The sequence below is a fragment of the Pseudoalteromonas luteoviolacea NCIMB 1942 genome (assembly GCF_001625595.1).
GTDB lineage: Bacteria > Pseudomonadota > Gammaproteobacteria > Enterobacterales > Alteromonadaceae > Pseudoalteromonas > Pseudoalteromonas luteoviolacea_A.
Genome location: NZ_AUXT01000196.1, coordinates 1 through 57,671 on the forward strand (window position 1 = coordinate 1; position 57,671 = coordinate 57,671).

General features: G+C 43.7%; 46 protein-coding genes (1 of these 46 running past the window's edge). 27 read left to right on the forward strand and 19 right to left on the reverse strand.

The features are described 5' to 3' along the window. Window positions 1-455: 455 nt before the first annotated feature. The 4 genes from N482_RS18800 to N482_RS18815 all read left to right on the forward strand — a co-directional run bounded on the left by N482_RS18800 (window position 456) and on the right by N482_RS18815 (window position 5,457). Complete coding sequence (locus tag N482_RS18800) at window positions 456-3,047, forward strand: reprolysin-like metallopeptidase (RefSeq protein ID WP_063378515.1); 2,592 nt, start codon at window positions 456-458, stop codon at window positions 3,045-3,047. After that, window positions 3,044-3,400 carry a hypothetical protein gene (locus tag N482_RS18805; RefSeq protein ID WP_063378516.1) on the forward strand — a complete coding sequence of 119 codons (357 nt, stop codon included), beginning with the start codon at window positions 3,044-3,046 and terminating at the stop codon, window positions 3,398-3,400. The genes N482_RS18800 and N482_RS18805 overlap by 4 nt, the downstream gene beginning before the upstream one ends. 73 nt (window positions 3,401-3,473) lie before the next feature. After that, on the forward strand, window positions 3,474-4,160 hold the full coding sequence (locus tag N482_RS18810; RefSeq protein ID WP_063378517.1) for a response regulator: 687 nt from the start codon (window positions 3,474-3,476) through the stop codon (window positions 4,158-4,160). Between the two features lie 31 nt (window positions 4,161-4,191). Continuing rightward, the gene (locus N482_RS18815; RefSeq protein ID WP_196763603.1) at window positions 4,192-5,457 is read left to right on the forward strand and encodes a sensor histidine kinase; all 1,266 of its coding nucleotides are present in this window, start codon (window positions 4,192-4,194) and stop codon (window positions 5,455-5,457) included. 30 nt (window positions 5,458-5,487) lie between these two features. On the opposite strand, the gene N482_RS18820 is transcribed toward N482_RS18815, so the two are convergent. Further along, window positions 5,488-6,900: a DEAD/DEAH box helicase gene (locus N482_RS18820; RefSeq protein ID WP_063378519.1), complete on the reverse strand. Its 1,413-nt coding sequence runs from the start codon at window positions 6,898-6,900 to the stop codon at window positions 5,488-5,490. 204 nt (window positions 6,901-7,104) lie between these two features. Here N482_RS18820 and N482_RS18825 point away from each other — a divergent pair, with 204 nt between their 5' ends. Beyond that, window positions 7,105-8,709, forward strand: coding sequence for a CHASE domain-containing protein (locus tag N482_RS18825; protein WP_063378520.1), 1,605 nt, complete (start codon window positions 7,105-7,107; stop codon window positions 8,707-8,709). Between the two features lie 24 nt (window positions 8,710-8,733). On the opposite strand, the gene N482_RS18830 is transcribed toward N482_RS18825, so the two are convergent. The 4 genes from N482_RS18830 to N482_RS18845 all read right to left on the reverse strand — a co-directional run bounded on the left by N482_RS18830 (window position 8,734) and on the right by N482_RS18845 (window position 12,752). Beyond that, window positions 8,734-9,609: a DUF417 family protein gene (locus N482_RS18830; protein WP_063378521.1), complete on the reverse strand. Its 876-nt coding sequence runs from the start codon at window positions 9,607-9,609 to the stop codon at window positions 8,734-8,736. A gap of 417 nt (window positions 9,610-10,026) precedes the next feature. Then, complete coding sequence (locus N482_RS18835; protein WP_155730646.1) at window positions 10,027-10,260, reverse strand: hypothetical protein; 234 nt, start codon at window positions 10,258-10,260, stop codon at window positions 10,027-10,029. A gap of 135 nt (window positions 10,261-10,395) precedes the next feature. Then, entirely contained in the window at window positions 10,396-11,190 is a 795-nt protein-coding gene (locus tag N482_RS18840) for a substrate-binding periplasmic protein (protein WP_063378523.1), read from the reverse strand. Window positions 11,191-11,216: 26 nt separating this feature from the next. Further along, on the reverse strand, window positions 11,217-12,752 hold the full coding sequence (locus N482_RS18845; RefSeq protein ID WP_063378524.1) for a PAS domain-containing hybrid sensor histidine kinase/response regulator: 1,536 nt from the start codon (window positions 12,750-12,752) through the stop codon (window positions 11,217-11,219). 523 nt (window positions 12,753-13,275) lie between these two features. Here N482_RS18845 and N482_RS24990 point away from each other — a divergent pair. Then, a complete protein-coding gene (locus N482_RS24990; protein ID WP_155730647.1) occupies window positions 13,276-13,446 on the forward strand; it encodes a hypothetical protein in 171 nt (56 codons plus the stop codon). Here the strand turns inward: N482_RS24990 and N482_RS18850 are convergent. Both N482_RS18850 and N482_RS18855 read right to left on the reverse strand, forming a co-directional pair. After that, window positions 13,439-13,954 (reverse strand): TlpA family protein disulfide reductase, encoded by a 516-nt coding sequence (locus N482_RS18850; protein ID WP_063378525.1) that lies wholly within the window; start codon window positions 13,952-13,954, stop codon window positions 13,439-13,441. The two genes, N482_RS24990 and N482_RS18850, sit on opposite strands and share 8 nt — an antisense overlap. Further along, entirely contained in the window at window positions 13,944-16,067 is a 2,124-nt protein-coding gene (locus N482_RS18855) for a TonB-dependent receptor plug domain-containing protein (protein WP_063378526.1), read from the reverse strand. Before N482_RS18855 ends, N482_RS18850 begins: the two co-directional genes overlap by 11 nt. Window positions 16,068-16,300: 233 nt before the next feature. Between N482_RS18855 and N482_RS18860 the strand changes: the two genes are divergently transcribed. The 5 genes from N482_RS18860 to N482_RS18880 all read left to right on the forward strand — a co-directional run bounded on the left by N482_RS18860 (window position 16,301) and on the right by N482_RS18880 (window position 21,449). Further along, window positions 16,301-17,944, forward strand: a complete 1,644-nt coding sequence (locus tag N482_RS18860) for a methyl-accepting chemotaxis protein (protein ID WP_063378527.1) — start codon at window positions 16,301-16,303, stop codon at window positions 17,942-17,944. Between the two features lie 126 nt (window positions 17,945-18,070). Next, entirely contained in the window at window positions 18,071-18,487 is a 417-nt protein-coding gene (locus N482_RS18865) for a BLUF domain-containing protein (protein ID WP_063378528.1), read from the forward strand. A 43-nt stretch (window positions 18,488-18,530) separates the two neighbouring features. Continuing rightward, on the forward strand, window positions 18,531-20,222 hold the full coding sequence (locus tag N482_RS18870; protein WP_081228087.1) for a methyl-accepting chemotaxis protein: 1,692 nt from the start codon (window positions 18,531-18,533) through the stop codon (window positions 20,220-20,222). A 217-nt stretch (window positions 20,223-20,439) separates the two neighbouring features. Further along, a complete protein-coding gene (lspA, locus tag N482_RS18875; protein ID WP_063378529.1) occupies window positions 20,440-20,934 on the forward strand; it encodes a signal peptidase II in 495 nt (164 codons plus the stop codon). Between the two features lie 101 nt (window positions 20,935-21,035). Next, complete coding sequence (locus N482_RS18880) at window positions 21,036-21,449, forward strand: carboxymuconolactone decarboxylase family protein (RefSeq protein ID WP_063378530.1); 414 nt, start codon at window positions 21,036-21,038, stop codon at window positions 21,447-21,449. On the opposite strand, the gene N482_RS18885 is transcribed toward N482_RS18880, so the two are convergent. The 3 genes from N482_RS18885 to N482_RS18895 all read right to left on the reverse strand — a co-directional run bounded on the left by N482_RS18885 (window position 21,446) and on the right by N482_RS18895 (window position 23,060). Continuing rightward, window positions 21,446-21,922: a DUF1842 domain-containing protein gene (locus tag N482_RS18885; RefSeq protein ID WP_063378531.1), complete on the reverse strand. Its 477-nt coding sequence runs from the start codon at window positions 21,920-21,922 to the stop codon at window positions 21,446-21,448. The genes N482_RS18880 and N482_RS18885 overlap by 4 nt on opposite strands. A 134-nt stretch (window positions 21,923-22,056) precedes the next feature. Next, window positions 22,057-22,611 carry a PepSY-associated TM helix domain-containing protein gene (locus N482_RS18890; protein WP_063378532.1) on the reverse strand — a complete coding sequence of 185 codons (555 nt, stop codon included), beginning with the start codon at window positions 22,609-22,611 and terminating at the stop codon, window positions 22,057-22,059. An 8-nt stretch (window positions 22,612-22,619) separates the two neighbouring features. Then, a complete protein-coding gene (locus N482_RS18895; RefSeq protein ID WP_063378533.1) occupies window positions 22,620-23,060 on the reverse strand; it encodes a DUF4920 domain-containing protein in 441 nt (146 codons plus the stop codon). 220 nt (window positions 23,061-23,280) lie between these two features. Here N482_RS18895 and N482_RS18900 point away from each other — a divergent pair, with 220 nt between their 5' ends. Then, on the forward strand, window positions 23,281-25,521 hold the full coding sequence (locus tag N482_RS18900; protein ID WP_063378534.1) for a TonB-dependent receptor domain-containing protein: 2,241 nt from the start codon (window positions 23,281-23,283) through the stop codon (window positions 25,519-25,521). Between the two features lie 108 nt (window positions 25,522-25,629). On the opposite strand, the gene N482_RS18905 is transcribed toward N482_RS18900, so the two are convergent. The 3 genes from N482_RS18905 to N482_RS18915 all read right to left on the reverse strand — a co-directional run bounded on the left by N482_RS18905 (window position 25,630) and on the right by N482_RS18915 (window position 29,070). Beyond that, a complete protein-coding gene (locus N482_RS18905) occupies window positions 25,630-26,019 on the reverse strand; it encodes a YbaN family protein (protein WP_063378535.1) in 390 nt (129 codons plus the stop codon). A gap of 216 nt (window positions 26,020-26,235) precedes the next feature. Next, entirely contained in the window at window positions 26,236-27,465 is a 1,230-nt protein-coding gene (locus tag N482_RS18910; RefSeq protein WP_063378536.1) for a hypothetical protein, read from the reverse strand. A gap of 348 nt (window positions 27,466-27,813) precedes the next feature. Continuing rightward, entirely contained in the window at window positions 27,814-29,070 is a 1,257-nt protein-coding gene (locus N482_RS18915) for a hypothetical protein (protein ID WP_063378537.1), read from the reverse strand. A 166-nt stretch (window positions 29,071-29,236) separates the two neighbouring features. Between N482_RS18915 and N482_RS18920 the strand changes: the two genes are divergently transcribed. From N482_RS18920 to N482_RS18945, 6 genes are all read left to right on the forward strand, one after another. Then, window positions 29,237-31,195 (forward strand): methyl-accepting chemotaxis protein, encoded by a 1,959-nt coding sequence (locus tag N482_RS18920; protein WP_063378538.1) that lies wholly within the window; start codon window positions 29,237-29,239, stop codon window positions 31,193-31,195. A gap of 134 nt (window positions 31,196-31,329) precedes the next feature. Beyond that, window positions 31,330-32,181: a D-hexose-6-phosphate mutarotase gene (locus N482_RS18925; RefSeq protein ID WP_063378539.1), complete on the forward strand. Its 852-nt coding sequence runs from the start codon at window positions 31,330-31,332 to the stop codon at window positions 32,179-32,181. 67 nt (window positions 32,182-32,248) lie between these two features. Then, entirely contained in the window at window positions 32,249-33,631 is a 1,383-nt protein-coding gene (locus N482_RS18930; protein ID WP_063378540.1) for a sigma-54-dependent transcriptional regulator, read from the forward strand. Next, window positions 33,621-34,904, forward strand: a complete 1,284-nt coding sequence (locus N482_RS18935; protein ID WP_063378541.1) for a sensor histidine kinase — start codon at window positions 33,621-33,623, stop codon at window positions 34,902-34,904. The genes N482_RS18930 and N482_RS18935 overlap by 11 nt, the downstream gene beginning before the upstream one ends. Window positions 34,905-35,005: 101 nt before the next feature. Next, complete coding sequence (locus N482_RS18940; RefSeq protein ID WP_063378542.1) at window positions 35,006-35,248, forward strand: hypothetical protein; 243 nt, start codon at window positions 35,006-35,008, stop codon at window positions 35,246-35,248. A 65-nt stretch (window positions 35,249-35,313) separates the two neighbouring features. After that, complete coding sequence (locus N482_RS18945) at window positions 35,314-38,130, forward strand: TolB family protein (RefSeq protein WP_063378543.1); 2,817 nt, start codon at window positions 35,314-35,316, stop codon at window positions 38,128-38,130. A gap of 73 nt (window positions 38,131-38,203) precedes the next feature. Here the strand turns inward: N482_RS18945 and N482_RS18950 are convergent, their stop codons facing one another. Both N482_RS18950 and N482_RS18955 read right to left on the reverse strand, forming a co-directional pair. Next, complete coding sequence (locus tag N482_RS18950; protein ID WP_063378544.1) at window positions 38,204-40,015, reverse strand: PKD domain-containing protein; 1,812 nt, start codon at window positions 40,013-40,015, stop codon at window positions 38,204-38,206. 116 nt (window positions 40,016-40,131) lie between these two features. Further along, a complete protein-coding gene (locus tag N482_RS18955) occupies window positions 40,132-41,286 on the reverse strand; it encodes a tetratricopeptide repeat protein (RefSeq protein ID WP_081228089.1) in 1,155 nt (384 codons plus the stop codon). A 322-nt stretch (window positions 41,287-41,608) separates the two neighbouring features. Here N482_RS18955 and N482_RS18960 point away from each other — a divergent pair, with 322 nt between their 5' ends. From N482_RS18960 to N482_RS24500, 7 genes are all read left to right on the forward strand, one after another. Beyond that, window positions 41,609-42,859, forward strand: a complete 1,251-nt coding sequence (locus N482_RS18960) for an efflux RND transporter periplasmic adaptor subunit (RefSeq protein ID WP_063378545.1) — start codon at window positions 41,609-41,611, stop codon at window positions 42,857-42,859. Window positions 42,860-42,867: 8 nt separating this feature from the next. Then, window positions 42,868-43,593 (forward strand): ABC transporter ATP-binding protein, encoded by a 726-nt coding sequence (locus N482_RS18965; protein ID WP_196765355.1) that lies wholly within the window; start codon window positions 42,868-42,870, stop codon window positions 43,591-43,593. Window positions 43,594-43,609: 16 nt separating this feature from the next. After that, a complete protein-coding gene (locus tag N482_RS18970) occupies window positions 43,610-46,015 on the forward strand; it encodes an ABC transporter permease (protein WP_063378546.1) in 2,406 nt (801 codons plus the stop codon). Window positions 46,016-46,104: 89 nt separating this feature from the next. Next, entirely contained in the window at window positions 46,105-47,271 is a 1,167-nt protein-coding gene (locus tag N482_RS18975; protein WP_063378547.1) for an efflux RND transporter periplasmic adaptor subunit, read from the forward strand. 15 nt (window positions 47,272-47,286) lie between these two features. Continuing rightward, window positions 47,287-50,430 carry an efflux RND transporter permease subunit gene (locus N482_RS18980; RefSeq protein WP_063378548.1) on the forward strand — a complete coding sequence of 1,048 codons (3,144 nt, stop codon included), beginning with the start codon at window positions 47,287-47,289 and terminating at the stop codon, window positions 50,428-50,430. Between the two features lie 315 nt (window positions 50,431-50,745). After that, window positions 50,746-52,815, forward strand: coding sequence for a S9 family peptidase (locus tag N482_RS18985; RefSeq protein ID WP_063378549.1), 2,070 nt, complete (start codon window positions 50,746-50,748; stop codon window positions 52,813-52,815). A gap of 21 nt (window positions 52,816-52,836) precedes the next feature. After that, window positions 52,837-53,274, forward strand: a complete 438-nt coding sequence (locus N482_RS24500) for a hypothetical protein (RefSeq protein WP_155730648.1) — start codon at window positions 52,837-52,839, stop codon at window positions 53,272-53,274. Here the strand turns inward: N482_RS24500 and N482_RS18995 are convergent. Then, window positions 53,271-53,738: a Dps family protein gene (locus N482_RS18995; RefSeq protein ID WP_063378550.1), complete on the reverse strand. Its 468-nt coding sequence runs from the start codon at window positions 53,736-53,738 to the stop codon at window positions 53,271-53,273. The genes N482_RS24500 and N482_RS18995 overlap by 4 nt on opposite strands. Before the next feature lie 369 nt (window positions 53,739-54,107). Here N482_RS18995 and N482_RS19000 point away from each other — a divergent pair, with 369 nt between their 5' ends. Beyond that, window positions 54,108-54,317, forward strand: coding sequence for a hypothetical protein (locus N482_RS19000; protein ID WP_063371438.1), 210 nt, complete (start codon window positions 54,108-54,110; stop codon window positions 54,315-54,317). Between the two features lies 1 nt (window position 54,318). Here the strand turns inward: N482_RS19000 and N482_RS19005 are convergent, their stop codons facing one another. Further along, window positions 54,319-54,924, reverse strand: coding sequence for an alpha/beta hydrolase (locus tag N482_RS19005; protein ID WP_063378551.1), 606 nt, complete (start codon window positions 54,922-54,924; stop codon window positions 54,319-54,321). 8 nt (window positions 54,925-54,932) lie between these two features. Beyond that, window positions 54,933-55,469, reverse strand: a complete 537-nt coding sequence (locus N482_RS19010; RefSeq protein ID WP_063378552.1) for a YaeQ family protein — start codon at window positions 55,467-55,469, stop codon at window positions 54,933-54,935. 103 nt (window positions 55,470-55,572) lie between these two features. Here N482_RS19010 and ylqF point away from each other — a divergent pair, with 103 nt between their 5' ends. Further along, on the forward strand, window positions 55,573-56,517 hold the full coding sequence (gene ylqF, locus N482_RS19015; RefSeq protein ID WP_063378553.1) for a ribosome biogenesis GTPase YlqF: 945 nt from the start codon (window positions 55,573-55,575) through the stop codon (window positions 56,515-56,517). Between the two features lies 1 nt (window position 56,518). Here ylqF and N482_RS19020 read toward each other — a convergent pair whose 3' ends face one another. Continuing rightward, window positions 56,519-57,671 carry the 3' portion of a sensor domain-containing diguanylate cyclase gene (locus tag N482_RS19020; protein WP_231100897.1) on the reverse strand. 332 nt of this gene lie beyond the right edge of the window, so the window shows 1,153 of its 1,485 coding nt (coding positions 333-1,485); the start codon falls outside the window, past its right edge; it ends in the stop codon at window positions 56,519-56,521.

Consider the following 57,671-nt stretch of genomic DNA (forward strand, 5'->3'; position numbering starts at 1 on the left):
AGTCAGCCAGGAAGCAGAAGTTAACTAAGAGCAAAAAGTAGTATAAAAAGAATAAGCCAGCGAGCATATAAACAGTGGTAAGTTGAACTTTTTTCTAACTAGAAATACGAATTTTTTAGCTTAGTAAGGGACAACTGAGCGTCAAGTTTTGAGATGCTAGTTGTATAACTAGCATAGATATAAAAACCAACACCAATGGTTACCAATATCTTTCAAGGAGGGCCGCCACGTATAGGCAAACATAGCGTTGTGTATGCGACCGCAAGGAGTGCGGTACTGGCTTCATTTTTTCTACCTGCAACCCCTTTCTATGTTTTTATCATCATGATTTAATTAAAAGATGTTTATTTGTATCTGGTAGGATACAAAACCACCACACTTGGTTACCCAAGACCAAAGCATTCTTGGTTATTGTCATATACAGCACTTACAATCAATGACAACAGGATCCTGCTATGAAAAAACACCTACTCGCCGTTTTAGTAAGCCACATCGTTGCGACGACAGCCAATGCTGAGCCTGATTATTGGCATTATGCAGATAAAAGCCGTAACCAATTGGGGAATCAAAAGGTTTACTCCTTAGATGAAACTGCCTTGCATCAATCATTGAGTGCTGTTGGCGAAGAATCTATAGAAGTTGTATTACCCTTGCCAACTGGAGAGAAAGTGACATTTAAACTTTTCCCATCTCAAGTTATGGCGCCAGAACTTGCCGCTAAGTATGTCAATATTCGTACCTTTACAGGTGTGGATAAACATAACTCTGCGCACCGAGGTCATTTCAATATGGATGAGAGTGGCTTTTATGGCATGTTTAATTATCAAGGAAAGCATATATATATCGATCCAAAGCGTGAGACAAAAGGTCTGTACTCTGTCTATAATCGAGATGCGCAAAGTCGGCAGGTTAATCAATTACGCCAACAGGCGCCACGCAGACATAGTCAGCCGGTAACCTCACACCACCACGAATATACTCAATCGCGATTATCCAAGGCTAGCTATCCAAATACTGAGATCGTTTATCGTTTAGCTGTTGCAACAACAGGCGAGTATGCCGCTTACCATGGCGGCACCAAAGAAAAAGTCATGTCTGCGCTTGTGACGATGACGAATAGGCTTAATGACGTTTATAGCCGAGACATGGCCATTCGCTTCCAACTCGTCGAAGGTAGCGACAAATTAATCTTCTTAGACACAAATAGTGATCCATTTGACAATACCGATGCAGACATAGATAAAGTCAGTGCAGTGATCAACGAGCACATTGGACTTGAGAACTACGATGTAGGTCACCTTGTTGGAACGGGTGGTGGTGGTTTAGCTGGTTTTGAAGTTGTTTGTACAGAGCTAAAGGCTGAGGGGGTGACAGGGAGTGAGCAACCTGACAATGATGCATTTCATGTTGATTATGTAGCACATGAAATCGGTCACCAGCTTGGCGCTGAGCATACTTTTAATGGTACTGCTGGTGCATGCGCAGGCAATAGAGTCAATACCAGTGCGTATGAACCAGGAAGTGGCTCAACCATTATGGGGTACGCGGGAATTTGTGATGAGCAAGATTTACAAGCGAATTCAGATCCTTATTTCCATGCGCACTCATTGGAGCAAATGATGGCGTTTACACGTGAAAAAGCGGGTAAGAACTGTGGGACGCATTCTCCAAAAACAAATCAACGCCCAGTCGCGAACGCTGGTAATGACTTCACTGTTCCTGCCCGCACTCCGTTTAAACTGACAGGAAGTGCGACTGACGCTGACGGTGACAAACTCAGCTACAGTTGGCAGCAATATAATATTGGCAGTGCGTCTGATAGCAAGCAAAGTGATGGTGTTGATGAAGGTGGCCGACCAATATTCAGGACGTTTAATCCTACGGAAAGTGTTGAGCGGACTCTTCCCAAATTATCAGATGTATTGAAAGGCTCACTCAGTTATGGTGAGGCTTATGCCACAACAACGCGTACACTGGATTTTCGTTTAGTGGTCAGAGATGCCAACGGGGGAGTTGCAGAGGATGACATGCAAGTTTCAGTGGTTGCCAACGACAGTGGATTTGAGGTCAAGCTGCCAGATGCAAGTTCTCAATGGAGAACAAATCAACAAATCGTAAGCTGGTACACAGCAGATAGTGAAAACGCGCCAGTAAACTGTGAGCAAGTGGACATCTTATTATCTATAGACGGCGGGGAGCAATTTGTAACAACCCTTGCCAGTAAAGTGACCAATAATGGCCAATTCGAGGTTGCCTTGCCTGCTTTGAAGACAAATAAAGCTAGAATCATGGTGCGCTGTAGTGACAATATTTTCTTTGCTATAAATAACGGCGACTTTTCAATTACTAACGAAAGCGGCGCTGAGGTTAAGCCTAAAGTCACGGGTCAGAAGCCGCTGACAGTTGCTGAAGATAAATCAATAACTGTGCAGCTCAGAGATTTAACCATGGCGACAGCTCAAAGTATTGATAGCATTGAAATTGCTGGTGGAGATAACTACACAATTCAAGGGACTACGATCACGCCAAAAACGAACTTTAACGGTAATCTGCAAGCACAGGTGGTGGTAAAACGGGGTGCTATGCAAAGCGACCCTTATAATTTGAGTATTGCTGTTACGCCAGTTAATGATGCACCAGTTGCGCAAGATGACACTGCAAGTGTGGAATATGGCGCAAAGCAAATTCAAGTTAAGGTGTTGGAAAATGATAGTGACCTAGATGGAGATGCGTTAAAGCTAACGGGGGTAAATTATGCAGGAAACGGGACCGTGACTTTCAATGAGCAAATGATTATCTACACTGCACCAGCTGACTTCTCAGGGAAAGAGCAAATTTCTTACACGGTTTCAGATGCACAGGGCGCGACCACAACTGGACAATTAGACGTAACGGTAAAAGAGAAAACGAAAGTTACAGGGCCAACTCCAACGCCAGAACCAATATCAAAAGACAATGCTGACAAATCATCTGATAGTGGTTCTCTGTGGTCATTGCTGGGCATAATGTTACTTGGGTTGAGACGTCAGTGGAGCCTGCGGGCATGAGAGCGCAAATAAAGCGAACTCTGGTGTTTATTGCTTTGATATCAGCCCTAGGCGGGTGTGAAGATCAGCAAGAACATGGCTCACTCGGATTGGCCGTGCTGAAAAGCGATTTGGTACAAGCTAAAGCTGAGCAGGATTATCGCGTTTTAGTCTTTGCGAGTAGGAGACTGGTAATACCTGGATTTGAAGATGAAAATGTAAAAAGCCTTAAAGCACAGTGTGGTATACGTTACTGGAAAAATGAGGGGGATGTTATGTATTCAGTGACGGCGCGAGAAAATCGCAGTACCAAGTATGAATATGCCAGCAAATACAACAAAGCAGTATATGCGCTGTGTAAGCAGTCTAACTAAGCTAAAGGGGGCATGATGCCCCCTTTAGCTTCTTTGGATGGAATAAGTTATTTGTTGTATCTTAGTAGATGTTATGCAAAAAATTTTACTAATAGACGATGATCGAGAGCTAACCTCCTTGATCAGCCAATTTTTGGCGCAAAATGGGTTCTTGGTTGAAGTCTTGAATAATGGGCGGCAGGCGGCTGAATTTGTGTTTAAAATACAGCCTGATTTAATTATTCTTGATCTGATGTTGCCGGGCACAGATGGGTTAGCCATTTGTCGTGAGATCCGTCCTCACTTCTCTGGTGCTATTATCATGTTAACAGCGTTAGTTGATGATATTGATGAAGTGACAGGTCTTGAAGTTGGTGCTGATGATTATCTTTGTAAACCCTTAAAGCCCAGAGTGCTACTTGCTCATATCCGCGCACAATTGCGACGTCAATCAAGCTTGCAGGAGCAGCACAAAGACCTGCGAGTTGTATGTGATGGTAGTTTGCAATTAGACTGGCGTAATCGCACGGTTAGTTATCTCAATGAGGAGGTGACCCTCTCCAGCGCTGAGTTTGAGTTGCTGTGGGTACTTGCCCAATCTGCGGGAAGTATCATTTCTCGTGATAGCTTGCACCGCAAAATATTCAACCTAGAGTATGATGCTATGGACCGTTCGATTGACTTACGAATATCTCGGTTACGTAAAAAGCTTGGGGATGATCCTAAGCAGCCTCAAGTTATCAAAACCATACGAAATAAAGGGTATCTCATTGCAGATTAACGGCAAATTGATAGTGGCATGGGTGGGTGTCATGATTTTGATCAATATGGTTTCGGCACGCTGGCTCATCGAAGATGCTTACTTTGAAGTCCAAGAAGCTTCATTGGCGCAGTATGAACGATACTTAAACCGTCTAGCTGATGACATTGACGAGCACCTTAAAACTTTTTATGACACTGGAGATGAAGCCTTAGTTCAGGTCTTAACTAAGTATGGAAATGACCCCATATATATCCTATCTATACGACAATTTGACGATGACCCATTTTTAGTTGAACAACTAAGAGAGTTACAACTCAACCAAGTATTTGTTGACGCGCAAACTGCCAGTATTTACGTCATGCGTAGTAATAACCAGGTGGTCATGATAGGCCCTGTTATTCACCACAGCGTATTAAGCTGGTTTGCTGATTGGTTTATGTGGCTGATGGCCTGCTTGGTGAATGGTTTAGGTATTGTTGTCTTATTGATAGCAATGTATCGAGCTCAGCTGACACTCAGAGCTCAATTGGCAGCGGTGCTCCCCGCTGATATAGAAAAAGCGCAAAGTCCTCAAGCTCAGTTAACTGAACTTTACGGGTATTTGGCGTCAAGTGAGCAGCAAAGTACAGAGCAGTTAAATCTACAACGTGATTTGTTACATGGTGTTGCGCATGAATTTAGAAGCCCTATGGCGCGCATTCAATTTGCTTTGGACATGCTAGAGGATGCGGAGCTTGAGGCGCAGGCTGAACTTAAAAGTACCATGCAAAATGCTTTATTGGGCTTAGATGAGCTAGTTAAAGAGCTGTTGTACTACGCCAAACTTAAAGATGGCAGTACCGCAATGCAATTTCAGTCAGTATCTTGTAAAGATCTGATACAAGATGCTGTGGAGCAAGTATCAAGTTTTTATCCTAATATCGAATACAGCATTATTTGCGACGATTCAAATGTGATAGCCGATTATAACTTATTGCGCCGTGCTTTGATTAATATTGTCCGTAATGCAGGACGATTTGCTCATACTCAATGCCATATATCTGTCAGCAATGAAGGAGAATTTACGCGATTTTTTATTGAAGATGATGGCATTGGTATTCCACCGGGAAAACGAATGCGTATTTTTGAACCTTTTACTCGATTGGATCCGAGTCGCTCAAGGGATTCGGGGGGATGTGGATTGGGGTTAGCCACTGCAAACTCTATCGCTCAATTACACGATGGTGATATTAATGTCACCGATGGTCTGCAAGATTTAGGTGGCGCATGCTTCTGTTTGAAAATTAAGACCTTTACAGACAAGCCCAGCATTTAAACTGGGCTTGTAATACCATTAGGCAGACTTTTATGACTGTGGTTTGCGTGCCTGATTTGGCTTGTTTGCGCTACGCTGCTTATTGTTAGGTTTTGACTTGGAGCTCGGTTTACTTGTCCCTTGTGAGCTTGAGTTGCGCTTTGGCTTACGCGCATTGGTATGACGTTGCCCTGCGCGGCTTTTACCTTCCTTCGAGTGTGTGCTATTAGTCTGCTTTTGATCGGTAGCAGCCTTATCTGTCGAGTCTGTTTTATTTTTTTTCTTTTTTGGCTTGAATGGACGCGTATCCAACGGCTTTTCTGGCACAGGGTTTTGTGGCACAAACCCTGGTTCCTCTGCACGTGGAATGAGCGTACCAATGAAGCGCTCAATACCATATAAATCGTCCGCATCGGCCTGTGTTACAAATGATACAGCTATGCCCTCACTTCCAGCTCTTCCTGTGCGCCCAATTCTGTGTACATAGTCTTCGTAGGTATTGGGTAAATCGTAATTTACGACGTATGGGAGTTCACTGATGTCCAAGCCTCTGGCCACAATATCTGTGGCGACTAATACATTGACGTCGCCGTTTTTAAAACCATTTAGCGCTTTTACCCTTGCACCTTGCGACTTGTTGCCATGAATGGCAGCTGCGCTGATATGGCTTTTTTCCAATAACGCGACGAGCCTGTTTGCACCATGCTTCGTGCGACAAAATACTAATACTTGTTGCCACTTTTTCTCGATAAGAAAGTGGCACAGCAGTTTACTCTTTTGCGCTTTATCTAAGGCATATGCGCTTTGGATGACTGTTTTGGCGGCAGTGTTTTCAGTGGCGACAGAAATTTCAACTGGAGACGAGAATAGGTCTTGAGCTAATTCGCGAATCGGCCCAGAAAACGTAGCTGAAAATAATAAGTTCTGACGTTTATTAGGTAGTAGGCGAATGATTTTTTTTAAATCATGGATAAAGCCCATATCTAGCATACGGTCTGCTTCATCCAGTACCAAAGCAGATAACTCAGTAAACTTAATTGCATTTTGTTGATACAGGTCTAGCAACCTGCCCGGTGTTGCAATGAGAATATCGACACCTTTGCGTAAGCGCATCATTTGTGGGTTTATCTTAACACCGCCATATACAACGGTACTGCGAATACGTGTGCCTGCGCTGTACGTTTCAACACTCTCTGCAATTTGTATCGCAAGCTCTCTCGTTGGTGCAAGCACGAGTACGCGGGCTTGGTTTGCATGAGGTTGTTGGGTGTTAAGCAGCTGCTCAATCAGTGGTAAGGTAAAAGCCGCTGTTTTGCCTGTGCCAGTTTGTGCAGCAGCCATCACATCTTGACCGTTTAATATGGCTGGAATCGCTTGCTGCTGGATTGGGGTCGGTGAACTATACCCTTTAGTTTCAAGGGTGTTTAAAAGTACTTGGGATAACCCAAGTTGAGAAAAGTTCATGCATACTCTCTTTGTACTGAGGTGGCAATGGTGTGGACCTTTACCTTGTCTATGATTGGCAATACTGCCTTGGATACGCGATCATAGCAGAGTTAACAGAGTCTGCCGAATTTAATCCAAGGTGGCGCGGGTTGGCTTGCACGCTGCACGTTTTATTGTGTGGTCTATACTTGCATTGACAGCGTGCATATGAAGGGATTTATCATGGACATCACACAGCGGAAAGTGGCGCTTTGCATGCAGCTTACAGTGTTGGTTGCGGGCAGTCTTTTCACCGGTTCATTGGTATATATGCTGTATCAAGAGCAACAGCATTCCATCAGGCAAGAATTCAGTAAAGAGTATTTGCTTAGGGTAGATTCATTCAAAGAAACGGTGATGAACAACCTGTCTTCATTGCATAGCCTCGCTGTGCTTTTTGATGTTAAACCTCAAGCCAGTAAAGCGGAATTTCGTCATGTATCCTCTCGTATTTTAGCGACTAAGGCAGGGATCCAGGCATTGCAATGGGTGCCAAGAGTCACACAAGATGCGCGACGAGAGTTTGAGCAAAAAAACCAAGAAAACTATGCTCAGTTTGCTATAACCGAGCGACTGCAGGGGCAGATGCAAGCTGCCCAGATACGTAATCAGTATTATCCGGTGCAGTATATTGAGCCTCTTTTCGGTAATGAAGCTGCACTGGGCTTTGATTTATTTTCTAGTCAAACTCGCAGAGAAATTATACAAACGTCGAGAGATCTGGCGCTGCCGCTTGTAACGGCCAGTATTACACTCGTTCAAGACCCCCATAAACAAAAAGCCTTTATTGCGCTGCACCCTATATATGATCACCTATCCCTGACCGTCGCGGATAAACGCGACAATATTCGTGGCTTTGTAATTGGGGTATTTAAACTTAATGCGTTAGTCGCGCATTCAAAACTAGGTAAAAATGAAGGTGATATCGAGTTTGTTATTGAAGATGTAACGGATGCCACACAGCCGCAAACGCTGTATCGAAATCGTTTGCAGTCTTCGGGTCAGCTACAGTCCTGGTTAGACGTATGGGGGCGTAACTGGGTGATCAGTGCCTCACCGTCTCATCGTTTTGTACAAAGCCGTATTTCCGCTATACCTGTCCTAGTGCTTTTCATCGGTATGATAATGACATTTCTAATGTTCTTTTACGTGCGGCTTTTATATCGTCGCCAAATTGCAATTCAGCATGCAGTGAGAATCAAAACCAAAGAATTGGACAAAGCCAATGCCAGATTGCTTGCATTGACTCAAATAGATGGTCTGACGGAAGTATCAAATCGACGCCACTTTGACATGCAGTTGCAAAAAGAGTGGCGGCGGGCTGTACGCATCGGCAGCCCGATAAGTTTAGTTGTTATTGATATCGACTTTTTTAAGGAATATAACGATTATTATGGACATGTCGCAGGAGACCGCTGCTTATGTTTGGTGGCAAATGCTTTGGCTCAACTAGCGCAGCGTGCTTGTGATGTTTTTGCCCGTATTGGCGGGGAGGAGTTTATATTTATTCTCCCCGATACCGAGCAGCTCGATGGCTTTTGTGAAAAATGTTTATCGGCTGTTGTTGCACTGGAAATTAACCATGAAAGGTCATCGGTTAGCCAGTATGTGACCGTCAGCGTTGGCGCGTGTGCAATGCGCCCTGAAAGTAATGATGAAAGAAGTCATTTGCTTCATATCGCTGATCAGGCTATGTATCGAGCAAAAGATGCTGGTAGAAATACTTATGCCGTTAAAGACGTGACTAAGAAAGTAATGTCTACTGAATGTACAAGGCAGGTAGGGTAATTCCCCTTCCTGCCTGGCTTTTGATTACGCTGCAGAAGACTGTGGAGCTTGTTTAAACTCTCTTTCTTTCGAATCAATAGGCTGATTAATCAAGTAATTTAAGATTAATAGATTACAGATAAACCAAATATCCTTAATGATAAATTGTCCAGTACCTGTAAGCAGTGTAGACATACTGAGTGCGCCTGGCGTGGTGACTAGAAAAGTCTGTGTCATAACGAAAACAGCGCCACTACCTAATGCGGCTACAATAAATAGCTGCTTATGTCGTAAGAGTAACGCTGCACCCAACAAGGTGGTAAAGAAAATATCGTAGATGCCAATCAGGTTAGACGCCATTTGGACCGAAAACAAGTCATATAACCAAGACATAAAAGGAGAGTGACTAACTAAAGGTTCGATACCTTTTGCTTCTAACTCTAAGAATTTCATGCCTCCAATCCACAAGAGCACAAGTGCGACTGGAAAAAAGTTAAACCAAAGGTGCTGAGATGCGCTAAATTTATCGCGAGCAAAGAGGTAAAAGGCAATGGGTAGTAGTGCGAAATATTTAATGATCCCTTGCCCAGAGCCGATCACCGGAAATCCGCCGTGAGATTGGATCCAGCGTGGTTCGCCAAATAAAGTGACTAAAAATAGCGTGGCAACAGTAATAAGCCCCCAAAAAGCAGCGGGTTTAAAAGCGGGTTGCCTAGATATAAGTAAAGCACTGATGACAACGATAACGCCGCCTAACAGCTGAGCTGCTAGGACTTCTGAGGCGGCACTATCGAGCGAATAAAATTGTAAAGCCGTTTGCACATAGCGGTCACTGCCACCAAGCATCATTGATAACGCAAAGGTAAGCAAGCTGAATGCCGTTAGACCGGTCACCAAATTAATTAGTGTTTTTTGTTGCATGTGAACTCCTAGGAAATTGATTATCCTTACAGACCGAAGTGCCTAGATATATATTTCAATCTTTTGCTTTTTCTTGGTGTTAATCTCCAATTTTGGATAAAAAGCACACATTTTTACGGTGAAAAAACAAACTAAAATCAGCCGTTTATTACACTTTTACTAATTCTTTTGTCTGGTTTTTACTTTCTCATCACATTACTTTGTATTGTGTGTTGTGATCTCGTGGAATAACTAAATCTGGTGGATAATCGGCAAGCAATACCAAAAGCGCATCAACTGTTTGGCAAGCTGTTTTTTCTCTTATGCGCCAGACATACTTTTCAACAGTTGTTGGTGTTAAGACCAAGTATTCTGCAATTTCAGTGACTGTTTTTTATTGCAAGTTGCTGCGCAATTTATAGTTCTTTGACTGTGAATTCATGGCAATAAATGCGTGCCATTGTATGAATATTTTGTTTTTCTGCCACGTACTGAAAAGCGCGCTACTGCAACATCAAGCGCGTCTATATCCGGCGGCAAATGATGAGAGTGCCGCCCGCAAAACAGCGTGTCATGAGATTCGATGATAACCGTTTGCATTGGACTGTTTTGCGCCGTAAGTAGGTTAATCACCTTAACATCGCGCAGCACCGGGCTATCTAATTGTATCAACAGGTAGCTTGGCTGTGTAAGTCTGCTTGTTCAATAAAGTCGTCGACCTGCGTGAAGTGTTCTGTGGTAAAGCCTTTGGCGTCTAACCAATGTGCACTGTGAGATCTAAGTTTTCAAAGAGGGTGTAAACAAGTACTAAGGGGCATTGGTAGTTGGCCCATTTATTGGCTTATCACCATACTGTGCCAAGATTGCTTGGTATTCGCCAGTCTGTTTTATTTTATCTAAGCCATCGTTAAAGATACTGAGTAACCGCATGGTTGTCGGGTTATTTTTCAAAAACAACAAATGAAGCGTCCCCGTTAGCAAGGGCTTAGGTAAAAATGTCAGTGCTGACTTTTCCTCAGGGTAGCTGTGCTCCAGCATATACATACCGGGTAATAACCCAATTGGAAAAAGATCAATTCGACCTTTTAGGAGCATAGAGAAGTTTTGCTCATCGCGTGTCATAATGTTCACATTCAGATCGCCTGAATTGGCCATGTGCCAAAACTCATTGGTATAGCTATATCCCCTCGTTGCCCCAATTCGATACTTTTCAAGCTCTTCCAATTTGTTCCAAAGAGGCACGGGGTTATTCTTTTTTATAAAAAAGACTGCGGACTCTTCGTAAAGCGCTGTACTACAGGCAAAGTGTGTCTGTCGCGAGTCTGTGCAGTACCAAAACGCCGCTGCGTCATAATACCCTTTTTTAGCTTCCATAAAGCTACGTGCCCAAGGCATAAAGTGGAACTGAACGCGAATATTGTGCTTGGCAAATGCCGCACGAATTACTTGGGGGACTAACCCTTGGTGTTTGAGTTTTTCTGCTGAGTATGGGGGATATTCACCAATCGCGATGGTGAGTGTTTGGGCACTCACATAGCTCACAAACAAGAGTGTGAAAAGTACGACTGTAGTTAATGTCGTGTGGAGCTGGCGTTGGGTCATAATAGTCATTACTGCTTGATGATGGGCTATTGTGAATGTGGCATATCGGACAATGCCTCCAGTAATTCTTGTTGTGTAAACGGTTTGGTGAGATAGCCCTTAGCGCCCAGTTCCTGGCACTTTTGTTGTGTGGCTTCAAAGGCATCTGCCGATAACATGATGATGTGCGGATGCGAGTCGAGAGATATAGTGTTGATCAGCGCTAGCACTTCATAACCGTTCATTTTAGGCATGTTGATGTCCAATAATATCAAGTTAAATGGTGGGCTTTTACTAATTACTTGCAACGCTTCGTAGCCATCGGATGCTTTTTCAATTTGGCCGCAAAATGGAGTAAGCATTTTGCTAGTAATGACTTGATTGAGAGCATTGTCGTCGACAATCAGAGTGCGAGGAATACAGAGTTCCAATGGGGATTCAGTTGCAGTGGGTTGTTCAGCTTGATGGGTATGAACTTGGGTCGCTGGCATTGAGATTGTTACATGGGTGCCAACATCCACTTCAGAGCTAAAATTCAAATCATAGTTGAGGAGTTCACAGAGTTGGCTAACCACCTCTAGACCTAACCCACTGCCACTCACCATACCTTCGTAAGAGGTATCTTCTTGTGTGTAGGCTTTAAAAATGGCCTCGATATCTTTGATCCCAACGCCTGTATCGATCACCGAAATAGTACACGTGTCTTCATGAAAATCGGCTCTAACCTCTACTGATCCTGTTTTAGTGTATTTAATGGCATTGCTGACTAGGTTACTGAGCACTTGCGTGAGCCGCACTTTGTCGGTTTTAACAAACATGCCAGATACTTTGTTTGTAGCTGCTTTCAACTTTAGTTTTTTTCCTTCTGCAGCGGCATTGTATAACTCTTTGATATGGGCAAACACATTCTCTAAATCAACGACCTCAATGCTGGTGGAGAGCTTTTCTGCATCCAGTTTGGTAAGCGTGAGAATATCATTGAGTAAAGACTGCAGTTGCTCACCACAGCTTAAAATGGTGCTGATATCCTGCGCAATTTTGTCATTACCTACGGCTCTTTTGAGTGTCCCCGCAATGCCCAAAATCCCAAATAAAGGCGTTCTAATTTCATGTGACATACGGGCAAAAAACTGCTCTCTTGCTTCGAGAGCCTCAATCGCGCGGCGCTCACTCTCTTTAATTTCCGTGATATCAGTATGGGAACCAACCATACGAATAGACTTACCCTGATCGTCGCGAATAATCAGTCCTCGACAACGGATCCAAATAGTTTTACCTGTGGCATGGGTGTAGCGCACGATTTGATCATATGGGTGTGATGGGTCGGCTTTGTGCATTTCAAAATTGTCCATGGCAAGCCTTAAATCATCTTGATTGATAATGTGTTGCCACTCAGAAACCAAATGCTGCTTGGTGCTTGGGTCGTAGCCTAAGGTTTGCCATAGCTTGGGGCTCATCCACTCTTGAGTTGGGTTTTCTAAGTCCCAATACCAAAAGCCATCTAATGAGCATTCAACCATAAAATTGAAGATCTCAGGGCTTTTTTTGATTTGAGCGTATAGTTCCTTTTCAAGTCTGTGCACAAGACCCCTCCAACGGCAATTAAACTTTTAAGCACGGTGCAGGCTTAAGTATAGTATTAACATACTTTTACTGCGTTAGTATTGCATGATTTATATCCAGTTTTATGGCAAGTTAGTGAACAGTTTGCACACACCTAGCATAGTACGTGACGTATGCTTTTTTGTCTTGTGAGGGAAATAAGCGGCAAAAGCAAGATAAAAAACGTTAATTGCCATATTAATATCATTTTTATCTTGTATATTTTATCTAGTTAACGTAAACTGACCGACTTGCTTGTTTGACTCACATTAATAAGCAACATTTATGTCTTACCTTGATCCAGTCAGTCATAGTTTTAAAGTTAGCGCCTTAATGCGTCTGTCTTGAAATTATCAAGTTTTCAATCATGTAAAAACATGATTCCGTTGAGCATCGTCTTGCGATGCACCTATTCAGCAGACCTTAATAAGGCACCATGTAAATCAATATTGATCCGCGTAAAAATGCGATGAGATATTAAAATTAATTTATGAGCGTTTTATTATGTCTTACTTATACCAAGGACAGCAGGTGGCGATCACTTTGCCGGTCCAATCTATCTCTATGAACAAGCGCCGTATGGCGGTAAAGCACCAAGATGGCCTGAGCTATATTGCTTTTGAAAATGCAGCAGATGCAAAAGGGTTTTTAAGCTGGTTAGGAAAAGTTAACTAATCAGTGTTGATCTGATGCGGCAGGTCGCATCAGTTATCAACGTCTGCATGCGCGCGCGAAGGTCAGCCTCAGGCATAAAGCCAATGTGGTAAGTGACTAGATTTCCCCGATAATCGAGTATTAACAACTGAGGTGTGCTCTTACTCTCTAGTAAGTTAGCCAAGGCGTTGGGTAGGGTTACCATTGCAAAGCGTGATTGGTAGCGCGCCATCACCCGTTTGAGTTGGCGTTTATCTGCGCCAGTTGCCATCATCATCACCGAAAATCTTTGACATGTGTGTGGCTGTGCATCGTACATGTGTTGTAGCAATTTGTGCTGTTTTTTACACCAAATACAGTCTGGCTGAACTAGCATGACTGCTAGCATCTGACCTTGGTAGTGCGCTAAAGAGTCAGGGGCATGAGGAGTTAAGGGAGTGAGCACTAATTCATAAAAAGGACTCGTGGCATCGCTAAAAAATGACGCCACGAGCAAAGGGAGTGTGGTGAATACTTGTTTAAAAGTCATAGTCGAAGCCGATGTAGGCTAGCCTACCGCGCAGTGGTGCATATATATATGTGACATCGTAACTGCCTTCGTTATCAAACATGATGGGCGTATCTTCATCTGCTGCTTGGTTGTAATCGAGCGCATTGTTGATGCCAAAGTACAGCTTAACCTGCTTATTCAAAGCATACGTCACTTTAAAATCGAGCAGACCATAGCTACCCACATCCGTCTCTTTGGCTTGTGTGGCTTGTTGATCGTTAAATGCCTCATAGCCGTAGTCGGCTAGGTCTCTGCTGGGGACAAACAAGTAATTTGCACTAAGGCCCCACTCGTTATATTCATAATCTAAGTTAACACTCGCGCGCTGTTCAGTGGGTGCAATACCAAATGAAGACTTAAACACATCGTTGTACTGATAGGCTTCAAAGCTGCCGCCTACCAGCAATGATGGTGTAAGCTGGTAACCTATAGCGAAGTCCCAAGCCAAGACATCTGCTTGTTCAGTCAATTGGCCAAGTACGGGTGTGCCAGATGCATTGTGTGTCAACGAGGCGAGATTATCGACTTGCGTGTAAGCAACAGACAGGGTTGCGTTTAACTTGTCTGCCGTATGATTCAGTGAATAATTGTAGCCTAATGAACGTTCCACATCGTGCACATCTACGAGGTACCCTTTCTCGGCATCTAAAATGCCATGATCACTTTCGAAAAATGATAGTGGAGCACGATAACCTTGTCCTACAGAAAAGCGAGAAGTCCAATTCTCATGATGGAACCAACGCACATCTAGGCGCGGTGATATCAAAGTTTCATCAATTTCATCACCAATAGCTTGGTTCGCAATAAAGTTCGCATTGATTTGATCGATACGTATGGCCAGTGCCAGCTCAAAATCGATAGATGGCGTGTACGTATCTTGTATAAACAAGCCGGAAACGGTGTAATCAAAGCTATCTGACATGTAAAGCGGGTTATTTGCCAGCGCTTCGGTATGGCTGCGCATGGTTTCATCGCGGTGATCCATACCTAACGTTATCAGGTGTTGATTGTTGAGAGAGTAGTAGAGCTTTGCTGCAACAAACTGCATGTCATCTTCTGCATAGTAATCGATGCTTTCGTAAAAAGAGTCTTGTATATGTTCAATGTTGGCATAACTGACATCTAGCACGAGGTTGTCATTGAGACTGTGCAGTAGGGTAAATAGCCACTCTTCGCGTTGAGTATCAACCCATTCTGCTGTTTCCCACGGGTTGCCAATATAGCGATTACGTACATCATTATCGGCAAATAGGTTGTCAGCTTCTCCCTTATTCACGCTCGAGAGTGTTTCAGCAATCGAGCTTGTGGTGTCTCCGATAACCGGTCCGCCAAAGACTTCAGATTGGCTGCGACCGTAGCGCGCCTTGACAGTCGTATCTAGAGACAGGTCATGAGTAAGGGTTAATGCTAATGACTGGTTATCTAATAGTGGGGACTCACTTATGCCATTGTTGTCACCATCAAATTGGGCGCGACTATCATGCTGTGCGATCATGCTGACAGTGCTTTTTTCATCATCGCTGATCCCCATGGCGACCATAGATAGTTTACGGTAGTCTTGAATGCCAAAAGCAACATCTAATTCTGCGCTATTCTCGGTTGGCTTTTTAGATACCAAGTTAACTATACCACCTATCGCCTCTGGTGCAGTGAGCGATGCACCCGCACCGCGTGCAATTTCTATGGTGCCGATACCAGCTGTTGCAACGCTATCCATACCGTAAAACCCTGAGAGCATCGTATGTAGGGGGATGCCATTAATCAACACATTGGTGTGCTCGCCCTTCATACCGTTGATCATAATGCGTTTTGCACCACACATGGAGCACTCATTAGAGACGCGAATACCTAGCGCTTTATCAATGGCCTCACTGAGGTTTGCCGCTTGCATATTTTTTAGCTGCTGTGCATCAATAAGCTCAGTTTTAGCTATGCTGTCTTTTAGGATACCGCGTGCTTGCAACCGTGACTGTACACCTTGTACTTCAATGTGCTCCAAATTTTGTTTTTGGTTGTTGGCATAAACGAGTGGCGACGTGAGTAAAGTTGTGGCGATTATAGCTTTAGATAAATACAGGCTAGTGTAATTCACTTCAGTTTGCTTTAATGATAATGATTATTATTTATGTTAGCGCGTTATGATTCTGAACTTCAAGTAATAAATTATTTAAATTTTGATTTAAATATTGCGTGAGTAATTTGTGTTGAGTAGGGTCTAGTAAACAATAATGACTAAAATAAACATAATTTCTCCGCACTTATAATTGGCGCCAAATGCTGATCGGACCTAAATTTACAGAGCGGATGTGACAAAAAGGTGCATTAATGAATTTTCTAGCTGGGCTCACAATACGACAGAGACTGTCTGTTGGTTATGGCGCAATATTGTGCTTGATGATATTGCTGACGGGAATAGGGATCAAAGACGTTAACTTTATTGATGACACCTTGGCAAAAATGACCGACATTAACTCGGTAAAGCAGCGCTATGCCATTAACTTTAGGGGCAGCGTTCACGACACCGCCATTGCCATTAGGGATGTTGCCATTACCAACTCAACGACTGAACTCAGTGAGTTTGAGCAAGAAATCATGCAATTAAAACGTTTCTACGTTGAGGCGGAAAATAGCATGGCACAGATGAAATCGCGGGGGGTGCCATTTAATGATAAAGAGCGCCGAATTTTGAAAAGCATTGAAGACATCAAAGTGACGACACGCCCTCTTGTCGAAGAAATCATCGCGCTTAAGCGTGCTGGGAAAGAGGTGGATAATATGGTGCTACATCAAGCGCGCCCGGCATTTATCACTTGGCTTGCACGTATCAACGAATTTATTGACTACCAAGAAGAAGCGAATCAAGTGGCGACGCCAGAAGCGCGAGACGTGGCGGGCGGTTTCGCACAATTTATGATTGCTGCAACGTTGTTGGCAATTGCCGTTAGCGTGTTTATCGGGCTTATGATTGCAAAAAGTATTAGAGAGGCGTTGGGTGGTGAGGTTCGCCAAGCGGAGCAGGCTCTGTCGTCCATTGCACAGGGGGACTTGACTCAGCATGTGGCCACCGATTACCCCAACAGCATGTTGGCAAAGCTGTTTGAAATGAAATTACAGTTAACCGAAATTGTCTCGAATGTCGTAGGCGGTGCATCGGATCTTGCTGAGCAAGCCAAGGTCGTGTCATCCGGATCAGACGATATACATGCAGCCGCTCAGCAGCAAGCGTCCTTGACGCAACAAACCGTTGCCCGGTTAGAACATTTGCGTAATAGCATCGACCACGTCAGCGAGCTGACCACCAAAACTGAAGAAAACTCAGAATCTACAGTGCAATTTGCAGATAAAGGGCGTGATGCAATCGCGGCCAGTGCCACAGAAATTGTACGTATAGCAGATACCGTCAATGCCACAGTCGCACAAATTAAAAAATTGGAAGCCAATACTGAGCAAATAGGCGGCATCGCCAATGTGATTAGCGGGATTTCCGAGCAGACGAATTTGCTCGCGCTCAATGCAGCGATAGAAGCTGCACGTGCCGGTGAGTCTGGGCGCGGGTTTGCCGTGGTAGCTGATGAAGTGAGGCAGCTTGCGAAGCGCACTGGCGAAGCGACTGCACAAATTGAAGCCATGATCGGGGAAATCCAAAAAGAAACGTCGGCATCTGTTGAGGCAATGGAGCAAACACAGCCGCAAGTTGAAAATGGTAAGGCGCTGATCCAAGAGGCGACAGAGTTATTGAAAAACATTGATGCGCAAGCCAGTGATTCATTGCAGCGGGTACGTGAAGTTGTGCAGGCCAGTGCTGAACAAGTCAGTGCGATTTCTGAGGTGTCTGATGTAATGAGTTCAATTTCTGCGATGTCAGATAACGCCATTGAAGTGACAGAAACCAATCGCAATGCGACCCAAAAATTAGATGCACTGTCAGCTGGTATGCACAGTGCAATTAGCTTTTTTAAGGTGCGGTAATTGCTAGTCACTGATTTTGATACACACTTGGTATTTTAAAAGCCTGTGTGCTAGATGTTAAAAGGCGTATAAGAACTAAAATCTGAGTAAAGCCGTTAAAAACGATATCGTGCGGAGTGTTAATTCATGTTTCAGCTAGTTTATATCAGTAAAGCAAAAAAGCGACATACAGAATTAGAACTAGCCAAAATGATGAATAAATTTCGCCAACGTAATGTCGCAAACGGGATCACGGGCCTACTGCTTTATGATGGCAGAGGCACCTTTATTCAGCTGCTGGAAGGTAAAAAAGAGGAAGTTCGGGCCCTATTTGAAGTGATATCAAAAGACCCACGTCATGAGCGCATAAATAAATTGCACGAGCAAGCTGTACCAGAGCGCGTATTTGCACATTGGAAAATGGGGTTCAAGTGCCTAAATAGTAAAAAGGTGTGCGATGACGAAGGGTTTTCGGAGTTTTTAACTCAGGACGATAAATACGCATTTTTGCAAAGTCACCCGGAGTTTTCGGTGCAGTTACTTTGCTATTTTAAAACATGTTGAGTGTCGAGCAAGCTCACACTCAATAAGATAAGGCGTCGTGTGTATGAAACATCTTAATATTGCTAAACGTATCTACCTAATGGCTGGGGTGCAACTTAGCATGCTATTACTTGTCAGTGTCATTGCTTTGGTACAAATGGCCAAAATAGGGTATGAGCTGATAGATATCGCAGAGGAAGATATTCCATTGAATAACTTTCTTACGCAGATCACCGAACATCAATTAGAGCAAGCAATTTTATTTGAACGATTGCTGTTATATAAATCGTTGTCAGACAGCGGTGCACAAGGTTATGACAGTAAAGTGCAGCAACTGTCTCAGAAACTGCTCACTTCGATGGTAAAAGTGGAAAAAGAAATTGATGACACCTCGGCCTTTTCAGCACAAGCAATTACTATGGCGCATTCTGAAAAGGCTGCCAACAAGTTTCGCGAAGTGCAGCAAGAGCTTAAGGTCATCACAAACCACTATGCCCAAGCTACCCAAGATATTAAGCAGCTGTTAAATCAATTGCCCAATCAGACCATTTTGGAGCTAATGCCGCTGGCTAAAAAAATTGAAGAAGAAGAAGATCAGCTCAAAGATGAGCTGATTGCAGTACTTGCAAATGTACAGGCGTTTACACAAAAAGCGACATTAAAAGCAGAGCAAGACGAAATTTTAGCGATTAAGCTGATATCGGTTTCGGCCTTTGGTGCATTAATCGTTGCACTGGTTGCGGCCTTTATTATTAGTCGCTCAATCACCACTCCAATTGACGGGCTTATTGTTCGATTGAAGTCGGTGGCCAGTGGAGACGGCGATCTGACGGTAATGCTAGATGAGTCGGCAAAAGATGAAACTGGCGTGATGGCGCGAGAGTTTAATAAATTTATAAGTGGTTTGCGTGCAACCATTATGAGTACAAATGATGTGGTGCGCAGTTTAGGAGACTCTTCAGAGTTGGCGATGAGTGTGATGCGCCAAACCGAAAAGAGCGTCACGGAGCAAAAAAACCAGACTGAAATGGTCGCCGCTGCGGTGTATGAGATGACCACTACAACGCAGGATATGTCAAAAAGTACCGCACACGCCGCAGAAGCCACCGCTAAAGTGCGTGAAAAGGTGCAAACGGGTAAACAAATAGCAACGCAGACTAATCAAATAATCGAAAACCTGGTTTCCGAGCTAAACCTCGCCTCGGATGACATCGCAGAGCTAGTGGAAGAAACCAATAATATCAGCTCTGTGTTAGAGGCCATTCAAAGTATCTCTGAACAAACTAACTTACTGGCATTGAACGCCGCAATAGAAGCCGCGCGTGCTGGTGAAAGTGGTCGAGGGTTTGCTGTGGTTGCCGATGAGGTGAGAACTTTAGCTACACGTACGCAATCATCAACCGCTGATATTCAAGACTTATTAGACCGGTTAAAAACGGAAGCTAATAAAGTGGTTAATAGTATGGAAAAAGGCAAGGTGAGTGCCCATAACTGTTTTGAAAAGAGCGAAAAAACGCAGACGATGCTTGATGAAGCATCAGGGGCGATAGAGCAAATCAATGATTTGAACACACAAATTGCGACGGCAACAGAGCAGCAATCTATGGTCGCGGTCGATATAGATAAAAATATCAACAACATTAACGAGCTGGCCAAAGAAACCGCACAGGGGGCGAGCGAAACCGCCGATGCAAATCAGAATATTGCGAAAAGAATCATAGATTTACATACCAATTTTAACCGTTTTGTGACCTGATATTCACGATCTCAAGCAATGCGCCATATTGAAAGCGGTATCAACATGGCGTGATTTTATTACTTAAAGCATTGATAAATAGAATAAAAATAATATTGTCAAGAGGTTTGTCTGTTTGTCTGTTTGTCTGTTTGTCTGTTTGTCTGTTTGTCTGTTTGTCATTTTATGTTCACTAATGGCTTTTTATAGTGAAGTATTGAGCTACGGGAGCATAACGATGACTGACAATAAGACGGTGTACATTTCTCTGGTATGTGCAATTTGCTTGCTTATCGACCAAGGTACTAAATGGTGGGCAAGTTGCTATTTAGTGGCATGGCAAATGACAAGTTACTGGGGTGATTTAATCAGAATTGGTTACACCGAAAATTTGGGTGTTTTTTTAAGCCTTGGCGCCAACTTCACCCCCACTGAGAGAACATTGTTATTTGTTGTTGCGGTAGGGATCTTTTTAATGGCACTGATGGGGTACATGCTCAGAACACGCGATTTAACTCTGCTTCAGCTCACGTCACTCTCACTGATATTTGCTGGTGGTGTAGGCAATTTAATTGACCGAGTTGTGAATCAAGGCGCGGTTATCGACTTCATTAATGTTGGGGTTGGCTCTTTGCGCACCGGTATTTTTAATATCGCTGATGTGACTATTATGATTGGTGCTGTCATCATTATTTTGGCTACGCCAATTGGGGCAGTAAAATCAGTGATGTAACTTTTTAAAATACTAAAAATTACATGGATGTCGTAAATATCCAATTTTTTACCTGAGGCAACTTTTAAGCTCTTTATCAGAACATAAATAAGGAGCTTAAAATGATTTCACAACCGCATTTACTTACCCAATATCCCTACATTCACAAAGCGTTGGGTGGATTGAGTGTTCAGGCCGAGCAGTGTTTAGCAGGATCAACCGTGCATTTAATCATGCTTTATATATCGCAATTAAACGGATGTAAGTACTGCCAAATAATGCACGAAGATGCACTAAAAGATACCACCAGTCATGAGCAATTTATGCGCTTTCGCGCAGCGCTTGCAGAGTCCAATTTGGCGCTGTTGCCTGAGTTTGAAGCGTCTGCTTTGCGACTCGCCAAGCAGGTTACAGAAATTAAGCCCGTGACAGAGTTTGATAATACGCCACTAGATGAAAAGCAATACCTTGCTGTCATAGCCATTACTTTGCAAATCAATAGTTGGAATCGTATTGCTATTGGCTTGAATTTTTAGTGCTTATGGGCATTTTTGACTTGGATGGCAAGCTGCGATAGATCTGCGATATTGCTGTGGTCCACTTGTCTTACGGGCAATTGGTCGATGGTTTGCCAACCCTTTGTTATGGGATCAATGTAACTTAAGCCTGCTTCGCCCACTTGCCAGTTATCATCAAGCAGTATGTTTAACTTGGTATTGTGGGTGGTTTTACATGTTGGCGGTATCCCCAAGCAAGGTTGATGCCCTAACAAATCAAGCGCGATATAGCACTTTTCGGCCGCTCGCTGATAGTGAAACTCGCCGTAAAGATTGGAGATGATATCTTGCTCTGACGCGGCAGGAATAAACACTTTACCGCGTCCTGAGATAGTTTTATTTCGCACATAAACAAGCAGGGATATATTAAAATGCACCTGCTCCTTGGATTTGTTACCAAGAAAGAAGTTGGCCAGAAACAAGCCTTGAATACTGGATTGTGAGTTTAGCATGGAGCACCTCACTCTCAGAGAATTATAAAAGCTGCGCAAACTGTCAGCACCCTAGCTTTTAATTTTAGTCAGTGAGCTTGAGGGGCGTTATTACACATTATTACACCCTGCACAATGTTAGGTTCGCCCTAGGTCTAACTTGAATAAAAGGCAACAAAACCGATTGGCGCGGCAAACCCTGCTAAGACCAGCAGCCCTCTGGGACCCCAAACCCCTTTTTTACCTTTCACCATAAAGAGCGATGACAAAGCCAAATAGATCAGTAAGAATGCATAGAAGTCAGAAAACCACATCCAAGCTGCTCGTGCTTCATTTAGGTGCAAAAAGTTCAATTGGCGAAGTAAAAATCGTGGCTTTACTTGCTCGACTAAGACTTGGTTTGTATGTGGGTTTAAGTAAAGCGTGGTACCTTCCAAAAATAGTTTATAAGTATTTCTATCTTGCCAAAAGCGTGCTTTAACAGGGTTCGATAGCGCGAGCTCTCGAAGTAGCCAAGCTTCGAACTCTGGTGTTTCGAGCTTATCACTGTTGAACTGGAGTGTATGACTTTCTCTAGATACTTGGTAATTAGAGTTAAATTGATGAATATGATTAAGCGCAATACCAGAGATAGCAAATACCAATGTCATTCCAATACAAAAGTAGCCAATATCGCGATGTAAGCTGCGATTGAGTTTAAACCAAGACATACTAAACCTTAGTCCTCAATTGTCACTGCAATAGGCGTAAATAGGTGTAAGGTTTCAGGTTTATCAACGGGTTCTAGTTGTTGCGCTTGACGCCTTTTATTGGTTTGCTCCAAAGATAAAGGAATGAGCTTTAATGTACCAGTTGCATACGCTGTTTTCCCTTGAGCTGTCATCGGGAACACCATATCACCATCACGGACTTTGACCATAAGTGTTTGAAACTTCTCATCGCTGGCCAGTTGCATCCAACAGCCGCGCTTTTGACACACTCGTGTCACGGTGCCTGCAATGGTTGCTGACCCAGTGGTATAGCGCTGTGCATCTTTGAGCAAGGTTGAAATGGGTAACAGCTTTGATTTGTCTGCACCGCCATTATACGTTTTACTGTTTGCGTCCATACTCAGCATCAGTGCTAGCAAAAAAATAGCTGATATTAAACTTGTTTTCATAGTGTTCCCTGTCTCGCTAATCAAATTTTGAGGTGTTTTACGTTACGCTAAAATCGAAGTGATTGTAAATTACCCATGCGATTTTCTTAGTCTATGTGTTCCGATTTATTTATAACTATAAGTTATTTGCTTATTGCGTTATGCGTTTAGTTTAATTATTCTAATTAAGTATTTCAAATGCGATTTATAATTATTATCATTTAGATAGGTGAATAAGGACATGAAACTCACTCTTTCTGCGCTCAGTATTAGCGTTTTGGGCGCGCTCAATGCGCCTGTAAGTTATGCGCAAACAACAAAACCAAATCAAATAGACGATGTGATTGAAGTTCACGGTCACAAATTATCTGTGATTAACAAAGACGCAGCTGGTTCGATAACCGCAATGGACAGCGAGGCGATGTCACGACGCCAGCAAGCCGAATTAACTCAAATCTTGCGGGAAATTCCGGGCGTCGAGCTCTCTGGTAGTGTCACTCCACTTGCTGCACAGCCAAGTATTCGTGGTTTGTACGGCGAACGCATTCATATTTCTGTGGACAATGTAAAACGTAAAATTGAGTCCGATGGCAATGAAAATATTACTGCAATCAACAGCTTGGGAATTGACCCAAGCCAATTAAAACAAGTGCAGGTGCTGAGAGGTGCTGATTCACTCACAGTGGGCTCTGGTGCCATTGGTGGTAGCATTCGCCTGGTCACTAAAGATGCCAGTGATTACCTGAGTAATCAGATGGGTTTCGGCTCGCAAATAACGCTTACACATCAAAGTAACTCAGACAGTAATTTCGTTTCAGGTTCGCTATTTTCTCTGAGCGAAAATATGGATACTGTGCTACATATGAGCCGTGTGACCTTTTCAGATATTGATGTAGTTGGATCGAGTGCAGCAGGCACAGATGCGCAAGAAGTCGATGAAGTCGCGCGCTTAGATAAGATTAAAAATGACTCAGAGCGTCAGAATATCGCATTAAAAAATACGTGGTTTATCAGCAAAGGTCATAGTTTGCAGAGCAAAGTAGATTGGTCTGAAACACGCTCCGATGATCAGCCTTATAGATTAAATGCCAGTTACGGGCTTGCTTACCCCACACTCAGCGAAGACTTTAATAACGACTACATTGAAGTGACGTCGACCTACGTTTATCAACCCGATAACCGCTATATCGATTTCGACGCACAGCTCGTGTACTCAGACAAAGACTATGAGAAACAGACGATAGGCTACATTACGCGCGGCGAGCGTAAGATTGATTTTTCTCGTCGCAAACAAGGCGGTACAAAGCGTTATGGAGTAAGGCTGGCTAACTTGTTTGACTTGAGTAACGACTTTGACCACCAGATTGCGGTAGAGCTAAATTATGACTACGAAGAGTCTGGCCAATCAGAGTTTGCGCCAGATGAAGGCGTCAGTACGAAGTACGGTGATAGTGATGCCCATAACTTGTCACTGTCTGTGATAGATCAGGTGTCTTTATTAAACGACAAACTATTAATGACGGCGGGTATTCGTTATGACAGCTACAAGCGCAGTAATGACCTCTATACGCAGTTTGATGAGCATGACGACGGTGAGCTGTCCAATGAACTGGGTCTGACATTTAAAGCCACCCAGCACATTAATATATATGCAAAATATAGCGAAGCATTCCGCGCACCTTCGGCGCAAGAGTTGTACAAAAAAGATGAATGGCGCTGTCATATCGGTGGCAAGTTCTGCTATTACGAACCTCAGCCGAATTTAAAGCCAGAGAAGTCTGAAAACCTAGAAGGTGGCTTTGGTGTCTTTTGGGATGAAATGAACTGGGGCGACACGTTTGAGCTAAAAGTGATTTACTTCGACAATGAGATAGTCAACTTTATTGATAACGTGCCCTTTATGTACTATTACGATGACAGTGGCGAAAAGCAGCAGGGCTCGCCGGGGCCTCAGCCTGCAAATGGGGTTCCTGTTGCGACACATCGGGATTATAGTGCAAAGAATATAGGCAAACTGATCAGCCGAGGCTGGGAAGTTGAAATGCACTATGAACTGGGCAAGTTTACCAGCTACGTTGGCTATTCAACAATCAACATGGACGCTTATGGCGTACCAAACTTTTTTCTTGGCACGGTTGATGTCAATAAACAGCCATACTCTGAAGCACCAGCCGATAAGCTAAATCTCAGCCTGCAATATCAGATACTGGATAACTTTGACTTGGGTGCACAAATGCTGGCTTATCGCTCTCAGCGACGATTGACTGAGTTCTACCTAAGTCGAGGCTATGGCACTGACTCTTATCAGCTTTTCAATCTCACGGCAAAATATCAAGGCACTGGTAGTTTATCTGGGCTAGTTGTTCGAGCAGGTATTGATAATCTAACCGATGAGCGCTATGTTCGTGCACCAGCAGGTGAGGCGAGCGATCCTAGTGAGCTAGGTCGTAATTATAAACTGACTCTAAATTATACGTTCTGATAATAAAAATCCCACACATGCAACTAAGTGTGTGGGTCATTTCCTACCTAGTTAAACATATATCGAAGCGCTAACCCAATATCCAAGCGCGGGTATAGTGCGCTAAATTCAAGTGTTGGTGACCGGTGGTTGCGAAGGGCGTGTGAGTAGATAAGCTAACACCGAGACTTCGATTATGGACACAATCACCAATACATACCAAGGCGCTTGACTAAAGCACAATAAAATATAGCCAAGGAGCATGCCAATACTTGCCCCCCATTTACCTTTGGGTGGAACAACTTGATGCTCTCTCCAAGCGATAAGAGAGGGGCCAAATTTAGGATGAGTCAGCAGCCAGTTTTCAAATTTTGGTGATGAACGGGAGAAGCAAGCCAATGCAAGAATAAAAAAAATGGTGGTTGGCATGACAGGTAGTGCCATACCGATAAAACCTAAGCCAACAAAAATGATTCCCGCAGCATGTAACCAGAAACAGCGATTGAAGAGCTTTTTCATACTGGGCTGTTTCTCCTGTGTTAAAAAGTGACCTGTGCACCTGCGGAAGTTTGATCACTCGCTTAAACATACGAATAATACAAAGTCGAACACATGTTATTTTAACAGCAGTTGCTTTTCCATTATAGACGAAAAGCGCAGTAATTTATTCTGATATAGCGAGCTGGGTGTTGATTGTCATGCAAATATGGAGAATTTGCATGACAATATGAAGGGCTAGAAGTAGTAGCCTATGTTGATGTTGAAGCGGCGCTCAACATCTTCATTTTGTCCAGATATGGACCCGCCGACAAATGGCTGATTCTTAGCGTGAACAAGATCAATGTATGAGAAAATAGGACCTGCGGTGACAGCGACTCCGGTAACATTCATCCATGTATTCGCCGAATCATCTAACTTGTTGTAGATAGTACCAAAATCATTATATATCTGTAGGTGTGTGACGGGGCCATAATTGACGGACCAGTTATAGGCGATATTGGCACTCGACATGGTGGCCTCTGTCGGCATGGTGTCGTAAGTAGCATTCGCTGCAATCGCAATTCTATCTATATTATCGAGTTGGTAATTATACTTGCCGTGCTGCAGTTGCAAATTCCAGTTTCCGAACTGGCTGTTCATATGCAGCGCCCACGCTTGGTATTCTCCTGCACTGTATTGGCCGTCATGCAGTCCACCGCTCAGTACTGACATGCCCAGTGCGGTTGAGCCTGCAAAATGTTCTAGATGGTAATGGTAGCGTGCAACAAAGGTATTCTGCTCTGCTAGCGGTGTTTTAGGCGCATCATAGATTCCTTCACTTGCATCTCTGATACCAACAATATCGATTGAGTAGCGGTCTTTGCGGTCCTCTACATAGCCATCAATACCACCGAGTTCATCATTTTTGAAAAAGCCCAGATCAAGCTGCCAGTTGTCGGCAACTTTACGCTTCATAACTAGCCCCATATCATAATCGTCTTCCAAACCCACAAAGTAGTTAGGGCTCATAAAGAAGCTATGTGAGTTGTATGGATCGTTGCCAAATGGAACTTGGGTTAATCCAAGTTGTGCCTGCCACTGTGGCGTTACATCATAATCGAGATAGGCATATTTCACGACGCTCATATAATCGAAGAAACGAATTTCGGCGTTTAACCCGATGTCTGCAACCTCGCCTGAAAAGTTAAAGCGAAATACATCAAAATCAAAGTCTCCACCTCGGTTCTTGGCATCTTCATCGTAGGAGTTAGTTGAGTAGTTTACTCGAATTGCACCACCCACTTTTATACCTGAATCGTATTGTTCTTGCTCTGTTTGTTGCTGTTCGATTTTTTCAATTTTTTGCTGCAGCTTAGCAAGTTGCTGCTTCAATGCAGAGAGCTCATCGGTGTTTGATAATGCGACGGTTGGTACCATCAAAAGAGTGCTGCACAAGGCTAAAGTATGTCTGGTACTTCTTGACATTGGTTAGATAATCCGAGGGGTGAGGTTTAACAAAGGCGCAAGCCTAACCCACAAAATATATGTGTGCAAATTGGGGAAGTTTGCATCTTTTGTCGGGTTGTAAGTGGCTTGTATCTATGTGGTAACAAGCATAATAAAATGTCAGATTGTTGCGTATTAATTGTTATGGTTTGGAACCATTAAAGTGTGTGTAAATTAAACCAGATTTACAAAAATATTAATAAAAAACATGTGTCTATGCCTTGCTCTGTAAATAAGTTGCAACCTAGAGAACAATATCCTAATTACGGAAAAAAATTGCGCTTTAGCGAATAAATTTGGCCTCTTTTCCTAAGAGGCATCATGTGTTCAAAAGTAGTAACCAAAGTTTAAGTTAAAACGGCGTTCAGTATCGTCGCTGTCACCTGCAATTGAGCCACCGACAAAAGGCTGGTTTTTTGCATTTACAAAGTCTAAATAAGAGAAGAAAGCACCAGCAGACATAGACACTCCAGTCACATTCATCCAAGTGTCACTGCTGTTGTCAGATTTATCATAGATTATGCCAAAGTCGTTATAAAACTGCAGAGAGTTAATTGGGCCCAGTTTTACTTTCATACTATATGCAATGTTCACATTGGACATGGTTGCCTGTGCCGCGATTGAGTCGTAAAACGCGTAGGCACCCACAGCAATGCGCTCAACGTTGGCGATGTTATAGTCATACTCACCGTGTTGTAGTTGCAAATTCCACGGGCCAATATTAGCGTTTAAATGTACCGCCCACGCTTGGTAATCACCCGCCTTTGAAACCCCATTATGCAAGTCACCCATCAAACCAGAAACGCCTAATTCTGTGGTACCGCCGCTGTGTTTGAAGTGGTAGCCATAGCGCCCAGAAAAGGTATTGTACTCACCAAGTGGTTGTGTGGGGTCGTCATAGATGCCATCTGTGGGGGTTCTAAAGCCAACAATGTCATAAGAATAACGGTCGCTGCGGTCCTCTACGTATCCATCTACACCGCCTAGTTCATCGTTTTTAAAGAAACCGAGATCGAGTTGCCAGTTATCGGCAAGTTTACGTTTGAACAGCACACCCATATCATGGTCGTCTTCAAGCCCAACATAATAGGTTGTGCCAAAAAACCAGCTGTGGGAGTTGTATGGCCAGTTACCGAATGGCACTTTGGTTAAGCCAACTTGTGCTTGCCAATCTTGGGCAAAGTCGTAATAGAGGTAGGCATATTTTACCGCAGTCATATAATCGAAATAACGCCACTCGGCATTTATACCAAAGCCGCCAATGTTGCCTGAAAAATTTATCCGAAATACATCTAACTCAAAATCGCCGCCCCGATCTTTATTGTCATCATCGTATGATGTATGACTGAAGTTTGTGCGTACTGCACCGCCCACTTTAACGCTTGGTTTTGAGGCGTTCCCTTTAGCCTTGGCTTTTTGCTTAGCCTCTGCTTGCTTGGTTTTTTCAAGCTGGGTGATCCGCTGTTGTAATTTGAGCAGTTGCTGTTTGAGCTCTGCCAGCTCTTCATCAGAGGCTAAAGCGGGTGTAGCGCCCGTTAGCAGTAAAAGTGTGATGGCTAGACATGCTTTGGTATTGAGCGGCATGGGAGGACGTCCGTAAATAACAGTGGCTATTGCTCCTAAGCGTAGTTGACTATTTATTAGTTTGCACATTGGGATTAAGCGCCGACCTAACTGAAAATTTTTAATATTTTTGTATAGTTGAGGATCTACAACTATATTTTTTGAATGCTCACAGGAAGTTTTCGCTATGAATATTTCGCAAAAGTTACGTCTCGCATTCATCACTGCCATTGTTGTACCGCTAGTCATTATTGCCGCCATTGTGATCAGTCAAACTCGACAGCTTGCCATTGATAAATTTATTGAAATGAGCAGCCGTGAGGCTCAGCAAATAGACAATGGGATCAGCATGTTTTTTGATGAAGTTGCGAAGAATGTCACTTATTTATCCGGCCACCCAGATGTGCAAAATGGCGGCTCTGATGTTTCCGTATACATTGATAATCCCAGTGCAAAACAAATGACGCCCGATACGGGCACAGCCGTGGAGCAGCGATTATTTGACTTATACAATCAGTTCGGCAGTTCCCACCCCGGTATTTCATACATTTACTTTGGCAACCCTGAAGGGGGTTATATTCAATGGCCTAAAGGGCAGGTGAGTGCACAATATGACCCCCGTGTAAGGCCTTGGTACACCACAGGCAAGAGCGCGAGTGGACAAACCTCACTGACAGATGCCTACTATTGGGAACCCGACGATACGGCGATCATTTCAACGGTAAAAGCAGTGAAGTCTAATGGCCAGTTTATCGGAGTTCAGGGCATGGATGTCTCTTTAAAGGGCTTAACCGATATTATCAAGAGCATTAAATTAGGTGAAACTGGTTATTTGATGTTGGAAGAAGATACCGGCACGATTTTAGTGAATGCAAAGCATCCTGATTACACCTTTAAACACATCGACGAAGTAGAAAATGGCTTGTATCGTGAGCTAAATCGCAGCCCCGACGGACTGTTTGAAATTACCATAGGTGGTACTGAGTACTTTTCAAATATTTATACCTCAAAAACACTGGGCTGGAAATTCATTGCCTTTGTGGAACAGCAAGAAGTGATGAGTACGGCCAACAATATGATGTGGACACTCATTGTGATTAGCTTTGTATTAGTGGCTATTTTCATTGTGTTGGCAACGTATATTGCGGGCTTACTTTCAGGGCCGATTGTGAATGTGAGTGATGGCTTGACGGCGATATCTCAAGGTGGGGGGGACCTAACCAAGCGGTTGGACGTGAATACACAAGATGAAACGGGCAGATTAGCTGAGAGTTTTAACCAATTTCTCAATTTGATAGCGCAGCTGGTACAGCAAATAAATCACTGTGCTCAACAGGTCAATCAAACGGCTCTGGCAACGGCAGGGCAAGCTGATGAATTAACAGGCTCCACAAGTTCACAACAACAAGCGTTGGAAATGGCCGCAACGGCAATCAACGAAATGGCAGCCACAGCTAACGAAGTTGCATCTAGTTGCGCTAATGCTGCAGAACTTGCTACGCAAACGCAACATGCGTCTGAACTTGGCCAAACCGTGATAACGGAAACTGTTCATAGTGTGGCGGATCTGTCTGATGTGATTAACCGTGCCACAACGGACATCACAAAGCTCGACAGTGAAAGTGAAAACATTATGTCGATCTTGAGTGTGATCCGTGGGATAGCTGAGCAAACTAACTTATTAGCACTCAATGCGGCAATTGAAGCGGCCAGAGCCGGGGAGCACGGAAGAGGCTTTGCGGTCGTGGCCGATGAAGTGCGGGCTTTGTCACAACGTACCTCTGAATCAACAGAAGAAATTGCCTCCCAGCTAGACAAGTTACGCAAAATGACAGAAGGGGTGTCGAGCGATATGAAAAACAGTTTAACTAGGACGGAAAAAACCGTTGAGCTAACACACTCTGCTCAAAATCAATTTATCGAGATAACCCAGTCGATTCAGAATATCAGTGATTTAAATACTCAAATTGCCACGGCGGCAGAAGAGCAGCAGCATGTTGCGGAAGATATCAATCGAAATGTCGTAGATATTAAAAATGCCGCAGATAGTGTCAGTGCGATTGCTAATGACACTTGTGACAATGGGGAAAAAATGACGGGCTTGTCGCATCAGCTCACGGAACTGGTTGGTAAATTTAAAGTTTGAGCAAATAAAAATGTAAAAACTGCCGCTATTTTGAACAAAATTGTTGAAGATCATTCATAGTGTGTAATTGTGGTTTACTCGGTTAAAGTGGGTCGGTAATGTAAGGATAGTTAGAGACAATTGATAGGTGGATCATGGAATTTTCCGAATCGGTAAAATTAGCAAGAACCGAGACTGGACTGGAGTATTTTGAGGTAAATAGTCCATTATGCCAAGCAAAGATTTTTCTTCAGGGGGCGCAACTTACGGAATTTATTCCGACTGGTAAAGCTGATTTGATGTGGGTATCTGCTGATGAAGATTATCAAGAGGGAAAATCAGTCAGAGGCGGTATTCCTATTTGCTGGCCTTGGTTTGGTACGCATGAAAATCCAGACTGGCCAGCGCATGGTGTAGCGAGAAAGGTCGTTTGGCGGGCAGAGAAAGTCATTGAAACAGCACAAGCTGTCAGAATTTCTTTGTCTTTACCCATGGTTCTGGTAGACGACACATATTGGCCCCATGAATCTAGACTAGAGGTCGAGTTTATACTGAGCGATGCATTAGAGGTGAGGCTGACCAATACCAACTTAGGCAGCGAGCCATTTTCACTGAGTCAAGCCTTACACACCTACTTACCCACATCAGATATTAAGGCAACGCAAGTCGATGGACTTCAAGGTGCACAATATATCGAATTTGGAGACGGGCCGTTTAAGCAGGACAACATCGTTGAGTTTGCCCGTGAAACCGATATGGTGTACACACAAGCGGCACCCGTACAAACAATTCGCACGCCGAATGGCGTTATTGAAGTCTCGCGAGAAAACTCCGCTTCTTGTGTTCTTTGGAACCCGTGGATTGAAAAGTCTAAACGTTTGAGTAACTTCCAATACGAAGAATACTTGGGCATGTTGTGTTTGGAAGCTGCCAATGTGTTAGAAGACATGGCAACGGTCGAGCCGGGTCAAAGCCACACTCTAATGACAAAAGTTCGCTGGCTGTAATCTTTTCGAATCTGCTTGATTGGCGTATCCTAGCGATATTTAAAGGTTGGGATACGCAGTATTAACGATGACTGTATTGATCATTGACGACAACGTAGAAGTGCGACTCAGCATCGCTTACTTCTTAGAAGATCAGGGCTTTGATGTCATTGAAGCCGAATCTCCTGATATTGCTAAACAATTACTGAGTGTAAAAGCGATATCACTTATTTTACTCGATATGAATTTCACGCGGGATACCACCTCTGGTGAAGAAGGCTTGGGCTTTTTAAGTTGGTTGCATACTAGACCTAAGTCACCTGCGGTAATTTGCCTGACAGGTTGGGGGAGTGTCTCACTTGCCGTTCAGGCATTGCAATTAGGTGCCAGTGATTTTATTGAAAAACCTTGGCAAAACGACGAGTTACTCGCCTCAATTCAACAACAGAAAATCCTAAGCCAGCGCCAAGAAACACACTTAGCAGACTGTAAAACGCGGCTGTCTAGTACAATAAAAAATCAGCGTAGGTATGCTTGGCAGTCGCCGATAATGCGATCTTTGGAATCTAAATTAGCTCGGATAGCGAAAACAGATGCGGCCATATTACTGTGTGGAGAAAGTGGTGTGGGCAAAAGCTATGTGGTTGAAGGCTTGCATACACAGTCCCTCCGGGCAGGCGGCCCCTTGGTGAGTGTTAACGTGGGGGCTTTATCTGCTAGCCTGTTCGAAAGCGAGCTATTCGGTCATGTGAAAGGAGCATTTACGGATGCGAAAGCTGCTCGAGATGGCCGTTTCACGATCGCCGATGGCGGGACACTTTTTTTGGACGAAATCGCTACGCTATCTCTGCCTTTGCAAGCCAAACTTTTGCGAGTATTAGAGTCAGGAGAGTATGAAGTACTAGGTAGTAGTGAAACGTTGCGAAGTGACGTACGTGTGATTTGTGCGACTAATGCCGATCTCAATACGTTGGTTGAACAAGGTACATTTCGCAATGACTTGTTGTATCGCATTAACACCTTTGTTTTTGAGCTTCCTCCTCTGCGACAGCGAAAAGAGGATATTGTGCCTTTTGCGCAATATCTATTGGCACACCACGCGATTAGATACCACATGACAACGAAGCCACTCAGTAGTGAAGTGGTGGCGGCATTGCAGAGCTATCCTTGGCCTGGCAATATTCGCGAACTCAGTCATGTAATGGAACGAGCGTTATTAATGAGTGATGGTGGCCAAATTGAGTTACGTGATTGCCAGCTGCGCTTGGCAAGACCAATTGCAGGGCATAAAACACAAAGTGGCACTTTATCTCCACAGGAACAAACGCTCGCAGACATTGAAAAGGCCGCGATTTCGAGGGTATTGTTTGAGGAAAATGGTGTGGTGGATAGTTCTGCTAAACGTTTGGGTATCAGTAAATCCTCGCTATACAGAAGGCTCGATAAATACGGGCTAAAAAATGAAAGCTAACTTGGAGCGTGAAATACAGCTGTATATGCTGGTGTTGAATAGTCTTGTCATCATACTGCTGTTTGTGATGACTAATTTTATGTTGCCTTCACCTTACATTGCATTGGCAATTAGTGCCGCTGCTTTTATGGCGTTACAGGCAGTTTCACGACAGTTAAATAAGCGGATTGTTGGGCTATTTAAACGCGCAAATATGCAACTTGAAGCCATGCAGCAAAGCGATTTTAACCATCAGTTAAAGCCGCACTTTATTTCTGGTGAAGTGGCTGAGTTTGAAGGTAGGTTAGTTGCGCTATGTGAGCAATTGCATCGGGATAAAGCAAAATACAATCGCCAACTATTCGTTGTTTACCAATTGATTGATAAATTACCTAGTCCGATTTGGATATTCGATGAGAATGACCAACTCAGCTACGCGAACGCAGCTTTTGAGCTGATTTATCATATACCCTGGCAAAGTGCTAAGGGGCGCACAAGTGAGCAGTTAGAATTGGTGAATCAACACGGAGAGTGGTGCTTTAAACACAATGCATTGCGCAATAACTGGGCCTTAAACAGCAGTGAGTTTTTTGAGGAAGGCCGACGCCATCATTTGATCATTGCAACCGATATTCGTAAAGCACTAAGGCATCAAGAGTTAGCTGCTTGGCAGCGACTGCTCAGAGTCATTGGCCACGAAATACATAACTCGTTGTCGCCGATCAGTTCATTGGCGCAAAGTCTGATGGCGAAAGTGACACAGCCACGGGACCGTAATGCGCTGACTGTTATTGAGCAGCGTAGCGCCCATATTCAGCAGTTTGTGTCTCGTTATAATCAAATCGCCAAACCGTTAGATTTACGTCGAGAAAAAGTAGTGTTATACGATTTATTGATGTCTATCAAAAAGCTATTCAGTGAAATGTATGATGATCAACACATCGACTTGGACTGTTCTGTGCGTCTTTGCTATTGCGATCCTCAGTTGCTTGAACAAGTATTGATCAACCTCCTTAAAAATGCTTTTGAGGCGAATTTAACCCAGCATCCTAGAGGAAGCTTAGTGCAGCTTAGTGCGGTTTATCAGGCAGCACACATAGTGATTTCAATTGTTGATCAAGGAGGAGGGTTTGCGAATATAGACAATGCTATGACGCCTTTTTACTCAACCAAGTCGAGTGGTCAGGGAATTGGTATTACGTTAAGCCGACAAATAGTCGAACAGCATGGCGGAAGCTTTTCAGTAAGCAATGGTTTACACGGAGCAGAAATAAAAATCACTTTACCCAATTGATAATAATTCTCATTACTATATAATTCAATTCCTATCTCAGAGTGGTTGTGCACTGCGCATGAACCATACAATGGCTTGGCTAACGCTGCGAGGAGTGCATTATGTTAGTGTTGTATCCGTTTTTAGCTTTTCTGCTCATGACTTTTGTTCTTAAGAACATGCAACTACCTAGTCATACCAAGCTATGGTTGAGCCGCTTAAGTGTATGGAGCGTCGCGGCAGCTATGGCGGTGGCGAAGTTTACACTTGGTTTAAGTGTCCTGTTTTCGATGGTGGCATTTGTCGTTGTCGGTGCCATTTTAACGCTGTTTACTTCTCTAGGAGCGATGGCTCGTAACGATTAACCCTTTCGTGAGTGCGAAAATTGGCTTACTGTTCATTAGTAAGATAATTGTGCAAGGGATAATCAATGCAAAAAGGCATGCTACTGTGGTTTGTGGCTGGGCTTTGGATGAGCTCGTTTTTGGCACATGCCAGTGAATGGCAGACCATTTCCACGCAACATTTTAAGGTACACTTTCAATCTCAACATCAAATATGGGCTAAAGCCACTGCGTCTGAATTAGAGAAAGTACGGTCACATGTGCTGGCGCAACAATCCCGTGCACTCGATGTCATAACCGATGCCATCATCTTAGACCCCTTTAATTTACCTAATGGGTATGCGCTTCCCAGTTCTGATAGCCCTTTTATGGTGCTGTATGTTACGCCGCCGCAATCAGACATGGAAATCGCTCATCACCAAAGTTGGTTAGAGTTATTAGTGCTGCATGAATACATTCACTTGGTACATTTGTCTCAACCTAGCAGACACAGTTACAAACAGTGGCTGCGGGACTCAAATGACAGCTATGATCTGGCAATCGCGGCATTGCCACGTTGGGTCGCAGAAGGATACGCCACGCTGCAAGAATCCAAACTGACTGGTAAAGGTCGGTTGTTTGATAATTATAGTGAGGCTTTACTGCGAGCGTTTGCTCGTCAGGGGGCTTTATTACCCTATGCCGCATTGAACTTTGGTGACGGCAGTTATCGCGCTAGTGCAATGGCATATTTACTCGGATCTCGATTTTTGGCTTGGTTAGAAGCAGGTTACGGCCAAAAAACGTTGGACGCAGTGTGGACTCGAGTTGTTGCCGTTGAAGCTCGCAGTTTTGAATCTGCATTTAGTGGTGCTTTTGGCCAAACCGCGCAGCAGTTGTACCGTCGCTTTATTGCTGAGTTCACTTACCAAGCAATGCTAGAAGAGCAGCAGATGGAACCAGCTGTTGGTCATGAGTTTATGCGCTTTTCTTTTGCCGCTCGTGATATTCAACTATCGCCAAGTAAACGCAAATTTGTTGCGGTAGAAACGGATAAGCAGGGCAATACGCGCTTAAAAGTTTATGCCAGTGAGAAAAATGACGCTGCAATGGCAAAGTTTGCTCACCGCCAAGCTGCGTTGTTAGACCGCGACCCCAAAGATATACCAGATAGGCAACCAGATTCATTTTTACATGAAGTATTAGCCGCTTATACACCTATTAACTTTTCAGGTATCTCCCATCCACAATGGTTAGACGAAGAGACGCTTTATTTTGTAGCAAGCAATAAAACCAAATCAGGTAGTCGCATCAACGATTTGTATCGCTGGCATATTTCAAGTGATCAAGCGGTGCGCGTATCTCATGATTTGGGGGGGCGTCGATTTACTATCATAAATCAAACAGAGGTAATTGCTGAGCGTGTTTTAAATGGGTTCTCTCAATTGGTGCGCTTTAATTTTCAGACACAGGAAGTGACCCGTCTATATGAGAGTAAGTTGGATACCGTCTTTGATTATCCGGTATTAGATAGTTCGGGACGCCTGCTTGCTTTTATGAAGCAAACACCAGATCTCGGTTGGCAAGTGCATATTACGCCCATTGATGCGCTGCATAAGAAAGCTGACATAGTCCCGCTTCCTGAGAATACTCAATATGTTACTGCACCTAAGTGGCATGATGAATTGAATATGCTGTATTTTATTGCTGGACGCCAAGGCGCTTTAGGTATCTACCAGTATGATTTATCTGAGCGTTTATTACGTCAGCTCAATGCTGGACATCATGTATTTGAAGAAATAGTCGGCCACCTTGATGAGCAGCTATTATTTTTAGAGAGCACAGCCTATGGCACTAAGCTTTCTGCACTTTCAGAATCGGCGCAGCAGCAACCTTCAATCGTGACAACCCAAACACCTAGTAGCACGATGAAGCCTGATAAAGTGCAACCAGTGGATGAGTGGCTTATCGAGCCTTATCAAGCCTTAGACCAGGATTGGGCTGTGACTCTGGCTGCTCATGGCGCTTCAGCAAGCGAATACAGCTTAGGTGTCGGCATAGCGGGTTCGGATATATTGAAAAAGTACCGCTGGCAACTCGGTGCTAATGCAAGTCCTAGTAACGACTTTTTAAGAGGGGGCTATGCTGATCTGCAATATACTGCCGGCAATATTCAAATCCATAACACACTGAGGGTCTTTAATTTAAATCTCGACAAACAAGCGGGTGAGTGGCTGACAGAGCAAACGCACGTTGATGGTTGGTCAAACACATTTGAGCTCACTTTTTTACGAGAAGATGATAAATGGCGTTGGCAACCCAGTCTAGGTTGGCATGCTGAAAAGCATTCATCACAATTACACCGCAGTTATTGGCTCGGTAGCCAGCTTTCATATGTGCATGACCGGCAACCTTTCGCATTTGGGCTTAGCATGGGTGCGGCTCATATTTGGGGGAAAAATCAAGGGCATCAATTAACGCTAGGGGGTTATGTCAAGCTCTGGGAGTGGCCAGTTTTTTTGAAGTCCACCAATCGATATCGAACATCTGCGGCTTTGCATCTTGGGGGGTACGATGTAAACAGTATGTATAATGATATTGGTGCCACGATGGTACAAAGTGCCGAATTACCTTTTTTCTTTGCCACGGGTCAGCATTATTTAGGGTATGAATTTGCAACAAGCTGGAAACTCGGGATGCCACGCTTATTTATAAAGCGTCATCGTTTAGACAGCGAATTCGTCGCGCAAAGCTGGGGAGCAAAGTGGCAACTTGACTTGAGTCGCAAGGTATTGGGCTCGGCCGCACGGTTTGCGCCTGCTGGGGTGTCTAATTTACGTTTGGATATCGGACTAAGTCGAGTTGTCAGTGATGAGTTTGAAGACGAATGGCGCGCCTGGTTTGGTCTATGGCATGCTTTGTAAATTACTGGCGTGATATAAAAAGGCGGACCGACGTCCGCCTTAACAATTGGTTGGTTTGTTAGAACTAAATTACTTATTCAGTGTAGCTGGCAATGAGTTTTACGCCAGAATATGTGTTATATCCACGCAACATAACCCAGTATTTACCTGCGCCACTTATGATGTTACATGTTTCACTATTACCCCAGCGATAAGGGCGACAGTCATAAGTTGAGGTGGTCGGCTTCTCACCTTTTCTCACATACAGGTCGGCATCACCAGAGCCGCCAGAAATACTCACCGTAACATTAGATGCACCCACTGGTAGATCGAAATAGTAGAATACAGCATCAGATCGCGCACCGCTCAACCCTTCTTTTGCAACACCATTGATGAGCTTTGCAGGGTCGTTATTTGGGTCGCCTAATTGTATCTGTTTTGATGTTGTGGTTGATGCACCGCTTGTGTCTGTTACAGTTAGCGAGACAGTGTACTGACCATATGAAGCATAGTTGTGGCTTACGGTAGCACCAAAACCGTTGCTTGAATTGTCACCATAGCTCCACTCATATTGGCTAATTGTACCGTTTGGAGAGCTTGACGTACTGCCATCAAAACTACAATTTAGCGCGTTACAGTTGAATGAGAAATTAGCAACAGGCATTGGGTCGCCGGTGTTGTCGCCATCTGGGACTTGGTGATTGAAGTGTGATGCCACTTTTGGCCAAATCAAGCTAGCTTTTGCCCCTTTGTTAAGGCAGCCGCCTAAGTGATGTAGTGCAATAACTTTGTTTGTCGCCGCAGCCAATACCGGTGAGCCAGAAGATCCACCGATGGTATCACAGTAGTAGCCAAGATCAGTGCCTGTGCCTCTGCCATTGGCATTGGCATTGTTGACCGAGCATAGGCCGTCAGTGTCACGATCTGACTCGATTGATAACTCTTTTGGGTTGCCTGAACCATGTTGAGGGATATAAATTCGTTCACCTTGTGTTGCGTTACGCACATCTAATCCAAAGTAACCAAATGGTTGAGCTTTGGCGAAGTCGTTAATAGTGAACAAAGTATAATCAAGGGTATAGTCCGTCGAAAGGAAGTCTTTACCTGTAACTTTTATCACGGTCTCAAGTGTCGAGCCGTTACATGACGTATGTTGATAGTTAAACCACACCTCAGTGTTGGATAACTCTGATGCACTTTCTACACAGTGGTTATTGGTAAACATGCGGTTGTCTGGACCCACGCGCCAGCCGGTACATAATCCACTACCATTCATAAGCAGGCGTGCAACAGGACGGCTACGCTCAAACTCAGTAGGGTTGCTACTTGCCCAGCACTGTACGTCTTTTCTTTCCATCGCACCACATGTAGAGCTGATCCCGACGTCTGCTGCAGGGGCCGTCTGTAATTCATTTTCAATACCGTGGTCATAATAATCGATGATAGCGTTTTGACTTACTGTGTTCTGGGTGCCAGGTGTGTACTCTACAACTGCGGTATCAGCAGAAATAGACATGGCAGAGAAACTAGTGACACCATCATCGCCTTGGCTGAGTGTTGCCGCACGCATATTTTGTTCAGTGTATTCATAGCGCTCACTGCCATCTTCTGAACGTACCACCAGTTTGCCACCGCCAGCTAAGTTAATGTTTTTGAAATGTAGCTTTAAATAGCTTGCATTAGGGTGGGAGACTTTTTGAGTGATAACATGAGTCGCATTGTCACCAGAGAATGTCGCAATGGCTTGAGGCTGAATTTCTAAATTTAATTCAGCACGTTTACCAATGGTGGCCATGCTTGCTTTGCTGGTGTAGTGCATCATTTGTGCTTCGGTGAGCGCAGTTGTTTGCGCAACGCTACTCGCTGATGCGAGTGCGAGCGCTGATAGTAAATAACGAGTTTTCATTTATGTTCCTTGTTAGTGTGGTGTTGAATGAAAATTGAACATCCACAAAACAAAATAATCCTATAAAACCTAATTGTAAAGAAATTGATAATCAAATATTTTTATTGTGTGTATTTTTACTTGTTGTTTGGGATCGCATCTCGCTTAGCTTGAAAGAGCGCGCGCTTTTCAGGATCGGAAGATTTCTCAACCGCCAGTGCAAGTAAACGTTCTGTCATTTCGATTTCGCCTTTTGCGTAATAAATACGCGCAAGTTCGAAATAGGGATCGGGAATGTAGGGAGCCTCAATAATTACATCTTTAAGTTCTCTTATTGCTTTGTTAAATTTGCCTTTTTTTGCAGAGCGTTGCGCGAGCTGAATTTTGTCAAAAGGAGTTTTTGCGCTGCTGTCTAAGCTTGCTTCTAGATACTCAATAAGTACGTGGTCTGTTTGTGTTTTGGCCAATGATAGATAATTTGCCAGTAAGTTTTGACTGGTAAGTTGGTGCGTTTTTGCGTATCCAAAAATCTGTAATGCCTGGGCTTGCTGACCACTTCGGCGATGTAAAACGGCGGCAATGTTGATAAGCTCGGGGTCATAAGGGGTATAATGGAGTGCTTTTGTTAATAAACTGTAGCTTTTGTCGAGCTGCTCATCAAGCAAAGCATCAACGGATTTATTGGCGTAATATTTAGCAACTAAATCGTGGTAACTTGCCGTATCTATAAAAAAGCTATCTTGGGCAGGAAAGTAATCAACGACAGTGCCGGCGCGAATAATTTCAATTTCGTTTGGAGAAGTTGCTAATTTAGGTGCTAATAGCTTGGTGCGGAAGTGGTTTGAAATTAGGATGGTGTTATTGTCTTTGCGAAAGACGGGAATGGTCCCTACTTCTCTAAAGGTTGTCTCTACCTGCGCTAAATTGGCATATGCTTGCGTTAATATCGCCAGTGAAATGCAGTTTCCCTCATCTCGTGTTAAAGACTCTTGAGCTGTTAATGTTTCGCCGTCATAGGTGAACTTATCTAAGCGTTGCTCAAGGTAGTTAAAGACTGCCTTATCAGCCCGTATTCCTTGTTTTACCTCTCTATTGAAGTGGGTCATAAACTTCTGTTGTTCTTGTTCTGACAGCAAGAATATATCAGACTCTTCAATTGTTGGTTGAGGCAGAAATGTGTTTTCACTAAAGAGTGTGTTGACGCGAGGTATGGCTGTTTCAGGTACTTCTTTTGATATATTACAAGCACTTAACAGAAAAAACATAGGGAGTAGTACCAAGCTTTTCATCATAAAAATAGTTCCTTCAAGATGATAAACGACATCTAATTTATGTCACTAATTCGATTAATTATCAACAGAATAAAAATAAAAAGGAACCAAATGAAAGGAGACGAGTGTGCGATTCAGTGGACTGAACAACTCGTGCATGACTCAGATATTGCGCTGTTGCAATTACGGAATTGACACGCAAGATTTTCGAATATGAGAGGTGAAGGCGTTGTGATTGTTTTTAACTTTTTGAAATGTATAACTTTTAAATTTGGTACGTTTCTCGCTCTGTAAGCACCCGATATCCTTTTGATGTCGAACTACTATGAAGAGTGAATAATGTATGGATATAAATCTCCCGCCGCGTCGGTACGCCAAAACGCAAAAATATCGTGGTATTTTAGTTGGGCTGGTGTGTTTGACCGCAAGCCTTGTGGTGTTTTGGGGTCAATTTGATTCAACAGTGAGTATTGAACGTCAGTCGCTAATAATCGATACAGCTGTGCGTGGTCCTTTAACTTTACAAGTGGAAGCGTTTGGCGTGCTGAAAAGTGCCCGTCAGCAAACAATTACGACACCAAGTGCCGGCATTGTAATGGAGATTATGCGAAAAGCTGGTCAGCCGGTTAAAAAAGGGGATGTGATAGCGGTACTGAGTAATGATGATTTGGATCTGCAGCTAACGCAAATGCAGCAGCAACTTGAGGCAGTCCAAATACAATATGAATTAGATAAGATTAGACAGCACCGCGAGGTACTCACCGAACAAGTGAAGTTGGCTAGCATGCGTGGCAAGCTCTCGACATTACAAATTCGCTATCGAGCACAGGAAGACTTAGCAAAACAAGGTGTTGTGTCTCAATTTTCATTTTTACAAACGCAAGCCGAGCAGAACAATCTCAGACGGCAGTTAGACAATGCGCAAGAACGTATCTTGCAGTTACACAATATGCATCATAAAGAATTGGCCATCACTAAAAACAAAGTCGCGCTAAAAGCGCAGGAGTTGATGGCATTAAATCATAAGATTGAGGCACTTGAAATACGCGCGCCGAGTGATGGCTTAATAGAGCATATGCCGCTGGGGCTAGGCGAAAGCGTGCAAAGAGGCAGCTATATTGCATCGATAGGCAACCAAAATGAGCTGACAGCTGCGTTGCAAGTCGCTCAGTCTGATGCGCAGAAAGTCCAATTAGGGCAGGCTGTTGAAATAAAGGTTGGTGACCAAACCGTTGTAGCACGGATCACGCGTATCAACCCGGTAGTGACCAATCACAGTGTATTAGTCGAGGCTGCATTGCTCAATGATTTGCCAGTCGCAGCAAGACCAAAGCTGAGCGTAGAGGCAGCAATCATCATCGAAACTTTGCAAGACGTGGTATACATTCGTCGACCTGTGAGCTCTTTAACACACCAAACTGGGCGTATATATCGGGTTTTAGAAGAAGGCCGAACGGAGCTAATTGACGTCGTATTTGGCCTTCAAACTGGGCGTTATATGGTTGTTGAGCAAGGCCTTAATACTGGAGAATCCGTGATTATATCAGACCTTAACCATCTTGCTCAGCAAGGTTCTAGCCTCGTGATTCAATAGGAGTAGGCATGAAAAATATTATCGAGATGTCCGGCATCGGCAAAGTATTTGAAACAGCAGATGTGCATACACATGCGTTAAGAAATATCGATATTACTATTGCTCCAGGAGAGTTTGTATCGGTATCGGGTCCTTCAGGGTGTGGTAAGTCGACTTTACTATCCATTATGGGGTTGTTAGAGCCTGCGACTTCGGGCCGTTATCTATTAGCAGGCAACTCCACTGATTCATTGACAGCAGATCAGCGAGCAGAATTTAGAAATAACCACATTGGTTTTATCTTTCAATCGTTCAACCTAGTCGACTCTATGACGGTATTCGAAAATACTGCGCTACCTTTGCGCTATCGAGAACCAAAGCCTAGCGTACACGCTGTCAGAGAGAGAGTGGAGGCATGCTTGGAGAAAGTCGGACTATCTCATCGAATGATGCATACGCCGAGTCAACTATCTGGTGGACAGCAACAGCGCGTTGCCATTGCTAGAGCCTTGGTGACGGAGCCGAGTATTTTGTTAGTTGATGAAGCGACTGGTAACCTCGACTCGAAAAGTGGAGATGCTGTGATGTCTTTGATTGGCGAGCTGCATCGGCAGGGCACGACTATTTGCATGGTGACCCACGATGCTCGCTATGCAGATATGGCGTCAAGGCAAATTAAGCTTTTTGATGGCGAATTGCTCGGTACGGTGCACAGATCAGCGGTGCCCTCACCATCGGGTTTATGGTCGTTGTAGCAAGAGGAAACGCCAGATGTGGAAAGAACAGCGCAGTGCGTTTTTGGCACTATTAAATAATGTCAGATTTACTTTGCCATTTATGTTTTTGCTGGCGCTTGCCCTTGCGGGTGGGGTGTTGGTGAGTTTAATTGCTTGGCATGCGTATGCACCACTGCCTTATAAAGATGCAAATAGGATTGTTTGGTTGCAAGGTTCTATGGCTGATCAACAGGGGCAGCCTGTCATGAATGAAGCTCTGTCGAACATTGCTGCTCAGTATATTGCTGACAATACATCTCAGCTGGATTTGGTAACCCCTATTTTCTTTGCTGAGAGCTTGTTAGAAAGGCATCGAGCACAACCACGCGTTAATGTGGCATATACCTATTCTAGCTATTTTAAGTTATTTGGGCTGACTTTGCGCGCAGGACGCTACTTTGGTCAACAGCCGAATGACACTCGCGTGAAAAAAGAGGTAGTCGTGAGTGAATGCTTTGCACAACGCTTTTTGAAAAAGAGTGACGAGCCGTGGCGAACAGCCAGTGACCTTCTTTCGCGCACCATTCAATTAGATAAGCAGACATATCATGTCGTTGGGATAGTTGAATGTAGTGAACGTATCCCACAATTAAAAAGTGCAAATCATCAAACCGACGTTTTTATTAATTTTACTGGCGTGGTTGACCGTGAAAAACCACTGTATGAGCACCTCTCAGTGCGACACGAAACGTTTGTGGTAGGCCGGCTTAAAGCGGGGACCTTGATTAAACCCGTGGCCAAGGATGTGGTTGCACACCTCAATAAAAAGTTTCGTGAGGGTTTAGTTAGTATGGGTCATGGCAAAGGGATGCAATTGAGCTTTGAATATCAGCCGTTGAAAAGGCTGATAAAAGGTGAGATTCAAAGTATCGGCAATTGGCTGTTGTTAGGTGGGTTAGCTTTATTATTCATCACTTTAGTTAACCTGTTTGTCTATTACTTGCTTGACTTCAAAAAACAGCAAACAGAATTGGCATTGAAAGTGACCCTTGGAGCTAAAGAGGGAACTTTGCGCAAAGCGCATTACATTCAACTTGGCGCGGTGTTTTTGGTCTCGTCAATGGGCGCCATATTACTGAGTGAGTTTGGTATAGCCATGATTCGGGTATTTTCTGCAGATACCTATGCGCATATGAACTGGTTGCACTTATATTGGTGGCATCACTTAATAATGATAGCGATGGCACTGGCGGTATCGATTGGCTTTGCGCATTGTGGGTTTTCTCAGTTATCGTTTTATCATTTACATAGTCAGCTTCAAGGTAGCGGAAAAGGGCAAGCAAAGCAGCTGCCAGCATGGCTAAGCAGCAGTGTGTTAGTAACCCAGCTGAGTGTGGGGCTAGTTGTACTGTGTTTGAGCTTTTGGTTATTTGTGTATTTTGCAAATCGTCTGTTCGTTCCAACGGGTCTTGATTCAAGTGGGGTAATGTTCATTGAGCGTCAGCAATATTCATGGGGCCAAAGTAGTACTGAGGTGAGTGCTCGCAAGCAAGTGTTTCTCGCCAATCAGCGAGCATTGATGGCCCATCCAAAAGTTGAAGCTGTGGCGCTGAGTGCGATTGCGCCATTCAATACAAGCTATGTTGCGCGTGTTGGGACGACCACTAAAAGTGCCGAACATATTGCGATGCATTCGCAGCTTGTTGGTGCTGGCTATTTTGACTTGCTATCCATACGATTCTTAGCTGGGCGTGATTTTAATCAGCAGGATATAGACGCGCGCAATGGAGCAATTATAAATCGCGTGGCAGCGCACTTACTCGCACTGGGTGAGATGGACATTGGGAAATGGATTTATCAAGGAAATCAAGCTCCGGTACGTTTACTTGGTATAGTTGATAACATCTTCACGCATGAAACGGGGGCTCCTGCAACCGTGTATTTCCCCCATAACTACTATGAGACCAATTTGCTGATAAAACTCAAAGCCGGTCACGTTATGCGCAAAGAAGAGGTTGTTCATGTACTGAAACGTCAAGAAATCACACAAAACATCAGCCGGTTTGATGCGCTTGCATCCCAAGTCGCTGAGCTTAATAAGTCTGCGAAGCTCAGCTTATTCGGCGGCGTTGGGTTGTGTTTTTTAATTATTGTGCAAGTCGTTGTAGGTTTATATGGATTGCTTGGTAATCTTGCTCACAGTGAGCGTCCAGTGTTGCGTATTAAACAGCAATTAGGCGCTAAAGGTAAGCATTTGATGCGTGAGCAAGTATTACTTCGATTGAGGCATTTTTTGCTCGCAACACTGATGGCAACAAGTGTAATTTTAATGGTTGCCCATGTTATATCAAATACGGTGCCAACATTATTAATTTGCTACTTATTGGCATTGCTCATTATCTTTAGCTTACTGTTTTTTATAGATATACACCATATCTATCGACAGTTGAAAAAAGATTGAAGAGTTGTAACAGATTCTTACAAATGTCACACCCTGCATGACACAAATCTTGGTAAGATAGCAGTAGGAAATTATCAATAGGTGCGGTCATGCAAGCAAACACACTAAAATGGATATTACCCTTCGTTGCGTTGGGTATCGGTATCGCTGGGTTTATGGGAATAAATGCCGTTGCAAAAGGCGATGAAGAGTCAGATGTCGTTGACACAAGGCCTATCGTTGAGGTTGAAGCATTACAAGCTCGAGATCATCAGGTGGTGATTAACAGTTATGGCGAAGTACAACCCTTAGAGCAAACCATGCTGTCGGTACAGGTTTCAGGTGAAATAGACTATTGGCATCCAAACTTTGTCGCCGGTGGCGTGATCAGCAAAGGCGATGTCCTCTTAAAAATAGAAACAGACAATTATCAAGCCGCTGTATTGCAAGCTGAGGCAGCGCTCTCTAGTGCACAGGCACAACTGATTGAAGAGCAAGCATTAGCGGATGTTGCTGTTGATGAGGCTAAACGCTTTCCCAACAAAAAGCACACCGACCTATTTCTTCGCAAGCCCCAACTCCTCAGCGCGAAGGCAGCGGTCAAATCAGCTCAGGCAGCATTGAGCCGAGCACAGCGTGATTTAGGCAACTGTGAAGTAGTTTCACCATTTAATGCGCTGGTCGTGTCTAGAGACGTTGGCTTGGGTCAGTACGTGAACACAGGCGCAGCAGTTGCAAGGCTTAATAACATTGAGCAAGCTGAGATAATTATCCCTATTGCCGGTTTTGATTCTATTTTCTTGCCTGAAAATGTTTCTGGTATAGAAGCGACATTGTCTCAAAAAGGCATCAACGGATTTACGCGCCAGGCCTCTATCCATCGCGACTTAGGCGTCGTGGATCAGCAGACTCGTATGAATAACTTGGTGGTTCGTATTGATGATCCATATGGACTTACCAACAATGCACCGGCAATTAAATTTGGCACCTATGTACAAGTTCAATTCGCTGGTAAAACGCTAAGACAAATCTACCGCCTTCCGCAGGAGTTAGTAAACAATCAAACTGTTTGGTTATTAAACTCTGATGCTGAGTTAGAGCCTCGTGCAGTGCAAGTTATCCGTGAAGAAGGTGCATATTACCTGGTGGGTGAAGGTCTCTCTAATAGCGACACTGTCGTAGTGACTTTACCTGAATACCCGCAACGCGGCATGGCCGTTAAAGTTGCTGGTAGTGAGCAAGGTAAGGAAGAGTCTGATAATGTGGGAAAGCTGTAACGGCAGGGAATGACTATGACTGATCAAATCAAAACTTCTCAAAAGGGGTTGATTGCGTATTTCGCGCAGAATCCTGTTGCCGCAAACCTGATGATGTTATTTATTCTCATTATGGGGATTGTCAGTTACATGACAATTCAAAGGCAGATGTTTCCGAGTATTGAGCTGAATTTTGTCAGTATTAATGCCAACTACCCGGGCGCGTCACCGCAGGAGATTGAAGAGAGCATTCTGATCAAAATTGAAGAAGCACTCAAAGATGTGACTGAAATCGACAAAGGTGTTTATCGGGCTCGTCGCGGCAGCGGCAGTGTGCAGCTTGAGATAGACACAGATGCTGAGTTAAGTGACGTGGTTGATAAAGTTCGCACCCGTGTTGATGGGATTGCCACTTTTCCAGCAGCGATGGAACCTGTTCGCGTTCAGCAAGTCGAGTTTCGCCAAGACGTTATTCAGATGGCGCTTGCAGCGGATATTCCACTTGCAGAGTTAAAGCCTCTGGCCAAAGAAATTGAAGACGACTTATTGCAATTGGGCAATGTATCCTTAGTCGAGCGTAGTACGCCAGCTTACGAGATTGCGATTGAAATTGATCCCGATACATTACGTCGTTACGGTCTTACCATTAATGATGTGAGTAACTCGATTCGCCGCTATTCAGCAAACATGTCTGCAGGTCAAATTCGCACTGATGCGGGGATCATCTCTGTACGTGTTGAAAACCAGAAATACCGTGGCAATGAGTTCAAACGCATTCCTGTAAAAGTCGGTGATAATGGCGCGAAGGTGTATTTGCAAGACGTTGCAGTGATCAAAGATGAATTTGTCGAAGGTGAATTCTATTTCAAACAAAATGGCATCAATGCAGCTTTTCTTTCGGTTAAAGCGACCAAAGAACAAAACATGGTACCTGTGGCTAAAACAGTACATGCGTATATCGAAGAAAAAAATAAAACGCTGCCAGCAGGCGTTTTGTTGTCGCCTATTGTGGATATGACCTATTATCTTGATGCGCGCCTAGAAATGATGAAAAAGAATATGCTGCAAGGTGCCCTGTTGGTTGCCATTATGTTGTCTATATTCTTACGTTTTAAGCTGGCGCTATGGGTAATGATTGGTCTGCCAGTTTGTTTCTTGGGCGCGATTATGCTGATGCCCGCGTTTGGTATCAGTATTAATATCGTCTCATTATTTGCATTTATTATGGTACTGGGGATTGTGGTCGACGATGCCATCGTCATTGGGGAAGCTTCCTACACTGAAATTGAGCGTAGCGGCCCAAGTGTCGATAGTGTTGTAAGGGGTGCTAAACGTGTTGCCACGCCAGCCACCTTTGGTGTATTGACCACTATGGCAGTGTTTGCACCTATGGTGATGTCCAGCGGCCCGCAAGGTGCCTTCTTTAAATCAATATCCATCGTTGTTATCTTGTGTTTGGTGTTTAGTTTAATTGAATCCAAGTGGATTTTGCCTGCGCACTTAGCACACACTAAATTTAAACCAATGCGTGAGGGCAGCTGGCGTGCAAGATTCAACAAGCGCTTTTTTGAATTTGTAAATGGCCCATATCGTAATACTGTTCAAAAGTGCGTGGAGTGGCGCTGGGCTGTTTTCTCTGGCTTTATTGCTATATTCCTAATTAGCATGTCGTTGATTACCTCTAGCCAAGTTCGGTTTATTCCTCTGCCTAAGGTACCGCATGATTATCCGATGGTGAAGATTTTGCTCAATGATAATGTGTCAGATGAGCAGACTCTAGCGGCGATGACTCAAGTTGAGAAAATGATGCTGGATGTGGACAGAGAGATAGAGCAAGAACACGGGCAAAAAATGTTGAAGGACATTCTTGTCTGGAATGAAGGCCGAACTGAAGGGTCTGTGCTTGCCGTGCTAGTCGATGAAGATTTGCGCCCATTTGATGCGTTTGAATTATCTCGAAGATGGCGTGAAAATATGCCGACTATCGCAGGCGTTAAATCTCTTCTAGTAATTGATGATGTCAACAGTCAAGACAATGGAGAGGGCGAATTTGGTTACCTATTATATGGTCCTGATATCGATACGTTGAATGCTGCGGGTAGACAGTTTATCTCTATGCTACAGCAGGAAAAAGGGCTGTTTGATATCAGTTCGACCATCGACCCGCCAAGTAAAGAAGTGCAGCTGTCATTAAAGCCAGTTGCCTATGAGCTAGGGCTAACACTGTCAGATATTGCGAACCAAATTGGCGATAGTTTCTATGGTGGTGAAGCGCAACGAGTGATCCGCGATGGTGAAGAAATCCGTGTTATGGTGCGCTATCCAGAACTTGATCGCGAAGCCGTTGCATCTTTGAAATATGCATTGGTGAAAACGCCCATGGGACGTGAAGTTGTGCTGGGTGATGTGGTTGAATTTACTGAAAAACCGGGTGTAAGTTACATTCGTCGTGAAGGCGGTTATCGCACGGTATATATTTATGGCAGCATTGACGAACAGGCCATTGAGCCATCTGCTGTTGTAGAAAATATTAAAGACAACCTTCTACCTCAGTTGTATGAGCAGTATCCTGGTGTTAAATCAGAATTAGGTGGCTCTGTAGAAGAGACTCAAGCACAAGCTGATGAGCAAGTTATGTTCTTCGTGGCGGGTATGCTGATTGTTTATATTCTATTGGCTGTCCCACTTAAGAGTTATTCTCAGCCGCTGATTATTATGTCGGTGATTCCATTTAGTTTAATAGGCGCCGTTTGGGGGCACAGGTTAAATGGACTTGATATGAGCATGATGTCGACTTTCGGTCTAATTGCAGCAGCAGGGGTAGTCATCAACGACTCCTTGGTGATGACTGATTATGTGAACCAAGTGCGCAAAGAAGGGGTTAGGTTGAAAGATGCAGTGATTGAAGCTGGGTGTGCTCGATTTAGAGCGATCACATTAACGTCAATCACGACATTTGCCGGTGTTACACCGATTATTTTTGAAACAAGTTTGCAGGCGAAATTTGTAATACCAATGGCGATTTCCTTGGGCTTTGCGGTGCTATTTGCAACTTTGATTACATTGATACTGGTGCCTTGCTTGTACATTATTCTAGTCGATGTGAAAAACGCCATCAGCAAGTTAAAGCAGAAGTTTAAGGGCTCCTACAAGGGCGCTACTAAAGTCAGTGATTACTAAATAATCATTGTCATTAATCTTATAAAAACCCGGCACTGATGCTGGGTTTTTTGTTTTTTTGGACTAATTAAGAAGTCAGTGAAGTGTTGTTTTGTGCCTAAGTTAATCAGTTTGCTATGTGATGTTATAAAGTATTATCTATTAAAAGCGTCTGATAATATGGCAGACATTAATCTATGCACTTATGCTATTGCGCGACACGACTTCGCGCTTGCAGTCTTTTTATTTGAACATACTCAGTGTAAAAACCCACAGCTGTGCCAAGTTCTTGGCTGTGATAGACTGGATACATAATAAGAAATCAGGAACAGATACATGACCAAAGCGCTTACCCCGCCAGTGGCAAAAAAAGTACCGCACAATATGGAAATTCACGGGCATCAAAGGACAGACAACTATTACTGGATGCGTGATGATAAGCGTCAAAATGAAGAAGTTCTGAGTCATTTAAAAGCGGAAAATAGCTATTGTGACGCTGTGATGAAGCATCACACAGCATTGCAGGATACGCTTTTTGAAGAGATGAAAGGACGAATCGTTAAAGATGATTCATCTGTACCGGTGAAAGACGGGCGCTACTGGTATACCAACGAGGTAAGCGGCGAAGAAGAATATGGACGTCATTATCGTGGTTTAAATGAAGAGATGGACGCCAAAGAACTGTTGCTCGATGTAAATGAGTTAGCCAAAGATCACGAGTTTTATGAGCTTGTTGAGCTTATGGTTAGTCCTGATGATCAGTTGCTAGCGTATTGTGAAGACACCGATGGACGTCGTATTTACACCACTCGATTTAAGGATATTGCCAACAATACATTGTTAGACGATGTGCTTATCGAAACAGAAGGTCAAATTGTGTGGGGCAATGACAATAAATCTGTTTTTTATGTCAAAAAGGATCTCCAAACTCTACTTGGTTTTCAGGTTTATCGTCACATACTCGGCACGCCTCAAAGCGACGATGTACTCGTTTATGAAGAGCAAGATCGGCAGTTCTACATGGGATTAGGCAAAAGCCGCGATGAAAGCCAAATTTTTATCTATCTGTCTTCAACTGAAACCTGCGATACACTTTTCTTGGATGCTAATAATCCATGTGGCGAGTTCAAGCGTCCACTCACACGCCAAGAAGGCCATGAGTATGGGCTAGAAAAATTTGGTGACTATTATTACTTGCTCACGAATAGTGATGCGAAGAATTTTCGTATGGTCCGAGCAACTGCTGAAGACATTAATGACCCTACTAAGTGGGAAGAAGTGATTGCCCATCGAGAGCAGGTGCTCCTTGAAGGTTTAGAGTTGTTTGACAGTCACTTTGTGATCACGGAACGCGAGCGAGGACAAATCAGATTTGTCATTCATGACTATCAAGGCTCAAGTTATCAGTTAGGATTTGAAGACGAGTGTTATTATGCTGGTGTTGCTTACAACCCGGAACCAAGTGCTACAAGGGTACGCATTTCTTATTCGAGCTTAACGACACCAAGCAGTGTTTACGATTGCGATTTGGCCACTGGTCAAAAAACGCTGAAAAAGCAAGTACAGGTACTCGGTGCTTTTAGCCCTGCGGACTATGCTTCAGAGCGATTGCATATTACAGCCCGCGATGGCGAAAAGGTACCTGTGTCGATTGTTTATCGAAAATCATTGTTCAACAAAGATGGTTCCAATCCACTGTTGCAGTATGGTTATGGAGCATATGGGTATACGATTGACCCAGTATTTTCAAGCTCAATACTGAGTTTGTTAGACAGGGGGTTTGTGTATGTGATTGCCCATATTCGAGGGTCAGAAATGCTTGGCCGTCAATGGTATGAACACGGTAAGAAAGCACACAAAGAAAACAGCTTTAACGATTTTGTTGATGTCACGCGTGCATTGGTAGAGAAGCAATATGGCGCACCAGACAAAATTTTTGCATCGGGTGGCAGTGCGGGTGGCCTGTTAATGGGTGCTGTTATGAATCAAGCGCCAGAGCTTTATCAAGGCATTGGATGCCATGTTCCATTTTTGGATGTCCTGACGACGATGCTAGACGAAACAATACCGCTTACGACGAATGAATATGATGAGTGGGGTAACCCCAACGATAAGCAGTATTACGATGTTATTTTATCTTACTCTCCTTATGACAACCTGACGGCAAAGAGCTATCCTAATATTCTGGTTACGACGGGGTTGCATGATTCTCAAGTGCAATATTGGGAACCAATGAAGTGGGTAGCTAAGCTGAGAGAGTTAAAAACAGATAACAATCTCTTAGTATTTAAAACGGATATGGACTCGGGTCACGGTGGCGCGTCAGGTAGATTCAAAAGCTTACATGAAAAAGCGCTTGAAATGGCCTTTTTCATTTCTTTGCTTCCTGAGCGACAAGCTGACTAATCAATTACCGCGGTGCTTTTTTTGCACCGCAGCAAAGGTATTAGAGAGAGCGGCATGTTTATGGGACACGGCCAATGGCAAATCGACATCACTCCCCCCAATGTATTTGTTAATTTAGTCGGGGCTTTTAATTGCGAAGGAATGAAAGCGCTAGAACGAGAAGCGCGCCGCAAGTGGCTCGATTATGAACGAGGGCAGATCTATTGCGCAGTCATTAATTTGAGTGAATTTGAGATGACGACAATGGATAGCATTGACGCACTTAAGGACTACTTTTCCGATATGGAGCAGCGCGGGTATCGACGCATTGATTATATCGGTATTGACGCCCTGTCTAGAAAAATTATCAGTGAATTGTGGTCAGAGAGCGACATCAAAGTTCAGCTATATCTTGATGTCGCTACTTACCTTAGTCAGCATCCAAATCACCGTGGCGTGGCTAAGTGGCTAAGTGATTAGCCTAGGTATGCTTTAAGCATCCATACAAGCTTTTCTTGCTCTGTTATGTAGTCACTCATAAGCGATGCTGTCCCCTCATCTTCCGCATCAGAGGCTTGCATCAAAATACTGCGCTGGGTCTTAATAAGCTGTGTAAACCCATCTAGCAGGATGGCAACTGCCTCAGGTCCATTTTGAACGTCTTTTGCCTCGCTGATCTCACTAATGGATAGATAGTCACTAAATGCATGAAGCGGTGTGCCTTCGATAGTGAGTATACGCTCTGCTAATTCGTCTACTTTTAGCAGTAATTGGTTGTAAATCTCTTCAAACTTAACGTGTAACTCGAAAAACTCTCTACCTTTGATGTTCCAGTGAAAGCTGCGGGCATTCATATATTGAATTTGGTAGCTACTTAACAAAGCATTTAAAGACTCTACCAATTGCTGACTTTTTTGTGCGTCTAATCCAATGCTATTACTCATATATTATTCCACCCTAGGTTAAGTTTACGGCGTGTGCCGTAGAAATTGTGTATGTATATTGAGACTCTGTGCTCACTGCAACACTATGACACCTAGTTTGGCTTAAGTTCAGTGATATGGCTAACGAGGAAAAGCGATTGGCGTCATCGAAAAAGGCGTTTGTACTAGTGTAAAGTTTGCCAGTTTGTCTGGCTAATCTTTACTTGTTTGATCCATCGCAATGAGTCATTAGAGGAGATTGCTTGTACATATCTCGCTTGATTTAGGTCAATTTTTATACTTTTTATGGGGCCATAATGAGATGGCAAAACGTCCTATTCATTGTTAACCATTACCTATTAGGGCGTTAGGTTAATCAAGGAGAGCACTATGAAAGGTAAAACAAAGTCACAGCATAGAGGCGAACTTACCGTAGTTGTCATTGCGTTAGTTGCTTTTGTCGTTGGTTTAGTTGGCCATCTAGCAGGAGCAAGTTACGCTAACTCAGATTCATTTGGCTATTTAGCAGCGCCAGTACCACTTATAATGGGTATCATCGCTTTAGTGGCTTATAAAGTCGCACAAAAAGCAGATAAATGAGTTATTCGTCGCGGTGCAAAATTTCAATGATGTAATCCATCACACTGCGCGAATAAATTAAAGTGGTGTGGCTGAGATGAAATATTTTGTGTTCAGCCATGCCTTTTAGTTTCGTTTCATCCAATAAAACTGTACCGTCGGAACGGCTGCCCTTTTGCAATAGTGGCATCAAGCCTATTGGAAGATCGCCTGCAATGCTATAAAGACGCGCGCTAAAGGGCCAAGTGTTGGTTTCGCTTAACAGGTATTCAACGCTGTTTTTTAACAGCCTATCAAACCCCTTGTCATGCATATGTTTGGCAATGGCACTGCCCTTGTGAGGTGTGCCTAAAGTAATGACTTTTTTAACGTGTTGGCTTTGTTCTGAAGCCTTCGTTAAGTAGTCTCTGGCGACCAATCCACCCATTGAGTGACATACCAAAGCGGTCGGTTGGGCGCCAACAAACTCATCAATCTTTCGAAATATGGCCTGTTTGTCTGGGTCGAGAGTGTTGTAAGTAAGATTGAGAATATCGCAGCCGGTTTTTTCCAAGCGCTTGCAAAGCGGTTGCATCACAAAACCCGACATATATAAACCGTGTAATACAACAATCCGCGTTACTCTCATTGCTTCCCCTACTTTAAACGTTGCGGCGTGATTTGCACGCTATGTTCCGCATTGCTTAGCCATATTTCGCCATCTTGAATGGTTGCTGTCAAATCCATTGAACGAGCGAAAAGTTCAGTCATCTGTGATGTTGCACTAAAGGGTAAGCTGAAAACAGTCAGGTTATTGTACTGATTTGCCGCAGACTGGTTTTTCTTCCACCAGATCTCTTGAGTGTTTTCACCATAGGTATACAGCACGACTTGCTTAGCTTTTACAGCCGCTTTTTTAAGTCGTTTTTCATCAGGTAAGCCAATATCAATCCAAAGCTCGATATCGTCAGTGAGGTTTTTTTGCCAAGCCGCAGGCTCGTCATCTACACACAGGCCTTTAGTAAACGACAGCTCTTCATTATATTGCAGTATATAAGCCAGTAGGCGGACCATTAAACGCTGTTCATTTTCTGATGGGTGTTGTGCGATAGTTAGAGACTTGTCGGTATAAACATGTCTGTCCATGTCGCTGATATTTAAATGTGCTTTTAAGATTGTCGATTTTAGTGCCATGATAGTGAGCAGAGAGTTTTAAAGCATCAGTATATCAAGATTTATCTATCTGGTGCGTTTTACGTTAAAATAGCCACAGATTTTAGTTTTGGAGAGATTTTTTATGGCCATCCAATGGTTTCCTGGGCATATGAACAAAGCGCGTAATGAGATCAAAGAGATTATGCCGCAGATGGATGTCATTATCGAAGTGCTTGATGCACGTATCCCATATAGCAGCGAAAACCCAATGGTAACGCAGCTACGTGGTGACAAGCCGGTCATCAAAATCTTGAATAAAGCAGATCTTGCTGACCCAGATATGACCACAGCTTGGATGGAATATTTCGAGCAAGAAGATGGCGTAAAAACGCTGGCTTTCGGCCATGACAAAGCGGCAGAAGTACAACGTATTAATACGTTGTGTAAAAAACTTGCGCCGCACAAAGTGGGTCAAGATAAACAGCTTAAAGCCATGATTATGGGGATCCCCAATGTTGGCAAGTCAACGTTGATTAACATTTTAGCAGGTCGCATTGTCGCAAAAACAGGTAATGAACCGGCCGTAACCAAAGCACAACAGCGAATTCGTCTGGAAGATGGCATCATGCTATACGACACGCCGGGTATGCTTTGGCCAAAGGTAGAAAATGAAAACTCTGGTTATCGATTGGCTGCAACAGGGGCAATTCGTGACACGGCCATTAACTATGAAGAAGTGGCGAGCTATACCGCAGAGTATTTATTGAAGGCTTATCCGGAGTTATTGCAAAGCCGCTACAAAATTGAAGAGCTACCAGAATGTGACTGGACCTTTATTGAAATGGCAGGTCGTAAGCGCGGTTGTATTCGAGGTGGTAACCAAGTAGATACGCATAAAATGTCTGAGATCCTCATCAATGAATTACGTGATGCAATCCTTGGACGTGTGACAATGGAAACGCCACAAATGCGAGAAGATGAAGAGCAAATGGTGGCAGAAATTCGCGCCGCAGCAGAGGCAAAAAATGCGGCTCGTGAAGAAGAGAAGCGTCAGCGTCGCGCTCGCGCCAGAAAAAATCGCCGATAAACTACGCCGCTTCAGCGAGCACTGAGCGGTTTCTGCCAGTGCTTTTTGCTTTGTATAATGCTGCATCAGCACGTTTTAGCAGGCCATCTTCTGATTCATCAATATGATACTGGGCAATTCCAATGCTGGCTGTTACGGTCACCTCACATTGGCTTTGCGCTAAGGTCTCGTGAATTTGATTGGCAATCTCATGACCTTTGCTCAAAGTCGTTTTAGGCAATAAGATAACAAACTCTTCACCTCCCCAACGACAGGTAAAACCACGTGTACCGACACCGGTTTTACAAATCTGTGCGACATGTGCGAGAACTTTGTCACCCACTAGGTGCCCATGACGGTCGTTGACTTGTTTAAAGTGATCAACATCTAATATCAGCATAACCAAAGGTGTAAATTGGTTGCGTGCTTTGTATAGCTGTGCTTGTAGTAAAGGTTCAAATGCTTGGCGATTATAGGTACTTGTAAGCTTGTCGTACGTTGCCATTTTTTCTAAGCGCTTTTGGTAGTGATTAAAAGTGAGCTGGGCGCTAAACAGGATCACGGCAGTTATCACCACCCCCATCAGTAAGTTGATGTACAAGGTGTCGGAAAAAGAATTATCTTGAGTGAGTGTTTGTTCGACAACTAAATACCAGCCAAACTGCTCTAAATAACGAGAGTTGATAAAAACGGTCTGTTCATCTTGTTCTAAACGCAGCTTATAGTTTTTCTGATTTAAGAGCTTAGTACTGTGGCGGCCAAACTTATCCGTAATGGTATCATCAGTGAACGTTGAGTCAGTATAAAAGAGTAGGCGGCCTTTATGATCAACGAAGTAAACTTTTCGATTATATATATGCTGATACTTGTCGATAAGGCGTTTCAAATGATCGAGCTTCACGCCCACGCCTATGATGCCTAAGACCTGCTCCTGAGGTTGTATTTTATGGTTCACAAAGACGATAGCTTGGTGGTCATCCCTCGGATCTAGATCAACATTGAGCGTATATGCATGCGTGTTGCCTAAAGTTTCTTGATACCAGCTATCTTGCTGAACACTTGTGTCGAGCTGAGTCACTTGGCCATCGTAACGATAATAGGTTTTATCATCACTGGTGACCAAAAAGCTGGTTACGGCATCATAATCGCTACGCGTTTGTCTCAGATATTCAAAT

Bases quoted from the DNA above. Each gene is read 5' to 3' on its own strand.
- N482_RS24990 (WP_155730647.1), top strand. From the start codon at position 13,276: ATGTCTTACTTATACCAAGGACAGCAGGTGGCGATCACTTTGCCGGTC.
- N482_RS18815 (WP_196763603.1), top strand. From the start codon at position 4,192: ATGATTTTGATCAATATGGTTTCGGCACGCTGGCTCATCGAAGATGCT.
- N482_RS19005 (WP_063378551.1), bottom strand. From the start codon at position 54,924: ATGAGAGTAACGCGGATTGTTGTATTACACGGTTTATATATGTCGGGT.
- N482_RS19010 (WP_063378552.1), bottom strand. From the start codon at position 55,469: ATGGCACTAAAATCGACAATCTTAAAAGCACATTTAAATATCAGCGAC.
- N482_RS18805 (WP_063378516.1), top strand. From the start codon at position 3,044: ATGAGAGCGCAAATAAAGCGAACTCTGGTGTTTATTGCTTTGATATCA.
- N482_RS19000 (WP_063371438.1), top strand. From the start codon at position 54,108: ATGAAAGGTAAAACAAAGTCACAGCATAGAGGCGAACTTACCGTAGTT.
- N482_RS18840 (WP_063378523.1), bottom strand. From the start codon at position 11,190: ATGACCCAACGCCAGCTCCACACGACATTAACTACAGTCGTACTTTTC.
- ylqF (WP_063378553.1), top strand. From the start codon at position 55,573: ATGGCCATCCAATGGTTTCCTGGGCATATGAACAAAGCGCGTAATGAG.
- N482_RS18850 (WP_063378525.1), bottom strand. From the start codon at position 13,954: ATGACTTTTAAACAAGTATTCACCACACTCCCTTTGCTCGTGGCGTCA.
- N482_RS18885 (WP_063378531.1), bottom strand. From the start codon at position 21,922: ATGCTAAACTCACAATCCAGTATTCAAGGCTTGTTTCTGGCCAACTTC.
- N482_RS18920 (WP_063378538.1), top strand. From the start codon at position 29,237: ATGAATATTTCGCAAAAGTTACGTCTCGCATTCATCACTGCCATTGTT.
- N482_RS18825 (WP_063378520.1), top strand. From the start codon at position 7,105: ATGGACATCACACAGCGGAAAGTGGCGCTTTGCATGCAGCTTACAGTG.
- N482_RS18935 (WP_063378541.1), top strand. From the start codon at position 33,621: ATGAAAGCTAACTTGGAGCGTGAAATACAGCTGTATATGCTGGTGTTG.
- N482_RS18905 (WP_063378535.1), bottom strand. From the start codon at position 26,019: ATGAAAAAGCTCTTCAATCGCTGTTTCTGGTTACATGCTGCGGGAATC.
- N482_RS18960 (WP_063378545.1), top strand. From the start codon at position 41,609: ATGGATATAAATCTCCCGCCGCGTCGGTACGCCAAAACGCAAAAATAT.
- N482_RS18800 (WP_063378515.1), top strand. From the start codon at position 456: ATGAAAAAACACCTACTCGCCGTTTTAGTAAGCCACATCGTTGCGACG.
- N482_RS18925 (WP_063378539.1), top strand. From the start codon at position 31,330: ATGGAATTTTCCGAATCGGTAAAATTAGCAAGAACCGAGACTGGACTG.
- N482_RS18870 (WP_081228087.1), top strand. From the start codon at position 18,531: ATGAAACATCTTAATATTGCTAAACGTATCTACCTAATGGCTGGGGTG.
- N482_RS18810 (WP_063378517.1), top strand. From the start codon at position 3,474: ATGCAAAAAATTTTACTAATAGACGATGATCGAGAGCTAACCTCCTTG.
- N482_RS18940 (WP_063378542.1), top strand. From the start codon at position 35,006: ATGTTAGTGTTGTATCCGTTTTTAGCTTTTCTGCTCATGACTTTTGTT.
- N482_RS18820 (WP_063378519.1), bottom strand. From the start codon at position 6,900: ATGAACTTTTCTCAACTTGGGTTATCCCAAGTACTTTTAAACACCCTT.
- N482_RS18970 (WP_063378546.1), top strand. From the start codon at position 43,610: ATGTGGAAAGAACAGCGCAGTGCGTTTTTGGCACTATTAAATAATGTC.
- N482_RS18860 (WP_063378527.1), top strand. From the start codon at position 16,301: ATGAATTTTCTAGCTGGGCTCACAATACGACAGAGACTGTCTGTTGGT.
- N482_RS18955 (WP_081228089.1), bottom strand. From the start codon at position 41,286: ATGATGAAAAGCTTGGTACTACTCCCTATGTTTTTTCTGTTAAGTGCT.
- N482_RS18980 (WP_063378548.1), top strand. From the start codon at position 47,287: ATGACTGATCAAATCAAAACTTCTCAAAAGGGGTTGATTGCGTATTTC.
- N482_RS18975 (WP_063378547.1), top strand. From the start codon at position 46,105: ATGCAAGCAAACACACTAAAATGGATATTACCCTTCGTTGCGTTGGGT.
- N482_RS18945 (WP_063378543.1), top strand. From the start codon at position 35,314: ATGCAAAAAGGCATGCTACTGTGGTTTGTGGCTGGGCTTTGGATGAGC.
- N482_RS18985 (WP_063378549.1), top strand. From the start codon at position 50,746: ATGACCAAAGCGCTTACCCCGCCAGTGGCAAAAAAAGTACCGCACAAT.
- N482_RS18830 (WP_063378521.1), bottom strand. From the start codon at position 9,609: ATGCAACAAAAAACACTAATTAATTTGGTGACCGGTCTAACGGCATTC.
- lspA (WP_063378529.1), top strand. From the start codon at position 20,440: ATGACTGACAATAAGACGGTGTACATTTCTCTGGTATGTGCAATTTGC.
- N482_RS18900 (WP_063378534.1), top strand. From the start codon at position 23,281: ATGAAACTCACTCTTTCTGCGCTCAGTATTAGCGTTTTGGGCGCGCTC.
- N482_RS18915 (WP_063378537.1), bottom strand. From the start codon at position 29,070: ATGCCGCTCAATACCAAAGCATGTCTAGCCATCACACTTTTACTGCTA.
- N482_RS18865 (WP_063378528.1), top strand. From the start codon at position 18,071: ATGTTTCAGCTAGTTTATATCAGTAAAGCAAAAAAGCGACATACAGAA.
- N482_RS18895 (WP_063378533.1), bottom strand. From the start codon at position 23,060: ATGAAAACAAGTTTAATATCAGCTATTTTTTTGCTAGCACTGATGCTG.
- N482_RS18950 (WP_063378544.1), bottom strand. From the start codon at position 40,015: ATGAAAACTCGTTATTTACTATCAGCGCTCGCACTCGCATCAGCGAGT.
- N482_RS18880 (WP_063378530.1), top strand. From the start codon at position 21,036: ATGATTTCACAACCGCATTTACTTACCCAATATCCCTACATTCACAAA.
- N482_RS18910 (WP_063378536.1), bottom strand. From the start codon at position 27,465: ATGTCAAGAAGTACCAGACATACTTTAGCCTTGTGCAGCACTCTTTTG.
- N482_RS18995 (WP_063378550.1), bottom strand. From the start codon at position 53,738: ATGAGTAATAGCATTGGATTAGACGCACAAAAAAGTCAGCAATTGGTA.
- N482_RS18890 (WP_063378532.1), bottom strand. From the start codon at position 22,611: ATGTCTTGGTTTAAACTCAATCGCAGCTTACATCGCGATATTGGCTAC.
- N482_RS18930 (WP_063378540.1), top strand. From the start codon at position 32,249: ATGACTGTATTGATCATTGACGACAACGTAGAAGTGCGACTCAGCATC.
- N482_RS18965 (WP_196765355.1), top strand. From the start codon at position 42,868: ATGAAAAATATTATCGAGATGTCCGGCATCGGCAAAGTATTTGAAACA.